This is a genomic window from Pseudochelatococcus sp. B33, assembly GCF_053570585.1.
In genome coordinates, this window is the sequence record NZ_JBSEFH010000012.1 from 169,778 (window position 1) to 211,593 (window position 41,816).

The 41,816-nt window shown below is 65.8% G+C and carries 28 protein-coding genes and 1 tRNA gene (1 of these 29 cut by a window edge); 20 read left to right on the forward strand and 9 right to left on the reverse strand.

The features are described from left to right. On the forward strand, window positions 1-548 hold the 3' portion of the coding sequence (gene cysK, locus ACUSIJ_RS15150) for a cysteine synthase A (protein ID WP_449309236.1). It extends 430 nt beyond the left edge of the window; only the last 548 of its 978 coding nucleotides appear in the window; the start codon falls outside the window, past its left edge; the stop codon is at window positions 546-548. 74 nt (window positions 549-622) lie between these two features. Here cysK and typA read toward each other — a convergent pair whose 3' ends face one another. After that, window positions 623-2,446 (reverse strand): translational GTPase TypA, encoded by a 1,824-nt coding sequence (gene typA, locus ACUSIJ_RS15155; protein ID WP_449309237.1) that lies wholly within the window; start codon window positions 2,444-2,446, stop codon window positions 623-625. A gap of 245 nt (window positions 2,447-2,691) precedes the next feature. After that, the gene (pdxH, locus tag ACUSIJ_RS15160) at window positions 2,692-3,318 is read right to left on the reverse strand and encodes a pyridoxamine 5'-phosphate oxidase (RefSeq protein ID WP_449309270.1); all 627 of its coding nucleotides are present in this window, start codon (window positions 3,316-3,318) and stop codon (window positions 2,692-2,694) included. A 104-nt stretch (window positions 3,319-3,422) separates the two neighbouring features. Between pdxH and ACUSIJ_RS15165 the strand changes: the two genes are divergently transcribed. The 6 genes from ACUSIJ_RS15165 (at window position 3,423) to ACUSIJ_RS15190 (ending at window position 8,689) form a co-directional block, all read left to right on the forward strand. After that, the gene (locus tag ACUSIJ_RS15165; protein WP_449309238.1) at window positions 3,423-3,926 is read left to right on the forward strand and encodes an RT0821/Lpp0805 family surface protein; all 504 of its coding nucleotides are present in this window, start codon (window positions 3,423-3,425) and stop codon (window positions 3,924-3,926) included. 374 nt (window positions 3,927-4,300) lie between these two features. Beyond that, complete coding sequence (locus tag ACUSIJ_RS15170) at window positions 4,301-5,239, forward strand: DnaJ C-terminal domain-containing protein (protein WP_449309239.1); 939 nt, start codon at window positions 4,301-4,303, stop codon at window positions 5,237-5,239. Window positions 5,240-5,417: 178 nt separating this feature from the next. Beyond that, entirely contained in the window at window positions 5,418-6,248 is an 831-nt protein-coding gene (fabI, locus tag ACUSIJ_RS15175; protein WP_449309240.1) for an enoyl-ACP reductase FabI, read from the forward strand. Between the two features lie 4 nt (window positions 6,249-6,252). Continuing rightward, complete coding sequence (locus ACUSIJ_RS15180; RefSeq protein WP_449309241.1) at window positions 6,253-6,843, forward strand: histidine phosphatase family protein; 591 nt, start codon at window positions 6,253-6,255, stop codon at window positions 6,841-6,843. Window positions 6,844-6,924: 81 nt separating this feature from the next. After that, window positions 6,925-7,698, forward strand: coding sequence for a 2-keto-4-pentenoate hydratase (locus ACUSIJ_RS15185; protein WP_449309242.1), 774 nt, complete (start codon window positions 6,925-6,927; stop codon window positions 7,696-7,698). 160 nt (window positions 7,699-7,858) lie between these two features. Then, window positions 7,859-8,689, forward strand: a complete 831-nt coding sequence (locus tag ACUSIJ_RS15190) for an aldo/keto reductase (RefSeq protein WP_449309243.1) — start codon at window positions 7,859-7,861, stop codon at window positions 8,687-8,689. Window positions 8,690-8,854: 165 nt separating this feature from the next. Here the strand turns inward: ACUSIJ_RS15190 and ACUSIJ_RS15195 are convergent, their stop codons facing one another. Beyond that, window positions 8,855-9,250, reverse strand: a complete 396-nt coding sequence (locus tag ACUSIJ_RS15195; RefSeq protein ID WP_449309244.1) for a GtrA family protein — start codon at window positions 9,248-9,250, stop codon at window positions 8,855-8,857. Then, the gene (locus ACUSIJ_RS15200) at window positions 9,243-10,229 is read right to left on the reverse strand and encodes a glycosyltransferase family 2 protein (RefSeq protein ID WP_449309245.1); all 987 of its coding nucleotides are present in this window, start codon (window positions 10,227-10,229) and stop codon (window positions 9,243-9,245) included. The genes ACUSIJ_RS15195 and ACUSIJ_RS15200 overlap by 8 nt, the downstream gene beginning before the upstream one ends. Before the next feature lie 165 nt (window positions 10,230-10,394). Between ACUSIJ_RS15200 and ACUSIJ_RS15205 the strand changes: the two genes are divergently transcribed. Both ACUSIJ_RS15205 and ACUSIJ_RS15210 read left to right on the forward strand, forming a co-directional pair. Continuing rightward, window positions 10,395-11,933: a hypothetical protein gene (locus ACUSIJ_RS15205; RefSeq protein WP_449309246.1), complete on the forward strand. Its 1,539-nt coding sequence runs from the start codon at window positions 10,395-10,397 to the stop codon at window positions 11,931-11,933. A 29-nt stretch (window positions 11,934-11,962) separates the two neighbouring features. After that, a complete protein-coding gene (locus tag ACUSIJ_RS15210; RefSeq protein WP_449309247.1) occupies window positions 11,963-12,832 on the forward strand; it encodes a L,D-transpeptidase in 870 nt (289 codons plus the stop codon). Between the two features lie 87 nt (window positions 12,833-12,919). Here the strand turns inward: ACUSIJ_RS15210 and ACUSIJ_RS15215 are convergent, their stop codons facing one another. Both ACUSIJ_RS15215 and ACUSIJ_RS15220 read right to left on the reverse strand, forming a co-directional pair. Then, window positions 12,920-13,156 carry a hypothetical protein gene (locus ACUSIJ_RS15215; RefSeq protein WP_449309248.1) on the reverse strand — a complete coding sequence of 79 codons (237 nt, stop codon included), beginning with the start codon at window positions 13,154-13,156 and terminating at the stop codon, window positions 12,920-12,922. A 122-nt stretch (window positions 13,157-13,278) separates the two neighbouring features. Then, the gene (locus tag ACUSIJ_RS15220) at window positions 13,279-14,292 is read right to left on the reverse strand and encodes a WcbI family polysaccharide biosynthesis putative acetyltransferase (RefSeq protein ID WP_449309249.1); all 1,014 of its coding nucleotides are present in this window, start codon (window positions 14,290-14,292) and stop codon (window positions 13,279-13,281) included. A 513-nt stretch (window positions 14,293-14,805) separates the two neighbouring features. On the opposite strand from ACUSIJ_RS15220, the gene ACUSIJ_RS15225 reads away from it, so the two are divergent. Continuing rightward, entirely contained in the window at window positions 14,806-20,463 is a 5,658-nt protein-coding gene (locus ACUSIJ_RS15225; protein WP_449309250.1) for a DUF4214 domain-containing protein, read from the forward strand. A gap of 186 nt (window positions 20,464-20,649) precedes the next feature. On the opposite strand, the gene ACUSIJ_RS15230 is transcribed toward ACUSIJ_RS15225, so the two are convergent. Beyond that, window positions 20,650-20,725, reverse strand: a tRNA-Ile gene (locus tag ACUSIJ_RS15230). Between the two features lie 335 nt (window positions 20,726-21,060). On the opposite strand from ACUSIJ_RS15230, the gene ACUSIJ_RS15235 reads away from it, so the two are divergent. The 6 genes from ACUSIJ_RS15235 to ACUSIJ_RS15260 all read left to right on the forward strand — a co-directional run bounded on the left by ACUSIJ_RS15235 (window position 21,061) and on the right by ACUSIJ_RS15260 (window position 30,384). Continuing rightward, window positions 21,061-22,596 carry an ABC transporter ATP-binding protein gene (locus ACUSIJ_RS15235; protein WP_449309251.1) on the forward strand — a complete coding sequence of 512 codons (1,536 nt, stop codon included), beginning with the start codon at window positions 21,061-21,063 and terminating at the stop codon, window positions 22,594-22,596. Then, complete coding sequence (locus tag ACUSIJ_RS15240; protein WP_449309252.1) at window positions 22,586-23,668, forward strand: ABC transporter permease; 1,083 nt, start codon at window positions 22,586-22,588, stop codon at window positions 23,666-23,668. The genes ACUSIJ_RS15235 and ACUSIJ_RS15240 overlap by 11 nt, the downstream gene beginning before the upstream one ends. Continuing rightward, on the forward strand, window positions 23,668-24,606 hold the full coding sequence (locus tag ACUSIJ_RS15245) for an ABC transporter permease (protein WP_449309271.1): 939 nt from the start codon (window positions 23,668-23,670) through the stop codon (window positions 24,604-24,606). Before ACUSIJ_RS15240 ends, ACUSIJ_RS15245 begins: the two co-directional genes overlap by 1 nt. Before the next feature lie 125 nt (window positions 24,607-24,731). Continuing rightward, entirely contained in the window at window positions 24,732-25,811 is a 1,080-nt protein-coding gene (locus ACUSIJ_RS15250) for a BMP family ABC transporter substrate-binding protein (protein ID WP_449309272.1), read from the forward strand. Between the two features lie 101 nt (window positions 25,812-25,912). Further along, the gene (locus tag ACUSIJ_RS15255) at window positions 25,913-26,803 is read left to right on the forward strand and encodes a hypothetical protein (RefSeq protein ID WP_449309253.1); all 891 of its coding nucleotides are present in this window, start codon (window positions 25,913-25,915) and stop codon (window positions 26,801-26,803) included. A 92-nt stretch (window positions 26,804-26,895) separates the two neighbouring features. Then, window positions 26,896-30,384 carry a PAS domain-containing hybrid sensor histidine kinase/response regulator gene (locus ACUSIJ_RS15260; protein ID WP_449309254.1) on the forward strand — a complete coding sequence of 1,163 codons (3,489 nt, stop codon included), beginning with the start codon at window positions 26,896-26,898 and terminating at the stop codon, window positions 30,382-30,384. 112 nt (window positions 30,385-30,496) lie between these two features. Here ACUSIJ_RS15260 and ACUSIJ_RS15265 read toward each other — a convergent pair whose 3' ends face one another. After that, window positions 30,497-32,017 (reverse strand): efflux transporter outer membrane subunit, encoded by a 1,521-nt coding sequence (locus tag ACUSIJ_RS15265; RefSeq protein ID WP_449309255.1) that lies wholly within the window; start codon window positions 32,015-32,017, stop codon window positions 30,497-30,499. Window positions 32,018-32,339: 322 nt separating this feature from the next. Between ACUSIJ_RS15265 and ACUSIJ_RS15270 the strand changes: the two genes are divergently transcribed. Then, a complete protein-coding gene (locus tag ACUSIJ_RS15270) occupies window positions 32,340-33,311 on the forward strand; it encodes a metal ABC transporter solute-binding protein, Zn/Mn family (RefSeq protein WP_449309256.1) in 972 nt (323 codons plus the stop codon). A 105-nt stretch (window positions 33,312-33,416) separates the two neighbouring features. Here ACUSIJ_RS15270 and lepA read toward each other — a convergent pair whose 3' ends face one another. Next, window positions 33,417-35,222: a translation elongation factor 4 gene (lepA, locus tag ACUSIJ_RS15275; protein WP_449309257.1), complete on the reverse strand. Its 1,806-nt coding sequence runs from the start codon at window positions 35,220-35,222 to the stop codon at window positions 33,417-33,419. 169 nt (window positions 35,223-35,391) lie between these two features. Between lepA and ACUSIJ_RS15280 the strand changes: the two genes are divergently transcribed. The 3 genes from ACUSIJ_RS15280 to ppdK all read left to right on the forward strand — a co-directional run. Then, window positions 35,392-36,354 (forward strand): glycine--tRNA ligase subunit alpha, encoded by a 963-nt coding sequence (locus ACUSIJ_RS15280; RefSeq protein ID WP_449309258.1) that lies wholly within the window; start codon window positions 35,392-35,394, stop codon window positions 36,352-36,354. A 207-nt stretch (window positions 36,355-36,561) separates the two neighbouring features. Beyond that, the gene (glyS, locus tag ACUSIJ_RS15285) at window positions 36,562-38,724 is read left to right on the forward strand and encodes a glycine--tRNA ligase subunit beta (RefSeq protein ID WP_449309259.1); all 2,163 of its coding nucleotides are present in this window, start codon (window positions 36,562-36,564) and stop codon (window positions 38,722-38,724) included. 420 nt (window positions 38,725-39,144) lie between these two features. Further along, window positions 39,145-41,816: pyruvate, phosphate dikinase (gene ppdK, locus ACUSIJ_RS15290; RefSeq protein WP_449309260.1), on the forward strand; the 2,672-nt coding region annotated here is incomplete at its 3' end.

The window sequence follows — 41,816 nt, forward strand, 5'->3', positions numbered from 1 at the left end:
CGCGCGCCGAGGAGCTGAAGTCCGCCATCCCCGGCGCCGTCATCCCGCAGCAGTTCGCCAACCCCGCCAACCCGGACATTCATCGTCGCACGACGGCGGAGGAGATCTGGAACGACACGGACGGCGCGGTGGACGTGCTGGTGTCGGGCGTCGGCACCGGCGGCACCATCACCGGCGTCGGGCAGGTGCTGAAGAGCCGCAAGCCGGACGTGCGCATCGTCGCCGTGGAGCCGGAGGATTCGCCGGTGCTGTCCGGCGGCGCGCCCGGTCCGCACAAGATCCAGGGCATTGGCCCCGGTTTCGTGCCCTCCATCCTCGACCGCAGCGTCATCGACGAGGTGGTGACGGTGGGCAACCAGACGGCGTTCGATCACTCGCGCCTTCTGGCGAAGCTCGAAGGCATCCCCGTCGGCATTTCGTCGGGCGCGGCGATCGCGGCGGCGATCGAGGTCGGCGTCCGGCCGGAGCTCGCCGGCAAGAACATCGTGATCATCATCCCCTCCTTCGCCGAGCGCTACCTGTCGACGGCGCTGTTCGAGGGGTTGTGATCCATACCTCTTGCTGAAACGAAGAACGCGGGAGCCGAACCTCCCGCGTTTTTCAGGGCATCCCGCGTGTGTCCTCAGGCGGCGTTTTCCTTGGCCCGCTCGGCGCGCTTGCGCTCGTTGGGGTCGAGGTACACCTTGCGCAGGCGGATGGATTTCGGTGTCACTTCAACGAGTTCGTCGTCCTGGATCCAGGCGAGCGAACGCTCCAGCGTCATGCGGATCGGCGGCGTCAGGCGCACGGCCTCGTCCTTCGACGTGGTGCGGATGTTGGTGAGCTTCTTGCCCTTGAGCACGTTGACCTCAAGGTCGTTCTCGCGGTTGTGCTCGCCGACGATCATGCCGGTGTAGACCTTCCAGCCGGGCTCGATCATCATCGGGCCGCGATCCTCGAGGTTCCACAGCGCATAGGCGACGGCCTCGCCCTGATCGTTGGAGATGAGGACGCCGTTGCGCCGGCCGGGGATCTCGCCCTTGTAGGGGGCGTATTCGTGGAACAGGCGGTTCATGATCGCCGTGCCGCGCGTGTCGGTGAGCAGTTCCGACTGATAGCCGATGAGGCCGCGCGTGGGGGCGTGGAACAGCAGGCGCTGGCGGTTGCCGCCGGAGGGGCGCATCTCGATCATCTCGGCGCGCCGCTCGGACATCTTCTGCACCACGGCGCCGGAAAACTCCTCGTCCACGTCGATGACGACCTCCTCGATGGGCTCGAGCAGGTTGCCGCCCTCGTCGCGGCTGAACACCACGCGCGGGCGGGACACGGCGAGCTCGAAGCCCTCGCGGCGCATGGTCTCGATCAGGATCGCGAGCTGCAGTTCGCCGCGTCCCGAGACGAAGAACGAATCCTTGTCGGACGATTCCTCGATCTTCAGCGTCACGTTGCCCTCGGCCTCGCGGAACAGGCGGTCGCGAATCATGCGGCTCGTGACCTTGTCGCCCTCGGTGCCGGCGAGCGGCGAATCGTTGACGAGGAACGACATCGTGACCGTCGGCGGGTCGATGGGCTGGGCGAGGATCGGCTCCTCGGCCTCCGGGGCGCAGAAGGTATCCGCCACCGTGCCCTTGGTCAGGCCGGCGATGGAGACGATGTCGCCCGCTTCGCCGAGCTCGATGGGCTGGCGCTCGATGCCGCGGAAGGCGAGGATCTTGGACACGCGCCCCTGCTCGACGAGGTTGCCGTCGCGGTCGATGACCTTGATCGTCTGGTTGGGCTTGACGGTGCCGGAGGTGATGCGCCCGGTGATGATGCGCCCCAGGAACGGGTTCGACTCGAGCAGCGTGCCGAGCATGCGGAACGGGCCGTCCTCGACCTTCGCCGGGGGCACGTGCTCCAGCACCAGGTTGAAGAGCGGCGCGAGACCCTCGTCCTTCGGCCCCTCGGGGCTGTGCGCCATCCAGCCGTCGCGGCCCGAGCCGTAGAGAATGGGGAAGTCGAGCTGCTCGTCGGTGGCGTCGAGCGCCGCGAACAGGTCGAACACCTCGTTGATGACCTCCTGCGGGCGAGCGTCCGGCCGGTCGACCTTGTTGACGGCGACGATGGGGCGCAGGCCGATCTTGAGGGCCTTGGAGACGACGAACTTCGTCTGCGGCATCGGCCCCTCGGCCGCGTCCACGAGCACGATGGCGCCGTCGACCATGTTCAGGATGCGCTCCACCTCGCCGCCGAAATCGGCGTGGCCGGGGGTGTCGACGATGTTGATGCGCGTGTCGCCCCACACCACCGAGGTCGCCTTGGCGAGAATGGTGATGCCGCGTTCCTTTTCGATATCGCCCGAGTCCATGACGCGTTCGGCGACGCGCTGGTTCTCCCGGAACGCGCCCGATTGCTGGAGGAGTTTGTCCACGAGCGTGGTCTTGCCGTGGTCGACGTGGGCGATGATCGCGATGTTGCGCAGCTTCATAGGTTTTCCTGCCCGCGCCGGCTGGGCGCGGTCGCATTGATGTGACAAGGCCAGATGTCATTGTCGGATGACAGTGTGATGTCACCGCAAAGGGCTGGCGATTTGATATGATCAGCCCCCGGACCCGACCCGCGAGGGGACCCGCCAAGCGACTTTACCGCGCTGCATATAAGACGAATCGCTCCAAACGGCAATCTCCCTGACCGAAATTGCCGCAAGTTTCAGCGCGCCGCAGCAATTGGGCGTCACGGATAGAGCCGCGTCTTCTCCCATCCGTACGCCTCGGCCGAGGCCCGCTCGAACCGAATGCGCTCGTGCAGGCGGAAGGGCCTGTCGTGCCAGAACTCGATGGCGAGCGGGCGCACGCGGTAGCCGTGCCAGTAGGGCGGGCGCGGGATCTCGCCGAGCGCATATTTCGCCGTATAGCCGGCCACCGCCTTCTCCAGCGCGAAGCGGCTTTCGAGCGGGCGCGACTGCTGCGACGCCCAGGCGCCGATGCGGCTGCCACGCGGGCGCGTGGCGTAGTAGGCGTCGGACTCGGCCTCGCTCACGGCCTCCACCAGCCCCCGGACCCGCACCTGCCGGCGCAGGCTCTTCCAATGGAACAGCAGCGCCGCCTTCGGCACGGCGGCGAGCTGGCGGCCCTTGGCACTCTCCTCGTTGGTGAAGAAGACGAAGCCCTGCGCGTCGTGCGACTTCAACAGGACCATGCGCACGTCCGGCAGGCCGTCGGCGTCGACGGTCGCCAGTGCCATGGCGTTGGGGTCGTTGACCTCGTCGGCTTCGGCATCCGCCAGCCAGTCCGAAAAAAGCCCGAAAGGGTCGTCATGCGCGGAAAAGTCACCGCTCGTTAAGTTCTCCAAGGTTTTAATGCTCCCGCAGGTGTAGTCGGCGCCAGGGGGTATGGTGCGCCAAGAGTAACATACTCCATGGATCGCGATACTCATGGTCGGCCGCGTGTGCGTTGGATAGAGGCATGATGAAGCTGTCTTCGAGGATGTACAGGTTTATCGTGTCATGCGCACAGCGCAGGTCGGCGCTCCGCGGGCCGGTCGTGCAGTCCATGCGCGTCGTCCTGCTCGCGGGGGCGCTCGGCGGCGGGCTCTCGGCCTGCAGCATTGCGGTGCCCATGGGCGGCGTTCTCGGCAAGGCCGATAATCTCACGACCCAGTCGCTCGCGCCAGCCGGCGCCGCCGGGCTATCCCCCGAACTCACGCCCGACGACTGGAACTTCGCCTCGATAGCGCTCGCGACCGCGCTCGATCCGCTGGGCAGCGGCGAGGTCGCGCCCTGGGCCAATCCGCGCACGGGCATCAGGGGCGATTTCGTGGCCTCGGGCAAGCCCTATCTGCGCGACGATCTCGTCTGCCGCAGCTTCCGGGCGACCCTGCAATACCAGGGCGGCAACGAAGTGCTGGACGGCGCGGCCTGCCGCATGCCGGACGGGCAGTGGTCGACGCTGAGCGCCGCTCCCGCCTGAACCGGCGACGGGACGCGCCCGGGAGGGCCGCCCGGCATGCCATAACGGCACAAGAGCTGGTAACAAGCTCCAAAAGGCGCTTGACCGGGCCGGTGTTCCAAAGAACATATGCAATTTGCTGACGTTTGCGTGATACGTCATGTTGCAGTTTTGCAACATCGATACCATATGGCCGATCGGGTCCGTCGTCTGCCGCTGCCCGCCGGGATCACAACCGTCGGGAAGCGGTCTTCCGTCCATGTCTCACCTGGGCAATTCGGGTGAATGCGTACGGGACCGGCCGGACCGGTAACATTTGGTACTGGACGTGTTTGGTGCGGTGTCGGGCGCGGCGAGCGCCAGGATGGCCGGGCCGCCGCCGCTGGAGTGGATTGATGCGCGACCCTTATGAGATATTGGGCGTTTCGAGGACGGCGCCGGAAGCCGACATCAAGAAGGCGTTCCGCCGCCTCGCCAAGGAATGGCATCCCGATCGCAACAAGGACGATCCGGCCGCCAAGGACAGGTTCGCGGAGCTGAACAGCGCCTATGAGCTCCTGAGCGACAAGGACAAGCGCGCCCAGTTCGACCGCGGCGAGATCGACGCCGAGGGCAAGCCCCGCGCCACGGGCTTCGGCGGACGCGGGAGCGGTTACGAGGGCTTTCGCTACTCCACCGGCAGCGGCCCCTTCGGCTCCCGTACCACGGGCGGCTTCGACCCCGGCGACATCTTCTCCGATCTCTTCGGCGAGACGCTGCGCTCCGGCGGGAGGACGGCGGGCGCGGGCGCCTACGCCGGCACCCGGCAGACGGCCCGCGAGCGCCCGCGCGGGCAGGACGTCGAGGCGGAAATCACCGTGACGCTGGAGCAGATCGCCGGCGGCGGCAAATGCCGCGTCAGCCTGCCCACGGGCCGGGAGGTCGAGGTGACGCTGCCGAAGGCGGTCCGGGACGGGCAGACGATTCGCCTGCGCGGCCTCGGCGATCAGAGCCCCTTCGGCGGCGAGCCGGGCGACGCGCTGCTGACGGTCCACTTCGCGCCCCACCGCGATTTCATCGTCGACGGATCGAATCTGCGCCTGCGGCTGCCGGTGCCGCTCAACGACGCGGTGCTGGGCGCCAGCGTGCATGTGCCGACGCTGTCGGGGAAGGTGGCGATGGACATCCCGCCCTATTCGAGCAGCGGCAAGAGCTTTCGCCTGCGCGGCAAGGGGCTGCCGGGCAAGGACGGCCCCGGCGATCTCATCGTCACCGTCGAGGTGCAGCTGCCGAAAACCCCCGACGCCGAACTCGAGGCGCTGATGCGCAAGCGGCGAGCGGAAGTCGAGGCCTGACCGCGAGCCTCGCCTTTCCTCCGATCCCTCCTTTGGATGCACTGCGGCAGGTCCTTGTTTCAGGATACTTTTCGGTTTCGGGGCGTTTTTTCGCCCGTTGCTCCCGGCGACGGGCTCGGGTATTAAGTGACTTTCCTGGACGGGTTGGTCCCAATTTCGAAAAGAGAAAATTGACGTCATGGCAGAGATTCTCGCGACGCCTGGACCCCTTTTGGCGGGTAAGCGTGGCCTCATTCTTGGGCTGGCGAACAACCGCTCCATCGCCTGGGGGATCGCCCGGGCCGCGCGCGCGCATGGGGCGGAGGTCGCCTTCACCTATCAGGGAGATGCGCTCAAGAAGCGGGTCGAGCCTCTGGCGGCCGAGATCGGGGGGCATGTCGTCGGCCATTGCGACGTCACCGATTCCGCCAGCATCGACGCGGTGTTCGGCGAGGTGGAGCGGCTTTGGGGCGGGCTGGACTTTCTCGTCCACGCCATCGCCTTTTCCGATAAGGACGAGCTCACCGGGCGCTACATCGACACGTCGGAAGAGAATTTCACCAAATCCCTGCTCATCTCCTGCTATTCCCTGACCGCCCTCGCGCAGCGGGCCGAGAAGCTGATGAACCGCGGCGGCTCGATCCTGACCATGACCTACTACGGCGCCGAGAAATGGATGCCGCACTACAACGTCATGGGCGTGGCGAAAGCCGCGCTGGAGGCGAGCGTGCGCTATCTCGCCGCCGACCTCGGGCCGCAGAACATCCGCGTCAACGCCATTTCCGCCGGCCCCATCAAGACGCTCGCCGCATCGGGCATCGGCGACTTCCGCTACATCCTGCGCTGGAACGAGTACAACTCGCCGCTGCGCCGCACGGTCACCCAGGAGGACGTCGGCGACGCCGGCGTGTACTTCCTGTCGGACCTGTCGCGCGGCGTCACCGGCGAGGTTCACCACGTCGACGCGGGATATCACGTCGTGGGCATGAAGAGCCCCGATGCACCCGACATCGTTCTCGCGAAGGAGTGATGAGGTGACACGTCCCACCGTCTATTTCATTCGCCACGGCGAGACGGACTGGAACGCCGAAGCGCGTTTGCAGGGCGAGCGGGACGTGCCTCTGAACGCGATCGGGCGCAAGCAGGCGACGGAGGTCGGGCATCACATCCGCAGGCTGCGGTCCGATTTCGATGCGCTCGACTATGTATCGAGCCCGCTGACGCGCACCCGCCAGACCATGGAGCTGCTGCGCGGCACGCTCGGCCTGCCCGGCGAGGATGTGCGGTTCGACGAGCGCCTGCGCGAGATCGCGTTCGGCGCGTGGGAGGGGAAGACCTGGCCGGAAATCCGCGCCAGCGACGCCGCGCTGGTGCGCGAGCGCGACGCCGACCGCTGGAACTTCATCCCGCCCGCGGGCGAGAGCTACGCCGGGGCGGCCACGCGCGTGAAGCAGTTTCTCGACACGCTGGAGCGCGATGCCGTGATCGTGGCGCATGGCGGCATTGCGCGTGTGATGCTGGTGCTGCTGGCCGGTCATTCGGGACAATCCGTCGTTCAATTGCCGATCTGGCAGGGCCGCGTTCTCGTCTTCGCCGATGATCGCCATCGCTGGTTTCCAGCCTGAGGCGGTGATCGGGCGCGTGCTCCGCCGGAATGATAGACCCGGCGAACCATCCACGGTTCGTGCACGACGGAGCAGGGTTTCATGACAGACCGAATTTCTCAGGAACGTATCGAGGCGGCCGCCGAGCGGCTTCTTTCCCCGCGCAATGGCGGTCCGCGCATTGTCGACCTGCCGGACACCCTGCGGCCGACGTCGTGGCAGGCCGCCTACGCCATTCAGGATGCGCTCATCGCCCGCCTCGGCCCGGTGGTGGGCTGGAAGGTCGGCGCGAAGGACGCGGCGGCCGAGCCGTTCCGCGCGGCGCTGACGGGGCAGACGGTGCTGCTGTCGCCCGCCACCGTGGCGCACACCGGGCACGCGGTCCTCGGCGTCGAGGCCGAGACGGTCTACCGTTTCGACAGGGCGCTGCCCCCGCGCGAGCGGCCCTACACGGAGGAGGAGGTGCTGGCGGCCGTCGGCTCCGTCCATGCCGCGGTCGAACTCGTTGACACGCATTTCGCCGTCTGGAAGGGCGCGAGCCATCTGAGCCAGATCGCCGACCAGTTCAACCACGCCCATCTCATCGTCGGCTCCGGCCGCGAGACGGGCCTCTCCGTCGACGCGGCGCATCAGCCGGTCAAGCTCGTCGTCAACGGTGAAACCATCATCGAGCAACGCGGCGGCAACGGCGCCGGACCCTCGGCGAGGCTGCTCGCATGGCTCGCGAGCCGCGGCGCGGTGAGCCATGGCGGCATCAAGGAAGGGGCCTATGTCACCACCGGCACCTGGACAGGCATCACCTTCGTCGCCCCGCGCACGCGCGTGGAGGTGACGTTCGAGGGCATCGGCTCCGTCGCGGTCGATATCGGGGAGTAACCCTCCCGATCCTCGGGAATGCGGACGTCTGCGGGCTGGTATGTCCTGGAGGCGTTTGCGTTCGCGGATTTTCATGCCATCGTGAGTGTTCGTTTATCCGACGGTTTCGTTCGGTATAGAGGACGCGTCGGCTCCATCTCCACAGGACAGGGTTTGATCGATGACCGAGCAGCTTTACGTGACTTTGAACGACGGGCGCAAGATTCCGCAGGTGGGGCTTGGCGTATGGCGCACCGAGCAGGCTGAGGCGCCCGCGGCGGTGCGCAAGGCGCTGGAGGTGGGATATCGCCATGTCGATACCGCCGCCATCTACGGGAACGAGGAAGGCGTGGGCGAGGGGCTGCGCGCCGCCGGCATCGCGCGCGAGGATATCTTTCTCACCACCAAGCTCTGGAACGGCGACCAGGGCTACGACAGCGCGCTCAGGGCGTTCGACGCCAGCCTGGCGCGGCTCGGGGTCGAGTATGTCGATCTCTACCTCATCCACTGGCCCGTGCCGCGCAAGGATGCCTATGTCGATAGCTGGAGGGCGCTGATCGCGCTTCGCGAGCAGGGGCGCGCCCGTTCCATCGGCGTCTCGAACTTCAACATCGAGCATCTGGAGCGCATCATCGGCGAGACCGGCGTGACGCCGGCGCTGAACCAGATCGAGCTGCATCCCCGCTTCCAGCGCACGGCGCTGCGCGCCTTCCACGCCACCCGGGGCATCGCCACCGAATCATGGAGTCCACTGGGGCAGGGCACGCTTCTCACAGATCCGGTGATCGCGGGGATCGCCGCCAAGCACGGACGCACGCCGGCGCAGGTGATCATCCGCTGGCATCTCGACAACGGCCTCGTCGTGATTCCGAAGTCCGTCACGCCGGCGCGCATCGCGGAGAACTTCAACGTCTTCGACTTCGCCCTCGACGCGCAGGACCTGGCGGCGATCGCTGCCCTCGATTCAGCCGACGGCCGTATCGGCCCCGATCCGCTGACGGCGGATTTCTGACGCAACGGCCCGGCAGGCGTGCACGCCCGCCGGGCGTTTTGCCTGGCTGAATGTCGATTCAGCCCAGAGCCTTTCTGCGTTTCGTTGAAACGCAGAAAGGCTCTATCTTTTTAATTTGACGCGTTTTCTTAACGCAAAGCGGTACCCACTTTGCTTGAAAACGCTTTAGGGCGCGCTTTTGCGGAACGTCAGGCGGCTGTGGCCGATATAGTTGAGGATCGGCCCGACCACGATGGTCAGCGCCAACGTCCCCCACGGCGGAAAGCCCAGTCCCTGGCCGATGAGCGCCGCCGTCACGCCCCAGATCAGCGAAATGGAATTGGCGAACTGGAAGCGCACGAATCCGGCCCACGACAACGCACCGCGGAAAGTCCAGAGGCAGTTGATGTAGTAGGACCAGATGCTGGCCACCGCATAGCCGAGGGCGTTGCCGGCCACCTGCGAGCCCCCGGCCGCGATCACGGCGAAGAACACCACGCTGTGGATAAGCGTCGCGACCCCGCCCACGAGGCAAAACCGCAGGAAGCGCGTGCGCAACAGGCGCTCGACCAACTCACGCATTGCAAACCGGCTCCTGCTCGCGTGCATGGATGCGGCGGATGATGAACACCGGCCGCTGCTTGGTCTCGATATAGGTGCGCCCGAGATATTCGCCGAGGATGCCGATGCCGATGAGCTGGATGCCGCCCATGAACAGAACGGTCGACATCAGCGACGCGTAGCCCGGTACGTCACGCCCGCCGATGAGCGTATCGAGGATGAGTATGAGCCCATAGAGGAAGGCCAGTCCGGAAATCGTGATGCCGACATAGGTCCAGACCCTCAGCGGCCAGGTGCTGAAGCTTGTGATGCCCTCGAGCGCGAAGTTCCACAGCCGCCACTTGTTCCATTTGGTCGTGCCGGCGACGCGCGGCACGCACTCGTAGTCGATATGCGTGCGCCGGAAGCCGACCCAGGCGAATATGCCCTTCATGAATCGCTGCCGCTCCGGGAGGGAGTTGATCACGTCGACGACCTGCCGCGACATCAGCCGGAAATCGCCCACATTGGCGGGAATATACGTGTCGGCGATCATGTTGTTGAGCTTGTAGAAGGCCTCGGCGCTGAACTTGTGCAGCGGCGAATCCGAGGTCCGATCGGTGCGCCGCGCCTCGACGATGTCATAACCCTCCTCGGCCCAGAGACGCACCATCTCGGGAATGATGGCGGGGCTGTGCTGGAGGTCGGCGTCGAGCGGCACCACGGCGTCGCCGCGCGTGAACGACAGCCCCGCCGTCAGCGCCGCCTCCTTGCCGAAGTTGCGCGCCAGCTCCACCACGCGGATGCGCGGATCGCGCGCCGCGACCCCGGTCAGCATCGACAGGGTGCTGTCGCGGCTGCCATCATCGACACACACGATCTCGAAATCGTATGCCGGCAGGCGGGTCTCCAGAATGGACACGACCCGCTCGAAATAGGCCGGGATCGTCTCTTCCTCGTTATAGAACGGCGTCACGATCGATAGCAGCATGCCCCCATACCCCTTCCTGTCCGCGTCCACGCCTTTCTCCGTTCCGTGCTGCTCCGGCCGGTGCCCGAACCTTGACAGGCGCGAGCGCCATGAGGCAAACACGGCACGCGAATACGTGCTTTATCCTGTACGGTGGCGATGCGTAAACAAGTAGAAATGCTCATAGCGACGCTACTGTGCTGCATTTTAGGCATAGTGAGCGCGTGGATCGTCATCGGTAATCCGGTCTTCATTCTTGCCGGTGGCCAGTTGGTCGACAGGGATGCCGCCAATGCCGCCGCCGCCTTCGAGATCTTCGCCAGGGACGGCTGGCGCTGGCCGCTGGGCGCCAATCCGCATTTCGGCGGCAACAACGTCTTCTTCAACGATGCGGCGCCCTGGTATGCGCTGCTGGCGAAGGCCGTGCATACGGCTACCGGATTTGCGCCGAGCTATCACTGGCTGGTGCTGATCAACTTCGTCCTGTTCTCCGTCATGGCCCACCGGCTCATGCGGGCGCTGACCGACGACCGCGCCTGCCAGTGGCTCGGCACGCTGCTGCTCACCTTCAGCCTGACCATGCCCGTGCCCATGATCGCGGACCAGCATGTGGCCCTGAGCTCGCTCTGGGTCGTGCTGTGGGCGATGACCGCCGTGCCGCTGCCACGGGAGGAGGCGTCTTTCGCGCGGCGATGGGAGTATGTTCCGGCGCTGCTGTTCGCCATGGGGAGCCACGCCTATCTTGCGGCCATGGCGGCAACCTTCATCCTGCTTGCGCTGCTCCATGCCCGCCGCTGGGGCGCCGCGCTGATCGCGCTGCTGTGGCCGCTGCTGCTGCTGTGGGCCGTCGGTGCCCTCGACCATCCCCACGTGCCCATGGGCGGCGCCAAGCTCTACGCCCTCGATCTGGCGGCATTCCTGAACTCCCTGGGCTGGGGCCTTCTCGGCGCCCCCTATGCGATCCAGGAGGTGCAGCAATCGTCGGCGTTGCTTTACCTCGGCACGGGGGTGTGGTTCCTCGCCGTCGTCCTCGTGCTTGCCGGCGCTCTCGCCCTGGCACGGCGGCGACGCTCTGTCCCGCAATCGGCAATATCATCGGGGCGGGTGTTGCGCGCGCCTGCGAGGCTGGGGCTCGTCGTGGTCGGCAGCCTTTTCCTCGCCCTGTTCGCCATGGCCTTCAACCTGCGCGTCGCCGGACCCGTCTGGGTGGAACTGCCGATCCCGGCCTTCCTCGGCCGTCTCTACGAATCGTTCAGGGCGGTGGGGCGTTTCGGCACGCCGCTTGCCTACAGCCTCATCCTGCTTGTCGTGCTGGGCTTCACCGCATTGACGCGGGGCAGGCGGATCTTCTGGGCCGCCGGCGCCATCGCGGTGCTGCTGCAGGCCGCCGACCTGCGCCACGCCGGCCGGCTCTCGCCGACCGAGGCCCAGTTCGCGGACGCCGCAGATCAGGCGCGCACCGTCGCCGACCTGCTCGCGGGCGGCTGGTCCGGCACGGTCTACAAGCAAGTCGGTTACTACGACCTGGAACAACAGCGGCTGCTCGACTATCTGCTGATCCGCAACGGGGCGACGCATTTCGAGATTGCGTACAATGCGCGGCTCGTCGGTCACGAGGTCGAACGCCGGTCGGGATTCGCGGCGGCGCGGGCGGGCGATCTCGTCATCGTGCAGCAGGAATCCCTTCCCGCAGACCGTCCGGCCTGCAGCCGCGAGGCGGCGTTCAAGACCTTCATCCTGTGCCTGAAGGAATAGCCGACGAAAAGTGGTATCCACTTTTCTGCATGCTGCGCTGGACATTGACAAGCTCACGCCATGTTCGATACCGCTATGCGCTGTCGGATAGGTTGGGGACCTCTATCGTGATCAATATCAGCTCGATGAAGTTTGCCTTTCTTTTGGTCTTTGTGTTGGCAGTACAAGCATGTTCCCCAACGGGCCGACCGGTTGCCGGCACGGATTCCCCACCTGGAAGCCGGCAGTGGCCTGCCGCCGGCGCTTCGCGGTCCGGCGATATTTCGCCCCTCGCCCTTTCCAACGCGAGCGCGTGGCAGGTTGAGGAATGGGACCCGTATGTCATCTACGACGAGAAACCTGACGGCGAGTTCGTGCTGGCGCGGATCGATGCCGCCACGATCAACCCGCGCAACGTCCGGCAAGTGGTCGACTTCAAGACGAACGAGCCGCCCGGAACGATCATCGTCAACACCGCGCAGCATTTCCTGTTCTTCGTGCTGCCGGGAGGACGCGCCATCCGCTACGGCATCGGCGTGGGAGCCGCTGGTCTCAGTTTCGAGGGTGAGGCGGTCATCGAGCACAAGCAGCCGTGGCCGCGCTGGATACCGACCGCGGACATGATCAAGCGCAGTCCGGATCATTACGGCAAATATGCCGACGGCGTGGACGGAGGCTTGGGCAATCCCTTGGGCGCGAGGGCGCTCTATCTGTTCCAGAACGGTATCGATACCTACTACCGTATCCATGGGACCAACGAGCCATCCTCGATCGGACGGTCCGTCTCCGCCGGCTGCATTCGCCTGTTCAATCAGGATATCGTCGACCTTTACGACCGGGTTCAGCCCGGCGCGCGTGTCATCGTTCTCGGCACCGGGCAAGCAGCCCGCCCGTCATCCAGAAAGGCGCGCGCGAAATGACGGGCTGCGAGGCACTGATCCGGAAGGGCAACCGGCGCTGAAAGGTGAGGGGTATGGCGTGCCGGCATTGACCAGCACACCATCCTCTCAGGACTCGGGCCTCAACTCTTGCTGGCGCTTCTCAAACACGTCACGGAGCCTGCCGATCCTCTCGGCGATATCCGAAGCGGTGTCCGTGACTTTGTCAGGGTCGGACTTCAGGGATTTCAGGGCTTCGGCTATCTCGCGCAGCGCGCCGGACAGGCTCACAATCTCTGAATTCACTATGTCGAGGCTTTCTTCAAGCACCTTCACTCTGAGAGCAAGAACGTCAGCGTCACTCATTCGGTCATTCCTTTCGGTAGGAGAGGAGGCCATAAAGTCTGCCGCTACGGCGAGTATGCCGTACCTACGTAGGAAGGGGCTAGGGACGGTCCGGCACGATCAGCCGTTCATCCGGCTAGGGCCTATTCGCGAATTTTCAGCTTTTCGGGATCGCTCCTCCTATACAGAGCGTAGGACCGAATCACGAATTCCTCCAGCGGGATCATGTAGTTTGAATGCCAGAATACGCTTTCCGTATGGAAGGAAAGGTCCATGATTTCCGCCCAATCCCGATCGATCGGCCAAATGACGTTTGAGCTGAGAACTGTCGGGATCATCACAGGTCGGGCGGGGATTTGCTCGATCCCTATCTTGCCAATGAATTCCTTCGCTATATGACTGTTCAGTATTTGTGTCGGATGATTGGAAGTATATAGAATCTCCCTGTCTTTCATGTTCTCCAGAACAAAATCGGCTATCTTGACGTCGACGGAAGTATCGTTTTTCCGCAGCTTCGAGATTGCCTTCTGTGCGATGTCCTCGAAGCCCATTCTGACATATTCTTGCTTGTTGAAGCGCGCGGTGCACTGCTCCTCCGTCATTCCGGCCAGGAAACTGTCCACGACGATCCTGGAGTGGTAGTCGCCGACTGGCGATCTCGGCTCCGGACCGCGCAAGTAGACCAGATCCGGATGCAGCGCTGCGAAATTCGGCCTATTGTATGTCAGCAGGCGGGAGCCGAGCCTTTCGCGCAGATTTTGTTCATCGAATGGCTGCCAGGAGTCAGTCAGCGGGGCCGACAGAACGAAGTCCGCTGCTTCCATCATCGCCATCAGATGGGCCGCGAGGTGCTTGTCCTTCGTCTTCGAGATTGCGCAGCCGAAGACGCTGACATCTGCAATTGCCGCGATCACCCGAGCGAGGGGCGGGCCCTGGCAGCTCGACAGCACGACGATCCTGGGGCGGCCCGGTCGCCAGCAACAGTACTCGTCCGGCCGGTAATATGATGCTCCCCGCGCGAGGCGCTCAGGTGACATATACATGCTGTTCCTGAGGTCCTTTGCCCTGGCGTGCGTTGCAATGGCATCCGCACTTTCGGGCGGCCGTCCCAGATAATACTGATAGGCCCACCGGACATCGTCCTCCGTATAGCCCATTTTCTCCTCATAGCGTCTGCTGATTCGTTTTCAGATCATGGAGATCGCACCTGGATGCCCCTTGGCCGGATGCCAGCCCCTCAGGCGCGGCGTCCGGTACGTTCCCGGTCCCCGGACGCAAGCCGGTAACACGGGTCCCCTCAGGGCATCGGCCACGCCCTGCTCGGCCATCCTCAAAGCCGTCGCAAACGCGATCCATCTGGTCTCGACCGTGAGCGGGGTACGTCATGGACCATCGCCCCATGAAGTCGAGCCGCAACGTTTCACCGTCGATGGCGGTGCGCCGCTAAAATAACCGCGGCACGTGCTGCATGGCAACTCCTCCGTGGCCGCGTCAAAAGCGCGGGTCGTTGCCCCAAGCGTGCACAATCTGATTGTTCTTATTCATGCATGTTTGTGACGATATTGTACTGTAATACCTCTTTAAATATAATATTTAGTGCATATTGACCAGAAAATAGGCGCAAGCTATCCTGAAAATGGGATTTTTTTGGGAATGGCTGGGGATTGAATATGACTTTGACATCGACAGATGTGCGGGGGCGCATTGAGTCTATTTTACATTTGACGGATGTTGATAATGCGGTCGTCATCATCTTTCAGGGACGATACGACACGGTCGAGACGCTGGACAATGCGCTGTATGGCATTGCCTCCGTCACCCTTCATCCGCTCGTCGGCCTGTATCAGGTTGCATTCAACCGCACTCCGGATGCGGATGGCCTGGCATACTGGTCCGGCAGGTTGAACGCGGACGCGCTCGTTGCATCGTCGCCCGATACGATCGTCCAGATCGTGCGTGAATTCGCCGGCTCCGAGGAATGGCAGCAGCTGTACGGCAACAGCACGGATGCCCAGATCGTCGAGGCGCTGTATCAGCAGGCGCTGGGGCGGGATAGCGATCCCGGGGGCTTCGCATACTGGCTGGGGGAACTCGAAGGCGGCCGCAGCCCGGCGGACCTTGTGCTTGCGTTCTCCCTGTCGCAGGAATTCATCGCGCGCTCGACGCCCTATATCGACAGCTATCTGCGTGGCGCGCAGCCAACAACGGGGTCGCTGTTTGCGCTGGAACCGTCTGACGCTACCGCTACCGGCAAGTTGTCCTACGATCTTGTCGAGGAACACCTCACGGAAATCCTGCGGCTTGAGCCGTCGCAGTATCTGGTGGACACCTTCAGGGCACGTTACGATTCCGTCAGCGACCTCGATCAGGCTCTGCTCAATATCGGGGCGGTTTCGCTGACGCCGCTCGTCGGCCTCTATCAGGCCGCATTCAACCGTATTCCCGATGCCGAAGGCCTCGACTACTGGCATGACAGGATCACCTCCGGCAACATAGCGGATGCGGATCTCAGCAAGCTGAAAGCCGTAGCGAACGAGTTCGTCGCCTCCGACGAGTGGCAATCCAAGTACGGCAGCGCCTCTCCCGAGGAGATTGTCGAGGCATTGTACGTCCAGGCCTTGAATCGCCCGGGTGAGCCTGCGGGCGTCGCGTTCTGGACGGCGGAACTGGGGAAGGGCCGGACGGTAGCCGACTTGCTGCTGGACTTCGTCCTGTCGGAGGAATTCATCGTCAGCACGGCTTCCAACTTCGACGCACTGCTGCTAAGTGCCGCGTTCGCAGGCTTTCCCACGGATGCGACGCTGTTCGAGGTCGGCAATGCGGACGGCGGCGTGATTGACGGCTATCTCGCGGGGTCGTTCGTCTTCATCGATGCCAACGGCAACGGCATCCACGACGACGGCGAGTACTCGACCGTTACCGACGCCGAGGGCAAGTTCTCCATCCCTGACGGCATCCTCGATCTCGGCGGCCTTGTCGCGCAGGGCGGAACCGATATCACCACCGGCCATGTGGTGGACGAGGTGTTCCGCGCCCCGGCCGGCTCATCGGTGGTCACGCCGCTGACGACCCTTCTCGCCGCGCTGATCGACACCGGCTACACGTCCGACGCGGCCGAGGGCCTGATCAAGGCGGCACTCGGCCTGGCGACCGATGCCGATCTGAAGCATCTCGATCCCATCGCCGCGGCGCTTTCCGACGATCCGGCGGCTGCGGTGGAAGGGCTCGCTGCCCAGGCCGCCTCGCAGAAGATCGCCACCCTGATCATTCAGGTCAACGCCGCCCTTGCCGGCGCCGCCGAACACGCGGGGCTGGAGGGCGTCAATCTCGACGGGCTCGTCGCCGCCGCGCTGGCCGAAGCCATTATCGACGCCGGTAACGGCACCGACCTCTCCGATCCGGCATTCCTCCAGACGGTCATTGCCGGGGCGATTGAAACTCTCGCCGACGCAATGGGCGCGACGCCGGCACAGATCGGCGATCTCCAGAGCGCCGTCAATGCCGGTGAACTGGCCGGGATCGTCTCCAATTTCAACACGCTGGTCGATGAGGCCGTGGCGTCGGGTACGGGCGCTAGCGCGCTGACCGAACTTGCAAAGCTGCAATCTGTCGTCCAGGGCGAGGCGAAGGAGGCAATCGGCGATGCCGCGCGCGCTGGCGACACGGGCGGGGCTGCGGAATATGCGGACCCGGATGCCGTGAAGGAGAAGGCGGATGAAGCCGAAGTCGGAGACATCGCGCCTGGCGTACCACCGACGCCCGAGCCGGAACCCGAGCCTGAGCCGGAACCCGAGCCAGAGCCCGAACCGGAGCCCGAACCGGAGCCAGAGCCAGAGCCCGAACCGGAGCCGGAGCCAGAGCCCGAACCGGAGCCGGAGCCGGAACCGGAGCCTGAACCAGAGCCCGAGCCTGAACCCGAACCGGAGCCGACTTATGAGCTGATCGCCTCCGCATCCACGGTCAGCGAAGGGCAGCAAATCACCTTCACTCTGGTTACAACCAACGTTGCGGCCGGCACGACCCTTTCCCTGGTGTGGAGCGGAACCGCGAACGCGGATGATTTCACCACCGAGCTACCCACAAGCCTCCAGGTCGGTGCAGACGGAACCGCGGCGGTCTCGATCACCGTCAGGGAAGATCTGCTGACCGAAGGCCAGGAAACCATCACGCTCAGCATACCGGCGGTTGCCGGAACGCCCTCCGTTTCAGTTACGATCAACGACACCAGCCTGTCGCCGCTGATAAGCATCGAAGACGGTACATTGACCCTCCTGCTGGACGGACACTACGCCATCAGGGAGGAGGATGGTGCTATTGTTGTTGCATACGGAGAACGGACGGAAGAGATAGCAGGCGCGGCGTTCAACGACATTATCCGAATCGTGGTGCCGGAGGGCGTGGCCGCGGATGTTGCGGGATCGCTGCTGAACAATCGCGACATCACCCTGAGCGGTGCAGGCTTCGTTGACATCACCGACGTGACGATCACCCCAGCCAGCTATGAAGACGGTACAAGCAAGCCTGTTTCTTCCGATACGGATCTGTCGAAACTGGGCATCGGCGAAGGTGGTCTCGCTGTTACGGTGAACGGCAATGAGGCCGACTGGTTCATCTCCCGCTGGATCGTGCTCGACAGCTTGTATGGCCAGCTCCAGAGCTATCCGGATGGCAATCTGGCCCTGTTCAACAACGGGGATGGCTATAACATCTCGACTGAGCTGGACACTCCGGTTCTGGGCAAGGAAACGCTCGGGGAGGCCGCGCTTGCCGTCAACAAGGCCTTCGTGGTGCTCGCGGCCGATTACGCTGCTTACCTGGAAGACGATGGCAAGCCGCTGACGGATTTCGCGGCGAAAGCCGGTCCGGCACGGCTGCAGCTCATCCACGACAACATCCTCGGCAACGGCTCCAACATCCCAGGTGGTTCGGGAATACCTGAGCGCAAATTCCCCGAAGATGTCCTGAGTGAACTGACAGCGTTGCTGCCGGATTGGGTCGAGGGGCGTCCGCTCTATGCAGGCAACGACGCCGACGCCTACAACGCCATCCATCGTGAAGTCCTCGCTATTGATTGGGAGCAGGGCTTCGACCGGCCCGATTACGTGCGCTCCCTCGACCAGGGAACCATCGACGCGTCCGGCGTCCGCGACGGGCAGCAGACCCATGTCGGCAGCGGCAACACGCCTCACAACTACGTCATCGAGCGCCACGAGGGCGCGGGCGTCGAGGTCGGCCTGAAGGTGCATTATTATCGGGGCAGCGACATCCTGCCCCTCGAACCCTCCGGCGACGACGGCATCGTGACCTTCGAGGTACCGACCGGCTCGTTTGATCCGGTCAGTTGGGGAACTCCGGCAAAATGGTCGTTCGACTTCTCCGTGCTGACCGGCATCAACGGCCAGGAGACCACGCTCGACGATTTCCAGTTCATCCTGAAGATCGACATCGATCCTACTGAGGGGACAGAATTTATCGTGCTGGAGCTGGGTGGCGCCAATGGCACCACGCCGTGGTTCGTCCAGGGAACGGAGATCGTGTTCATTCCGGATGAGGAAGTCGGTACGACTTCCGAGAACAACGCCCTGATATCGCAGAACTCACTGAATTTCGGCTTCAGCCACATCCGCGATTTCATCAGCACTGACGGAGAGCCGTACGATTTCGGCGAAGGGCAGTTCGACATCATCCTCTCCGCCGCCACGGGCTTCGAGGACAGCGTCGAGCTTGCGAGCACGCATATCGTCGTCAAGGTCGTGGAGCCGCTCGCGAGCCTTGCGGCGGATGGTACCCTTAAACTGCGGCTCGAAGGGAACTATTCCATAGAAGAGCAGGACGGCGATATCGTCGTCACTCACGGAGGGCGGACGGAAAGCTTCAGCAAGAGTGCGGTCATCACTGTTGCGGTGTCGGCGGGCGTGACCCTGACCGTGCCCGACCCGAATGACTTTTTCGGTCCCGGAGAAGGTATCGCCTTCGATATCGACGAGGCGGGCAAGCTGCTGGTGGATATCGCCTATGCTCCCCTGAGCCCGGACAACCAGTCTCTTGCCGCGCTGAATCTGTCCCGCATCACCACCGGCGAAGACAGCCATGCGATCAAGGATCTGTGGCAGGTCGTGGACACGGCCAATGGCGATCTTGTGGACAAGTTCAAGCTGTTCTGGGCCAACGGCGACGCCAGATACTACGCGACGAGCTACGACAATGTGGAGGCCAATCTCGCCAACATCGATCTTAGCGAAATCTATGCGGCGTATCTGCTCGGGGAAGGATCATGGGAGGGGCCCGGGCCTGCCATCACCGACATCGTGCAGACGAAGGTCAGCGGCACACCCAACTTCGATGGCCGCCAGCAGTCGTTGCACGACAATCTGCTCGGCAATCTCACCAATGCGGCGATCAATGACCGGTTCCCGAATGAAGACCCGCGCACCGACGTGGGCAAAGCGTTCGGCGACAGGCCGTATGAGGAGGGACAGCCGCCGCCCACCGCAATCATTACCGCTGCCGACCGGTGGGATATCCTGCACGGTATCGACCGCGATGCGGATTTCCCCCCGCAAACGCTGGTTGATCTGACGGATGGCGTGACGGGTCCCGGCATCGGCGGAGTGGCCGCGGACTGGGAAGTCGACCGGCGAGCACTCGCGAGCATCGAGACCGAGGCTGATCCCGACGCTGCAGGCGCACAGGGTGACGTCATTGCCTTCATCATCGATCCTGATAGGGAAACTTCGGATTTCTATCGGTATCAGGGTGCGAAGCTCAAGGACGGAGCTGCCGCGAACGACAAGTTCGAGAAGTACATCGATCTCGCACACGGTAGCACGGTAGAGTTCAAGCTCTATATTGATCCTGCCTGGAGCAGCGACGAAATCGGGCAACTAACCGGTGCATGGATTCAGCTCCAGAATGCAAACAAGACGCTGGACGGCGGCGGCCGCTTCTCCATCGTGGAATACATCGATCCCGATGCAGCACAGGTACTGAACATCCAGATATCAGAAGAAGAGGCATTCACCGGCGGATTCCGTTTCTGGAATTCGAACGAAGGCTGGGTGGAATACCTGAACAGTGACCTGACGGGTTGGGTGACATTCAGCTTCGTCTTTACCGCAGAGTCTCACAGCTGGGCCATCAACGGTGAAACGCGCTATACTCATGCGTCCGATGAGACGAATGAGAACGCCGTCGGTATCACTGAGATACTTGAGACAGTGATATTCAACAGCCAGAACTATGGCTTTGAGCAGACTTACTACTACGACGACATCAAGCTGACCGGCGTTTCCATAAACGATAATTTCTACGAAGCTGGAATCGGGTGATCGTAGAGACCAATTGCCCGCAGAACCTTCTCAGGAGGGCTCTGCGGGCGAGGCTTTATAGGCATGGTGCCCTGGATGTGAGTGAGGTGCCAGTATGTAACTTGGCAATTCGCCGCGGAACATCTGGCCGCCAAGTTGGACCAAAATCAGGAATAATCCTTATATTTCAATTACATTTTTAGGTGGTGGTGGGCCAGGAGGGACTCGAACCCCCAACCAGACCGTTATGAGCGGTCGGCTCTAACCATTGAGCTACTGGCCCGAAGCCGCATTCGGCGCTGTCCCTGCGTGCCGCGAACATGTCCGCCACGCGGTGGAATTTCTGTCACAATGGCGCTCCGGGCGCAAGGGCATTGGAGCCGGGGTGTTGACAAGCGCCGCGACAGATCCGACAGAACGCCGGGATCCGCTTTCATGATTCCGCTTTCCGCCATTTCCATGCTATGAAATGGGCGAGTTATCCTTCCGGCGAAGAAAACGTCAGCGATGGCCGTCATTCATGGCGATGTCAGCGGGGGCGGGTTTTTTGTTGACAGCCACCACCCCGGCGGCCGCACGTCCCGGCCGCCCACGCGACATCAGGAGCCCTTCGCTGCCATGTCTGCCGAGATTCCGCGCCTTGCCCTTGAGGGCGTCACCAAGCGGTTCGGCGCGGTCGTCGCTAACGACGGGGTCTCGTTCACCGTCGCTCCCGGGGAGATCCATGCGCTGCTCGGCGAGAACGGCGCGGGCAAGAGCACGCTCGTCAAGGTGATCTACGGCCTGCTGAAGCCGGACGCGGGCGTGGTGCGGTGGAACGGCGCGGCGGTCGCGCCGTCCGATCCGCGCGCGGCGCGCCGGCTCGGCATCGCCATGGTGTTCCAGCACTTCTCGCTGTTCGACGCCTTCACCGTCGCCGAGAATATCGCGCTCGGGCTCGACGACATCCCCGACAGAAGACGGCTTTCCGAGCGCATCGCCTCGGTTTCCGCCGGCTATGGCCTGCCGCTCGATCCGGACCGGCTGGTGGGCACGCTGTCCATGGGCGAGCGCCAGCGGGTCGAGATCGTCCGCTGCCTGCTGCAGGACCCGAAATTGCTGGTCATGGACGAGCCCACGTCCGTGCTCACGCCGCGGGAGGCGGACACCCTGTTCGCCACCTTGCGCCGGCTCGCGGCGGAGGGGTGCTCCATCCTCTACATCAGCCACAAGCTCGAGGAGATCCGCAGCCTGTGCCGGCGCGCCACCATCCTGCGCGCGGGCAGGGTGGTCGCGACCTGCGATCCGGCGCGCGAAACCGCGGGCTCGCTGGCGCAAATGATGATCGGCGCAGAACTCAATGCTGCCCGCCGCCAGCCCCGCGCAGCGGCGGCGACGGGCGCCCCGCGCCTTGCCGTCAGCGGCCTGAGCCGCCCCGCCGAGGGCACCTTCGGCGTCGCCTTGAGGGACATCGGCTTTTCGGTGGCATCGGGCGAGATCGTCGGCATCGCGGGCGTCGCCGGCAACGGCCAGGACGAACTCGTGGAGGCCCTTGCCGGCGAATGGCGCGCGCCGGCCGCCGATATCGTCGCCGTCGACGGCAGGGCCGTCGGGCATCTCGACCCGCAGGCGCGGCGCAGGCAGGGGCTTTTCACGCTGCCCGAGGAGCGCAACGGCCACGCCGCCGTCCCCTCCATGACGCTCACGACGAACACGCTGCTCACCGCGCGCGGGCGCGCCGGCCTGCTGTGGCGCGGGATCGTGCGCCGGGGCAACGCGCGCCGCTTCGCGCGGGAGATCGTGCGGGCGTTCGACGTGCGCACCGCCGGCGTCGACGTGCCGGCGACGAGCCTCTCCGGCGGCAACCTGCAAAAATTCGTCGTCGGCCGGGAGGTGCTGCAGAACCCGTCCGTTTTCGTCGTGGCGCAGCCGACGTGGGGCGTCGACGCCGGCGCGGCCGCGGCCATCCATGCGGCGCTGGGCGAGCTCGCGCGGGCGGGAGCGGCGATCGTCGTCGTCTCGCAGGATCTCGATGAGCTGCTGTCGCTGACCGATCGCATCGCGGTCATCAGCAATGGCCAGCTGTCGCACGCGCTGGAGACGGCGCGGGCGAGCGTCGAGGAGATCGGGCTGCTCATGGGCGCGGCCGGCGGAGGCGCGCGGGATGCGGCTTAGGATCGAACGCCGGCCGGAGAGCACGGCCATTCGCCTCGCCGCGCCGCTGCTCGCGGTGCTGCTGACGGTCGCGACCGGCTTCGTGCTGTTTCTGGCGCTCGGGCTCGATCCGGCCGATACGCTGTATCAGTTCCTGGTCGCGCCCCTGCTGACGTTCCACAGCCTGACCGAGCTCGGGGTGAAGGGCGCGCCGCTGGCGCTGATCGCCTGCGGGCTTGCCGTCGGCTTCCGCGCCAATGTCTGGAACATCGGCGCGGAGGGGCAGCTCACCATCGGCGCGGTGGCGGCGGGTGGCGTGGCGCTCGCCTTCTGGAACGAGGCGGGGTGGTGGATCCTGCCGCTGATGCTCGCCGCCTCCGTTCTCGGCGGCATGGCGTGGGCCTCGATTCCGGCCTTTCTGAAGACGCGCTTCGGTGTCAACGAGATCCTCACAAGTCTGATGCTCACCTATATCGCGCTGCTGATCCTGCAGGTGCTGGTGTTCGGCCCGTGGAAGGACCCGGACGGGTTCAACTATCCCCAGACGCGCCTTTTTTCGGACGCGGCGCTGCTGCCTGTGCTCGTGGAGGGCACCCGGCTGCATCCCGGCGCGCCGGTGGCGCTTCTCGTTGCGGTGGCCGCGTGGTTCGTGATGACGCGCACCGTGATCGGCTTCCAGATCGCCGTCGTGGGGGATGCGCCGCGCGCCGCGCGCTTTGCCGGGTTCGACGCCGACCGCACGACGTGGCTGGCGTTCCTCGTCGGCGGCGGCGCGGCGGGCCTCGCGGGAGCCTTCGAGGTGGCGGGGCCCATCGGCCAGCTCGTGCCGTCGCTGACGCCCGGTTACGGATTTACCGCGATCATCGTCGCCTTTCTCGGCCGGCTCAATCCGCTGGGCATCATCGCGGCGGCGGCTTTGATGGCGCTGACCTATATCGGCGGCGAGAACGCGCAGATCACGGCCGGGCTGCCGCAGGCGGCGACGGGGGTGTTCCAAGGCATGCTGCTGTTCTATCTGCTGGCGGCGGACGGGTTGCTGCGCCTGCGCGTCCGCCGGGTGCCCGCCGGCGTCGGCCCAGCGGTGGTGCCATGATCGACCTCGTCATTCCGATCATGGTGGCGGTGATCAGCGCGGCAACGCCCTTGCTGCTGGCGGCGAGCGGCGAACTCGTCGTGGAGCGCGCCGGCGTGCTCAATCTGGGCATCGAGGGCATGATGCTGATGGGCGCGATGGCCGGGTTCGCCGCCACGCTCACGACCGGCTCGCATGTCGCGGGTCTCGCGGCGGCGGCTCTTGCCGGCATGCTGATGGCGCTGATGTTCGCCTTCCTGACGCTGACGCTGTCGGCCAATCAGGTGGCGTCGGGCCTGTCGCTGACGATTTTCGGCATCGGCCTTTCGGCGCTCGTCGGCTCGGCCTATGTCGGCCAGCCCGTGGCCGCCCTGCCGAAGCTCGACGTGGCGGGTCTCACCGAACTGCCCGTTGCAGGAGAACTGCTGTTCGGGCATGACGCGCTGGTGTATTTCTCCGTGGCCGCGGTGCCGGCCATCTGGTGGTATCTCAACCGCACCCGGGCCGGGCTGCGGCTGCGGGCGGTGGGCGAATCCGCCGAGGCCGCCCATGCGCTCGGCCATCCGGTGATCGCCATCCGCTACCGGGCGTGCCTGTTCGGCGGCGCCATGGCTGGTCTTGCGGGCGCGTTCCTGTCGCTGTCCTACACGCCGATGTGGGCGGAGGCGATGACGGCGGGCAGGGGCTGGATCGCGCTGGCACTCGTCGTGTTCGCCGCCTGGCGGCCGTGGCGGCTTTTGATCGGCGCCTATCTTTTCGGCGGCGTCGGCATCTTCCAGCTCCATGCGCAGGGCGCATGGGGGCTGCCGTCGGAGCTGTTTTCGATGCTGCCCTACGTCGCCACCATCGTCGTGCTGACGGTCATATCGGCGGGGGCGGCCCGCCGGCGGGCGGGCGGCAGCGGATCGGCGCTCAGCGCGCCGGCCGCGCTCGGCAAGCCGTTCCGGCCGCCGGGATGAGGCCGGCTGCGCAGGTGCCGCATTTTTATCGTTCAAAGCGTGGCCAAAACCCTTTATGGGTGTTCGGGCCATTTCCTCGGGGGATCGAGATGCCTTCAACGACGCTTTCCAATCTGCCGTCGGTCATGACCGGCGGTCTCTCGCGCCGCGCCATTCTCGTCGGCGCGGGCGCTGCCGCGATGGCGCTTGCGGGCGGGCGCGCGGCGCTTGCCGCCGATCCGCTCAAGATCGGCTTCGTCTATGTCGGGCCGATCGGCGACCACGGCTACAGCTACTCGCACGACCAGGGCCGCAAGGCGGTCGAGGCGGAGTTCGGCGAGCGCATCGATGTGACCTTCGTCGAGAACGTCAACGAGGGGCCGGATGCCGAGCGCGTCATCCGCCAACTGGCGAGCGCGGGCAACCAGTTGATCTTCACGACCTCCTTCGGCTTCATGCAGCCGACGATCCGCGTGGCGAAGCAGTTCCCGAAGGTCGCGTTCGAGCATGCCACCGGCTACATGAAGGCGGACAATGTCGGGATCTACAACGGCCGGTTCCATGAGGGCCGGGCGGTGCTCGGCACCATCGCCGGGCATGTGTCGAAATCGGGTGTCGTCGGCTACGTCGCCTCGTTCCCCATCCCCGAAGTGATCATGGGCATCAACGCCTTCATCCTCGCCGCGCGCAAGGTGAACCCGGCACTCACCGTCAAGGTGATCTGGCTCAACACCTGGTACGATCCGGGCAAGGAGGCGGACGCCGCCAAGGCGCTGATCGACGGCGGCGCGGACGTCATCGTCCAGCATGTCGACAGCCCGGCGGCCATGCAGGTGGCCGAGGCGCGCGGCGCCTTCGCCTTCGGACAGGCGTCCGACATGAGCCGGTTCGCGCCGAAAGCCCACCTCACGGCCATCGTCTACGACTGGGCGCCGTACTATATCGAGCGGGTGCAACTCGCCCTCGACGGCGCCTGGAAGCCCGATGACAAGTGGTGGGGACTGAAGGAGGGGCTCATCAAGATCGCCCCCTATAACGAAGCGCTGCCCGAGAACGTACGCCGCGAGGCCGACGCCGTGAAGGACGCGATCATCGCCGGCACGCTGCATCCCTTTACCGGTCCGATCAACGATCAGAAGGGCACGGAAAGGGTCGCCGCCGGGGAGACGCTCGGCGACGCCGAACTGCTGAAGATCGACTGGCTCGCGGAGGGCGTGCAGAGCTGAATCAATTCCCCGGCATCGGGCCGGAGAAACAAGCGCCATCCGCCGAGATATATTATGGCGGGCGGCGTCATTATTTGAAGGTATGGTATTGAATTATGTCGATGACTCTCGATGGTTTTATACAGACAGCTTTTCCCGTTGATGGCCGACTGGATCAACTCACGTGCGGACATGCGTTTCTGAATGAATACAAGGGCTGCACTTTCAGCCTGGGCGAAAGCGCAACACCCCGTTTCCAGACGAAGCCGGATGGCAATTCGCCTGTCTTCCATGCCGATCCGGAATCGACTGAGGCCGAGGCGGCGCGATACGCGCGGGAGGAAGAGCGCCGGCGACACGGCTGCGTCACCAGCCCCGCGCTTTCCGTATTCGACCGGATCACCGCCTGCACGGTCGAAAGGCTGGCGTTCGGGGAGCGGCTGCAAGCCCATCTGGCGCCGCGCCTCGGGACGCTCTACGCCGAGTTCGAGAAGCGGATCAATGCGCCAAGGGTGTTCAGAAGCAGCAGCACGCCTCTTTCCTTCGACGAGATCGCCGGGTTCAGCACGGCTGCCTACGAGGTCATGTATCTCGCCGACGCCAAGAGCGAAATCGAGGCGCTGCGGGCACGCAGCATAGCCGCCTTCGAGGCGGTGCAGCTGCAGGCGCTATCGGCCGAACATGACCCCTCCTATCGCTGCGTGCAATGCGTGAGCAGGGAAATCTCGACCGAGGTCCAGACGTTGTCCGGAAGCATTCTCGAACGGGCGCCGGACCATTACAAGCCGCTTCTGGCAAGACTCGTCAAGCGGGCCATCGCCGATGTGGGGCAGGCCAGAGAGGAAGCCGTCAGGATGACATCCGTTCCCGCCTCCGAGGTCGGGCAGGGGCCGCTGCTGCCGCAGAGCATCAGTGTCAGCGATTCCGGGGGCGGCCGGGTGGCCGCCGTCTCCTCCGGTGGCACGTCGCTGCTCCAGCGTCTGTTCGGCTGCTGCTTCCCCAGCCCGGCGTGATGCCGGCGCGCCGGATAATGAAAGCCACGAAACATTTGCCGGTGCATTCCGATCGGCAAATGTTCTAGGCTGCGAATCCGGGGGAGAGCGCATTGGCCGGATGGATCGTCGTCGTCGTAGCGCTGGTTTATCTGTGCGGGCTGTTCGCGGTCGCGCATCTGGGCGACACGTTCGGCAAGCGGCTGATCGGCGGCGGCGCGCGGGCGAGCATCTATGCGCTGGCGCTCGCCGTGTACTGCACCTCGTGGACGTTCTTCGGTTCGGTCGGCCTCGCCGGCCGGTCGGGGCTCGACTTCCTCACGGTCTATATCGGCCCGGCGCTCCTGCTCGGAATCGGGTTTCGCTTCATCGCCAGGGTGGTCGAGCTCGCCAAGGCGCAGAACATCACCTCGATCGCCGACTTCCTCGCCGCCCGCTACGGCAAGAACGACCGCGTCGCGGTGCTGGTGACGGTCATCGCGGCGATCGGCGTCATCCCCTACATCGCCCTGCAGCTCAAGGCGGTGTCATCGTCGCTGACCGTCTTCTTCGAAGCCGCGCCGGAGGCGATGCTCATCACGCCGGCGACGCTCGGCGTCGACCTCGCCTTCGTCGTCGCCGCTGTGCTGGCCGCCTTCGCGGTGGCGTTCGGCACGCGCCATGTCGACGCCACCGAGCACCAGGACGGGCTCGTGCTCGCCATCGCGCTCGAATCGCTGGTGAAGCTCATCGCGTTTCTGGCGGTGGGCATCTTCGTCACCTACTTCATGTTCGACGGCGTCGCGGACATCCTGGAGCGGGCGGCCGCCGCCCACCCCGAGGCCGACATCCAGCAGCGCACATCGGGCGCCGTCACCTTCCTGACGCTCACCATGCTTGCCCTCGGCATGGCGATGCTGCTGCCGCGCCAGTTCCACATGTCGATCGTCGAGAACCGCGACATATCGGACGTGCGCCGCGCCGCGTGGATGTTTCCGCTCTACCTGCTGGCGATCAACCTGTTCGTGCTGCCGCTGGCGCTCGCCGGCCAGGCGTCCTTCCCCGATGGCGCCATCGATCCCGACATGACGGTGCTGGCGCTGCCGCTGTCGGAGGGCGCGCACCTGATGGCGCTGATCGCCTTCATCGGCGGTCTGTCGGCCGCGACCGCCATGGTGATCGTGGATTCGGTGGCGCTGGCGATCATGATCTCCAACGATCTGATCATTCCCGTCATGCTGCGCCGGCGGGCGATGCGCGACACGCACAACAGCGGCGACCTCAGCGGCTTCGTGCTGCTGGTGCGGCGCGGCTCGATCGTCAGCGTCATCCTGCTCGCCTACGTCTATTACCGCGTGTCGGGCGAGGCGGCGCTCGCGTCCATCGGCTTTCTGTCGTTCGCGGCGATTGCGCAGCTCGGCCCCGCCTTCGTCGGCGGCTTCGTCTGGCGGCGGGGAACGGCCCTCGGCGCGAGCGCGGGGCTGATCGCGGGTTTTTGCGCCTGGGCCTATACGCTGCTGCTGCCGAGTCTCGCCGGCGATGACGAAGCCTGGAGGTCCTTCGTGACGCAGGGGCCGTTCGCCATCGAGGCGCTGCGGCCGACGGCGCTGTTCGGCACCGACCTGCCGGAACTGACCCACGGCGTGTTGTGGAGCCTCGCTATCAATGTCGCGGCCTATGTCATCTTCTCGCTGCTGCGTCCGGAGACGGCGCTGGAGCGGCTGCAGGCCAACGCCTTCATCGGTTCGGACGGTGCCCCGCTCGGCGGCGTGCAGACGTTCTGGCTGCGCAACTCGCCGGTATCGGTGGAGGATCTGCGGGCAGCGGTGGCGCGGTATCTGGGCGAGGAGCGCACCGCGCGCGCCTTCGACAGCTTCAATGCCCACCGTGGCGGGCCGACCTCGGGCAACGCAGACATCCACCAGCTCCGCTATGCCGAGCACCTGCTCGCGTCCGCCATCGGCGCCTCGTCGTCGCGGCTGGTGCTGTCGCTGCTGCTGCGCGGGCGCAACCTGTCGACCCATGACGCGCTCAGGCTGCTGGACGATGCCTCGGCCGCCATCCAGTACAACCGCGACATCCTCCAGCATGGCCTCGACCACGCCCGCCAGGGCATCACCATTCTCGACCGCGACCTGCGCCTGATCGGCTGGAACCGTGCGTTCCGCGACCTCTACAACCTGCCGCCCGATCTGGTGCGCTTCGGGATCGGCATCGACGAGATCCTGCGATACAACGCCGAGCGCGGTTCCTACGGCCCGGGCGCGACGGACCATCTCGTGGCCGGGCGGCTGGCGAGCCTCGTCAGCGATCTGGAGCCGGTGCGCCTCAAGCTCCACCCCGCCAACCGCGTCATCGAGGTGCGTTCGAACCATCTGCCCGACGGCGGTCTGGTGACGACCTATACCGACATCACCGAGGCGGTGGCGGAGGAGGAGGCGCTGGAGCAGCGCGTGCGCGAGCGCACGGAGGAGCTGACGCAGCTCAATATCGCCCTCACGCGCGCCAAGGCGGAGGCCGAGGAGGCCAATGCCTCGAAGACCCGCTTCCTCGCCGCCGCCAGCCACGACATCCTCCAGCCCCTCAACGCCGCGCGCCTCTACGCCACCTCGCTGGTGGAGCGCGACCGCAAGGGCGGCGACGCCACGATGGCCGAGAACGTCGAAGCCTCGCTCGACGCGGTGGAGGAGATCCTCACCGCGCTCCTCGACATTTCGCGCCTCGACAGCGGCGTGATGCAGACCGAGATCTCGAGCCTGCGCATCGACGATCTGCTGAAGCAGTTGCAGCGCGAATTCGATGTCGCGGCGCGCGAGAAGGGCATCAGGCTCAAGGTGATCGCCCCGGCGCTCACGGTGCGCTCCGACCGCAGGCTCCTGCGGCGCATGCTGCAGAACCTCGTCTCGAACGCCATCAAGTACACGCCGAGCGGCCGGGTGCTCGTGGGCGCGCGCCGGCGCGGACCGAACCTCAACATCGAGGTGTGGGACACCGGCCTCGGCATCCCGGCGGCGCAACAGCATCTGGTGTTCCGCGAATTCCAGCGGCTCCAGCAGGGAGCGAAGGTGGCGCGTGGCCTCGGGCTCGGCCTCTCCATCGTCGAGCGGGCGAGCCGGGTGCTCGGCCATCCCGTGACGCTGCGGTCGGAACCCGGCCGGGGCACGGTGTTCACGGTGACGGTGCCGCTCGCCGCCCCCGTCGCCGCCGAAACCCCGGCGCCGCCGCCGCCCGCCGTCTCCACCTCCGGGCTCCACGGGCTCTGCGTGTTCGCCATCGACAACGAGCCCACGATCATCGCCGGCATGCAGCAACTGCTCGGCGGCTGGGGCTGCACGGTGCTGACGGCGGAGTGCGCGCAAACGGCGCTCGACGTGCTCGCGCGCGCCCCGCATCCGCCCGACGTGCTCATCGCCGACTATCATCTCGATCACGGCGACGGGCTCACGGCCATCGCGGTGCTGCGCGAGCGCCTGCGCCAGCAGAAGCCGGCGGTCCTGCTTACCGCCGACCGCTCGCCCACCGTGCGCCAGCAGGCGGAGGCGGCCGGGGTGCACGTGCTCAACAAGCCGCTGAAGCCGGCAGCGCTCCGGGCGCTGCTCACCCGCTGGCGCGCCGCCGCCTAGGGTGTGTTGATATCTGGGTTATGCCGGCTTGCAAACGCCGAATTCCTGCGCTTCCGGTTCTCGAAATCCGGCATTCTCGGCTCAGCCTAATCCAAATCTCGACGCACCCTGCTCAGGGCGACGATGCCGCGCGCAGGAAGGCAGCCGGGCGCGGCCCGGTGTTGCGGTCGACGACGACGGGTGTCGCGGTATCCACGCTGCCGCTCCAGCCGCCGCCCAATGCCTTGTTGAGCGTGACGTACTGGATGGCGATGGTGACACGGCTCTGGATGAGCGCGTCCTCGGCCGAATAGAGCGATCGTTCGGCATCCAGCACCTCGATGAAGCTCGTCGATCCGCTCTCGAACAGCGTGCGGGCGAGACGCGCCGATTCCCTGTAGTTCGTGACGGCCTCGGATAGCCTGCCCTGACGGATGCGCTCCTGCGCCAGCGCGACAAGGGCGTTCTCGACCTCCTCCAGCGCCAGCAGCACGCTGGAGTGCAGCGCGAGGAACTGCTGGTCGCGGCGCGCCTGTGCCGCCGCAACCGCCGCCCGCAACTGGCCGGCGTTGAACACCGGCACGCTGAGGCTTGGGCCGAACGACCAGCTTATCGAGGAGTTTTTCGCCAGATCGCCGAGCCGCGCGCCGGATGTCGCGACATTGCCGGTGAGGGTGATGGCCGGATAGCGCACCGCTTCGGCCTCGCCGATGCGCGCCGTCGCCGCCGCGAGCTGGCGTTCGGCAAGGCGCACGTCGGGGCGCGACAGCAGGATGTCGGCAGGCACGCCCGCCGGCAGCGGCAGGCGCGGCGTCGGCACGGGGCCGGTCCTGCGCAGCAGGTCCGCGAGGCCGGTCGGCGCGCGGCCGGTCAGGACGCCGAGCCGATGGATGGCCTGCGCCATCGCCGCCTCCAGCGCCGGGATGGTGGCTTCCGTCGTCGCGACCTGTCCGTTGGCGTTGGCGACATCGACGCCCGAGGCCGCACCGACATCGAATTTCGCCTGCGTCAGCCGGGCCGTTTCCCGCTGGGTGGCGGCGGTGCGCCGCGCCAGCGCGATGCGCGCCTGATAGCTGCGCACGTCGATGTAATTCACCGCGATGTCGCCGATCAGCGTCAGCAGCGTGGCGCGCAAGTCCTCCTGCGCCGCGTCGAGCCCATAGCGCGCTGCCTCGGCGTTGCGCCGGTTGGCGCCGAAAAGGTCCGCCTCCCAGCCCGCATCGAGCCCGGCGCGGATGGTGTTGGAAATGCTGCCCGAGCCACCACCGCCCCCGCCGTCGCCTCCTCCGCCGCTCTTGCTGCGCGTCGCGCTGGCGGAGCCGTCCACGAACGGGAACAGGGCGCCTCTCGCCTGATCGTAGTTGGCGCGCGCCTCCCGGACCCTCGCCTTGGCGGCGGCGACGTCGAGATTGCCTGAGACCGCTTCCTCGACGAGCCGGTCGAGCGTGGGGTCGCGCAGCCGCTCCCACCATTCGGCGAGTTCCGCCGGCTTGGCGGCCTGGCGGGCCGACGCGTTGCCCCAGCGCGCGGGCACGGTGATGGACGGCTTTTCGTAATCGGGACCGACGGCGCAGGCCGACACCGCACCGGCGAGCAGCAGGACGGGCAGGGAGCATGCGCGAAACAGGTTGGCGCGGGGGGGAGCGCAAGTCATGCCGAACGCAAACCCCCGTCGAGAAAGTCCAACATCGTTGCTCGCCTGCCAGGAATCGCGCCCTTAACACCCAGCATATCATTGGCATAACGCATGCGCCGACTCCAGCCTGTCCGGATTAACATTTGGACATCTCGTGATCGGGGGGCGCGAATCCGGCCGCGCGGCAGGTCGACGGCGGCGCCGCTTCCTGCCGATGCCGGTTTCAGCCCGCGTCGACTTGTATCCGATCTGCCTGTTTTCGTCTCATCGGCGCTTGCGACGACATGGCATTCCGGCTATAAATGCAATTGCGAATTAATCGCAATAAAGGACCCTACCAATGTTTCTTCTTGCGAGACGGGCGGTTTTGGCGGGCGTGTTGGGCGCGGCGCTGGCGGGTGTTTTCACTGCCGGCGCGGCGCGGGCGGAGGAGAAGCTGAATGTCGTGGCGACCACGGGCTTCATTGCGGATGCGATCGGCGAGGTAGGGGGCGATCACGTCACGGTGCGGGCCCTGCTGGGGCCGGGGGTCGATCCGCATCTGTACAGGCAGACGAGTTCCGACATCGCGGCGGCGACGCGGGCGGACGCCGTTTTCTGGCACGGGCTGCATCTGGAGGCGCAGCTTGCGGATTTCTTCGCCTCTCTCGCCCGGCGCAAACTGGTGATCGCGCTGGCGGATGCGTTGCCGAGGGAACGTCTGCTGGCGGCCGAGACGGATTCTGCGCTGCCGGACCCGCACGTGTGGTTCGACCCGCGTCTGTGGACCGGCGTCGTCACGGCGGCGCGCGACGCCCTCACCGAGCTGAAGCCCGAGCACGGGGCGGATTTCGAGGCGAACGCACGCCGCTATATCGCGGATATCGAGCGGATCGGCGCCTATGCCGAAGGGGTGCTCGCCTCGGTGCCGCAACAGTCGCGGGTGCTGGTGACGGCGCACGATGCCTTCAACTATTTCGGCCGCGCCTATGGCTACGAGGTGGCGGGCATCCAGGGCATATCCACCGAAAGCGAGGCCGGACTGAAGCAGATCGAGGATCTCGTCAATCTGCTGGTGGAGCGCAAGATCGGCGCGGTCTTCATCGAATCCTCGGTGTCGGACCGCAATGTCCGGGCGCTGATCGAGGGCGCGGCGGCGAAGGGGCACAAGGTCGTGATCGGCGGCGAGCTGTTTTCCGATGCGGCCGGCGAACCCGGCACCTATGAGGGCACCTACATCGGCGTGATCGACCACAACGCCACGACCATCGCCCGCGCCCTGGGCGGCGACGCGCCGGAGAAGGGCGCCGACGGCCGGCTTGGGGAGAAGTGACGCCCGGGACGCCGGGCGGGAGCGGTCCACCGTTTCACGGCACGGTGGACCGCTCCGGCTTATGTATCCGGGCAGGTATGTATGGGTAAGCGTTTCCCGCCGGCCTCAATCGTCCATCTTGAGCGCGGCGATGAAGGCTTCCTGCGGGATCTCGACCTTGCCGAACTGGCGCATGCGCTTCTTGCCTTCCTTCTGCTTGTCCAGGAGCTTGCGCTTGCGTGTTGCGTCGCCGCCGTAGCATTTCGCCGTAACGTCCTTGCGCAGCGCGCGGATCGTCTCGCGGGCGATGATCTTGCCCCCGATGGCGGCCTGTACCGGAATCTGGAACATATGCGGCGGAATGAGTTCCTTGAGCTTCTCGCACATCGCCCGCCCGCGCGCCTCCGCCCGGGTGCGGTGCACCAGCATGGACAGCGCGTCGACGGGCTCGGCATTGACGAGGATCGACATCTTCACGAGGTCGCCGGAGCGGTATTCGGTGATCTGGTAGTCGAACGAGGCATAGCCCTTCGACACGGATTTCAGCCGGTCGTAGAAGTCGAACACCACCTCGTTGAGCGGGAGGTCGTAGACCACCATGGCGCGCTTGCCGACGTAGTTGAGATCGACCTGCTCGCCACGCCGGTCCTGGCACAGCTTGATGATTGCGCCCAGGTAATCGTCGGGGGTGAGCACCGTGGCGCGGATCCACGGCTCGGCGATGTCCTCGATCTTGGTCACGTCCGGCATGTCGGCCGGGTTGTGCAGATCGACTGCGGAGCCGTCGCGCATTGTCAGGCGATACACGACCGACGGCGCGGTCGAGATCAGGTCGAGGTTGAACTCGCGCTCCAGTCGCTCCTGGATGATCTCGAGATGCAGCAGCCCGAGGAAGCCGCAACGGAAGCCGAAGCCGAGCGCGGCCGAGGTCTCCATCTCGTAGGAGAAGCTGGCGTCGTTGAGCCGCAGTTTCCCCATGGCCGCGCGCAGATCCTCGAAATCGGCGGCATCCACCGGGAACAGGCCGCAGAACACCACGGGCTGCACCGGCTTGAAGCCGGGCAGGGCCTCCGCGCAGGGGCGCCTGTCGTCGGTGATGGTGTCGCCGACGGCGGTATCCGCCACTTCCTTGATCGAGGCGGTCAGGAAGCCGATCTCGCCGGGGCCGAGCGAATCGACATTCGTCATCTTGGGCCGGAACACGCCGACGCGGTCCACCTGATACGCGGCATCGGTGCCGATCATGCGGATCGTCTGGCCCTTCTTCAGCCGGCCGTCGACGATGCGCACCAGCACGACGACGCCGAGATAGGCGTCGTACCAGCTATCCACCAGCAGCGCCTTCAGCGGCGCGTCCTCGTCGCCCTTCGGCGGCGGCAGGCGGGTGACGATCGCCTCCAGCACGCCCTCGATGTTGAGGCCGGTCTTGGCCGATATCTCCACGGCGTCGGAAGCGTCGATGCCGATCACTTCCTCGATCTGCTCCCTGACGCGCTCGGGCTCGGCGGCGGGCAGGTCGATCTTGTTGAGGACCGGCACGATCTCGTGGTTGGCGTCGATGGCCTGATAGACGTTGGCGAGCGTCTGCGCCTCCACGCCCTGCGAGGCGTCGACGACGAGCAGCGACCCCTCGCAGGCGGCGAGCGAGCGCGACACCTCGTAGGCGAAGTCGACGTGGCCGGGCGTGTCCATCAGGTTGAGGATATAGACCTTGCCATCCTTGGCCCGGTATTCGAGCCGCACGGTCTGCGCCTTGATGGTGATGCCGCGTTCGCGCTCGATATCCATGCTGTCGAGCACCTGCTCGACCATCTCGCGGTCGGACATGGCGCCGGTCGTCTGGATGAGACGGTCGGCGAGCGTCGACTTGCCATGGTCGATATGGGCGACGATCGAGAAGTTGCGGATGTTGTCGAAGCTGTGCACACTCATGCCAAACGCCATATCAGCCTGCGTGCGCGCCGCCAAGTGTGTCGGGGGCGTGCACACGGGAATTATTGCCCAGATTGGGCACCTGCGCTTGACTTGAAATGCCTGCGGACTAGTTTGTCGCATCCTTTTCCGCCCGCGTCCGCGCGGGCCCAGCCCGGCAAGTTCAGCGATGACCACGCCCGACAGCAACGACCCCCTTCACCCCACGCGCTCCTTCCAGGGGCTGATCCTCACCTTGCAGCGGTTCTGGGCCGCCGAGGGCTGCGTCATTCTCCAGCCCTACGACATGGAAGTGGGCGCCGGCACGTCGCATCCGGGCACCATGCTGCGCTCGCTCGGGCCGAAGCCGTGGAATGCCGCCTACGTGCAGCCCTCGCGCCGGCCCAAGGACGGTCGCTACGGTGAAAACCCCAACCGCCTGCAGCATTATTACCAGTTTCAGGTCATCCTGAAGCCGAACCCCCCGGACCTGCAGGACCTCTACCTGCGCTCGCTCGACGCCATCGGCATCGACACGCGCCTGCACGACATCCGATTCGTCGAGGACGACTGGGAAAACCCCACCCTCGGCGCATGGGGGCTCGGGTGGGAGTGCTGGTGCGACGGCATGGAGGTGAGCCAGTTCACCTATTTCCAGCAGGTCGCGGGCATCGAATGCGCCCCGGTGTCCGGCGAACTGACCTACGGGCTGGAACGCCTCGCCTGCTACCTGCAGGACGTCGAGAGCATCATGGAGCTCAACTTCAACGGCCGCAACGGGGCCGAGAAGGTGACGTACCGCGACGTGTTCCTGCAGGCCGAGCAGGAATATTCGCGCTACAACTTCGAATATGCCGACACCGACGCGCTGTTCCGCCGCTTCCGCGAGGCGGAGGAGGAATGCCGGGCGCTGCTCGCCAAGGGATTCGCCAAGGGCGCCGACGACGCGCACAACCGCCACCTCATGGTGCAGCCGGCCTATGACCAGTGCCTCAAGGCGGGCCATGCCTTCAACCTGCTCGACGCGCGCGGCGTCATCTCGGTGACGGAGCGCCAGAGCTACATCCTGCGCGTGCGCGAACTCGCCAAGGCCTGCGGCGCGGCCTGGCTCAAGACGGAAGGCGGCGGGCAGGACGCGTCGATATTTGGGTGATGCTGGCCTGCAAATGGCAGGTTTCTGCGCTTGCCGAGTCTCATGGACATGAAGTCCACTCCGTTCCGGTTCTCGAAACCCGCCATTTTCGGCTCAGCCTAACCCAAGTCTCAACACGCCCTGGAATGCTTGCTCCGACAGAATCATAAGTTCCATCGTTCTCCACCGTTTCGCGCTTCCTGCCCCAATCATGTAAAGTCCGCCCCTATGCCCGATCTGCTCCTTGAACTCCGTTCGGAAGAAATCCCCGCCCGCATGCAGCGCAAGGCGGCGGAAGACCTGAAAAAGCTCGTCACCGATGCGCTGGTGGAGCGGGGCCTGGCCTACGAGGGCGCGCGCGCCCATGTCACCCCGCGCCGCCTCGCGCTGCAGGTGGTCGGCTTGCCCGCCCGCCAGCCGGATATCGAGGAGGAGCGCAAGGGGCCGCGCGTCGGCGCGCCGGATGCGGCGATCCAGGGTTTCCTGAAGAGCGCCGGCCTCGGCTCCATCGGCGAGGCCGAGATCGTGTCGGACGCGAAGAAGGGCGAGTTCTACGTCGCCCGTATCCTGCGCGAGGGCCGCGACACGCCCGCCGTTCTGGCCGAGATCATCCCGGCGGTGGTGCGCGCCTTCCCGTGGCCGAAGTCCATGCGCTGGGGCGCGGCCTCGCGCGAGCCCGGCAGCCTGCGCTGGGTGCGGCCGCTGCAATCCATCCTGTGCACCTTCGGGCCGGAGACCGAGACGCCGGACGTCGTGCCGTTCGAGATCGACGGCATCGTGTCGTCAGACGTCACCTGGGGCCACCGCTTCCTGTCGGGCAAGCCCATTCTCGTGCGCCGTTTCGAGGACTATGTCGACGCGCTGGAAAAGGCGTATGTCGTGCTCGACCTCGACGAGCGCAAACGCCGCATCGAGGCCGACGCCAATACGCTCGCCTTCGCGCAGGGGTTCGAGATCGTCCCGGACGAGGGGCTGCTGGAGGAGGTCGGCGGGCTGGTCGAATGGCCGGTGGTGCTGATCGGCAGCTTCGACGCGGCCTATCTCGCAGTGCCGCCGGAGGTGATCCGCGCCACTATCCGCGCAAATCAGAAATGCTTCGTCTTGACAGAGCGTTCCACCGGCAAGCTCGCAAACAGGTTTATCCTGACGGCCAATATCGAGGCGCGCGACGGCGGGGCGGCGATCGTCGCCGGCAACGAGCGCGTGGTGCGCGCGCGCCTGTCCGACGCCCGCTTCTTCTGGGAGACGGACCAGAAGCCGTTGCCGGAATTCGCGGGCAGCGACCTGAAGCCGCTTGACCAGCGGCTGGAGCGGTTGAGGGCGCTCGGCATCGTCTTCCACGAAAAGCTCGGCACGCAGGCCGCGCGTATCGAGCGCATCACTGCGCTGGCGCGCCGCATCGCGCCGCTGGTGGGCGCGGACGTCGACAAGGCGGTGCGCGCGGCGACGCTCGCCAAGGCCGATCTCGTCACCGAGATGGTCGGCGAGTTCCCGGAGCTGCAGGGCCTCATGGGCCGCTACTACGCCCTGGCGCAGGGCGAGGACGCGTCCGTCGCGGCCGCCGTCGAGGAGCATTACAAGCCCCAGGGGCCGTCCGATTCCGTGCCCGCCGATCCGGTGTCGGTGGCGCTGGCGCTCGCCGACAAGCTCGACACGCTGGCGGGCTTCTGGGCCATCGACGAGAAGCCGACCGGTTCCAAGGACCCGTTCGCCCTGCGCCGCGCCGCGCTCGGCGTCATCCGCCTCGTGCTGGAGAACGGGCACCGGCTGCGCCTTGCCGAACTGATCGGCGCAGCGCTCGACGCGCTGCCGGTGACGGCCGACAGGCAGGCGGTCACGGCCGATCTGCTGTCGTTCTTCGCCGACCGGCTCACCGTCTACCTGCGCGACAAGGGCGCGCGGCACGATCTCATCGCCGCCGTGTTCGCGCTCAATGAGCGCGGCGATTTTGGCGGGCAGGACGACCTGGCGCTCATCGTGCGCCGGGTCGAGGCGCTGGGGCGCTTTCTCGACACGGAGGACGGCGCGAACCTGCTGGCGGGCTACCGGCGCGCGGCGAACATCCTGCGCATCGAGGAGAAGAAGGACGGCCGCACCTTCGGCGGCGGCGCCGATGTCGCGCTCATCCTCGACCGCGGCGAGCCGCAGGAGAAGGTGCTGGTCGAGGCCCTGCGCGTGGCCCGCGAGGCGGCGCGGGACGCGGTGGCGAAGGAGGATTTCGAGGCCGCCATGCGGTCGCTCGCGGCGCTGCGGCCGGCCGTCGATGCATTCTTCGACGCCGTGACGGTGAATGCCGAGGAAGCGGATCTGCGCGCGAATCGCCTCAAGCTGCTCGATGCGCTGCGCGTGGCGACGCTCGCGGTCGCCGATTTCAGCGTCATCGGCGGCTGAGCCGACCGGAGACGGCGGATGAGCACATGCAACATGATGGCATCGACGGTACGATTTATGCCGTTATTTCGTCATATTCTGCCCGGTATCGGATTGCATTTTCCGCGCGGATACGCCAAGCGACCTTAGCCGGATGGCGCGTGTCGCCCCATTGGGGCGCGCGGCGCTCGCGCACGCCAACCCGGTCACGCGCTTTCGTCGTTCTTGCAGCTGCGAAGTGCGTGAAGTAAATGCGAAGCGTCGGGAGCCTGTCGGGATGCGCGGTCACGTGAGCCGCAGCCGGACGGCTCGGAACGGAATGGGGATCCTGCGGCACCCGTGCGGTGCTGCCGCCGCGCTCCATTCCTTTGTCGAAGCATATGTTTTCCGGCAGCCGCCGGCGCGGCGGTCCGGGATCATGCTCTAAAAGGCGAACGCCAGATGACGAAATGGGTCTATACATTCGGTGACGGTCAGGCCGAGGGCGCGTCCAATCTGCGCAACCTGCTCGGCGGCAAGGGTGCAAACCTCGCGGAGATGGCCAATCTGGGACTGCCGGTTCCGCCCGGCTTCACGATCACCACGGATGTCTGCACCTATTATTACGACAACGGCCGCAGCTATCCGCCGGATCTCGCGCAGGCGATCGAGGACGCGCTGGCCTATATTTCCCGCCAGACCGGCAAGGTGTTCGGCGATCCCGCCAATCCGCAGCTCGTGTCCGTGCGCTCGGGTGCGCGCGCGTCGATGCCGGGCATGATGGACACGGTGCTCAACCTCGGCCTCAATGACGAGACCGTCGTCGCCGTGGCGCAGGCCGCGGGCGACGAGCGCTTCGCCTGGGACAGCTACCGGCGTTTCATCAACATGTACGGCAATGTCGTGCTCGACGTCGGCCACCACCATTTCGAGGAAGCGCTCGAAATCTACAAGGAGCGCAAGGCCGTCGACCTCGACACGGAGCTCTCGGCCGCGGACTGGCAGGAAATCGTCAAGCAGTACAAGAAGATCGTCGAGCACGAGACGGGCAAGCCCTTCCCGCAGGACCCCAAGGAACAGCTTTGGGGCGCGATCGGCGCCGTGTTCGGCTCGTGGATGAACGCCCGCGCCATCAAGTACCGCGAGTTGCACGACATTCCGGCGAGTTGGGGCACGGCGGTGAACGTGCAGGCGATGGTGTTCGGCAACCGCGGCGAAACCTCCGCGACGGGCGTCGCCTTCACCCGCAACCCCTCCACCGGCGAGAAGGAGCTCTACGGCGAGTTCCTCATCAACGCCCAGGGCGAGGACGTGGTGGCGGGCATCCGCACGCCGCAGGACATCACCGAGAAGGCGCGCATCGCCTCCAGCTCGACGCGGCCGTCGCTTGAGAGCGCATTGCCCGACGCCTATGCGGAGCTGGTACGCATCTACACGCTGCTTGAGGCCCACTACCGCGACATGCAGGATCTCGAATTCACCATCGAGAGCGGCAAGCTGTGGATGCTCCAGACCCGCAACGGCAAGCGCACCGCCAAGGCGGCGCTGAAGATCGCCGTCGATCTGGCGAGCGAGGGCGTCATCACGCAGCAGGAAGCCGTGGCGCGCATCGAGCCGGGCGCGCTCGACCAGCTCCTGCACCCGACCATCGACCCCAAGGCCGACCGCAAGGTGCTGGCCACCGGCCTGCCGGCTTCTCCCGGCGCTGCATCGGGCGAGATCGTCTTCACCTCGGAAGCGGCCGAGGACGCGCGCAAGGCCGGCCGCAAGGTCATCCTGGTGCGCGTCGAGACCTCGCCGGAGGACATCCACGGCATGCACGCGGCCGAGGGGATTCTGACGACGCGCGGCGGCATGACGTCCCACGCGGCGGTCGTGGCGCGCGGCATGGGCAAGCCCTGCGTCTCCGGCGCGGGCTCGGTGCGCGTCGACTATGCCGCCGGCACGCTGTCCTCGGGCGGCGTAACGCTGAAGGCCGGCGACATCCTCACCATCGACGGTGCGACGGGCCAGGTCATCGTCGGCGAGGTCAAGATGCTGGAGCCGGAGCTGTCGGGCGAGTTCGCGACGCTCATGGGCTGGGCCGATTCCGTGCGCCGCATGAAGGTGCGCGCCAATGCGGAGACGCCGCTCGACGCGCGCACGGCGCGCAACTTCGGCGCCGAGGGCATCGGGCTGTGCCGCACGGAGCACATGTTCTTCGATTCCGAGCGCATCGTGGCCGTGCGCGAGATGATTCTCGCCGACGACGAGGCCGGCCGGCGCGCGGCGCTCGCCAAGCTGCTGCCGATGCAGCGTCAGGATTTCGTGGAGCTGTTCACCATCATGCAGGGCCTGCCGGTGACGATCCGCCTGCTCGACCCGCCGCTGCACGAGTTCCTGCCGCATTCCGACGCCGAGATCGCCGAGGTCGCGGCGTCGCTCGGCGTCAGTGCCGACAAGCTGCGCGGCCGCGCGCAGGCGCTGCACGAGTTCAACCCGATGCTCGGCTTCCGCGGCGTGCGTTTGGCGATCCTCTATCCGGAGATCGCCGAGATGCAGGCGCGGGCGATCTTCGAGGCCGCATCGCAGGTGGCGCAGGCAACCGGACAGACGGTGAAGCCCGAAGTCATGGTGCCGCTCGTCATGACCAGGGCGGAGCTGGAGCTGACCAAGGCGCGCATCGACGCCGTCGCCAAGGCGGTCGCGCAGGAGACGGGCGTGGCGCTCGACTATCAGGTCGGCACCATGATCGAGCTGCCGCGTGCGGCGCTGCGCGCGGGCGACATCGCGCAGGCGGCCGAGTTCTTCTCCTTCGGCACCAACGACCTCACCCAGACGACGCTCGGCATCAGCCGCGACGACGCGGCGATCTTCCTCGGCGACTACACCGCCAAGGGCATTCTCGCCTCTGATCCCTTCGTCACCATCGACCGCGAGGGCGTGGGCGAGCTCGTCTCGCACGCGGTACGCAACGGCCGGGCGGCGCGGCCCGACATCAAGCTCGGCATCTGCGGCGAGCATGGCGGCGATCCGGCCTCCATCGCCTTCTGCGAGGAAACGGGCATCGATTACGTGTCCTGTTCGCCCTACCGCGTGCCGATCGCACGCCTCGCCGCGGCGCAGGCGGCGCTCAAGGTGAAGGCCCAGGGTCA

Bases quoted from the DNA above. Each gene is read 5' to 3' on its own strand.
- typA (WP_449309237.1), bottom strand. From the start codon at position 2,446: ATGAAGCTGCGCAACATCGCGATCATCGCCCACGTCGACCACGGCAAG.
- ACUSIJ_RS15165 (WP_449309238.1), top strand. From the start codon at position 3,423: ATGATGAAGCTGTCTTCGAGGATGTACAGGTTTATCGTGTCATGCGCA.
- ACUSIJ_RS15170 (WP_449309239.1), top strand. From the start codon at position 4,301: ATGCGCGACCCTTATGAGATATTGGGCGTTTCGAGGACGGCGCCGGAA.
- fabI (WP_449309240.1), top strand. From the start codon at position 5,418: ATGGCAGAGATTCTCGCGACGCCTGGACCCCTTTTGGCGGGTAAGCGT.
- ACUSIJ_RS15185 (WP_449309242.1), top strand. From the start codon at position 6,925: ATGACAGACCGAATTTCTCAGGAACGTATCGAGGCGGCCGCCGAGCGG.
- ACUSIJ_RS15190 (WP_449309243.1), top strand. From the start codon at position 7,859: ATGACCGAGCAGCTTTACGTGACTTTGAACGACGGGCGCAAGATTCCG.
- ACUSIJ_RS15195 (WP_449309244.1), bottom strand. From the start codon at position 9,250: ATGCGTGAGTTGGTCGAGCGCCTGTTGCGCACGCGCTTCCTGCGGTTT.
- ACUSIJ_RS15210 (WP_449309247.1), top strand. From the start codon at position 11,963: ATGCTGCGCTGGACATTGACAAGCTCACGCCATGTTCGATACCGCTAT.
- ACUSIJ_RS15215 (WP_449309248.1), bottom strand. From the start codon at position 13,156: ATGAGTGACGCTGACGTTCTTGCTCTCAGAGTGAAGGTGCTTGAAGAA.
- ACUSIJ_RS15220 (WP_449309249.1), bottom strand. From the start codon at position 14,292: ATGGGCTATACGGAGGACGATGTCCGGTGGGCCTATCAGTATTATCTG.
- ACUSIJ_RS15225 (WP_449309250.1), top strand. From the start codon at position 14,806: ATGACTTTGACATCGACAGATGTGCGGGGGCGCATTGAGTCTATTTTA.
- ACUSIJ_RS15235 (WP_449309251.1), top strand. From the start codon at position 21,061: ATGTCTGCCGAGATTCCGCGCCTTGCCCTTGAGGGCGTCACCAAGCGG.
- ACUSIJ_RS15240 (WP_449309252.1), top strand. From the start codon at position 22,586: ATGCGGCTTAGGATCGAACGCCGGCCGGAGAGCACGGCCATTCGCCTC.
- ACUSIJ_RS15250 (WP_449309272.1), top strand. From the start codon at position 24,732: ATGACCGGCGGTCTCTCGCGCCGCGCCATTCTCGTCGGCGCGGGCGCT.
- ACUSIJ_RS15255 (WP_449309253.1), top strand. From the start codon at position 25,913: ATGACTCTCGATGGTTTTATACAGACAGCTTTTCCCGTTGATGGCCGA.
- ACUSIJ_RS15265 (WP_449309255.1), bottom strand. From the start codon at position 32,017: ATGACTTGCGCTCCCCCCCGCGCCAACCTGTTTCGCGCATGCTCCCTG.
- ACUSIJ_RS15270 (WP_449309256.1), top strand. From the start codon at position 32,340: ATGTTTCTTCTTGCGAGACGGGCGGTTTTGGCGGGCGTGTTGGGCGCG.
- lepA (WP_449309257.1), bottom strand. From the start codon at position 35,222: ATGAGTGTGCACAGCTTCGACAACATCCGCAACTTCTCGATCGTCGCC.
- ACUSIJ_RS15280 (WP_449309258.1), top strand. From the start codon at position 35,392: ATGACCACGCCCGACAGCAACGACCCCCTTCACCCCACGCGCTCCTTC.
- glyS (WP_449309259.1), top strand. From the start codon at position 36,562: ATGCCCGATCTGCTCCTTGAACTCCGTTCGGAAGAAATCCCCGCCCGC.